The 55531-nt window shown below is 65.3% G+C and carries 53 protein-coding genes and 1 tRNA gene (2 of these 54 running past the window's edge); 24 read left to right on the top strand and 30 right to left on the bottom strand.

The genetic code is table 11. The annotated features are described in order from the left end of the window. Together ACZ1J6_RS13905 and ACZ1J6_RS13900 are read left to right on the top strand one after the other, a co-directional pair. Nucleotides 1–832 carry the end of a potassium transporter Kup gene (locus ACZ1J6_RS13905; RefSeq protein ID WP_132263582.1) on the top strand. It extends 1127 nt beyond the left edge of the window, so only the last 832 of its 1959 coding nucleotides appear in the window; its start codon lies off the left edge, out of view; its stop codon occupies nt 830–832. Between the two features lie 111 nt (nt 833–943). Then, nucleotides 944–1789, top strand: coding sequence for a hypothetical protein (locus ACZ1J6_RS13900; RefSeq protein ID WP_314464403.1), 846 nt, complete (start codon nt 944–946; stop codon nt 1787–1789). 41 nt (nt 1790–1830) lie between these two features. On the opposite strand, the gene ACZ1J6_RS13895 is transcribed toward ACZ1J6_RS13900, so the two are convergent. From ACZ1J6_RS13895 to ACZ1J6_RS13870, 6 genes are all read right to left on the bottom strand, one after another. Then, a complete protein-coding gene (locus ACZ1J6_RS13895; protein ID WP_132263578.1) occupies nt 1831–2484 on the bottom strand; it encodes an inner membrane-spanning protein YciB in 654 nt (217 codons plus the stop codon). Continuing rightward, on the bottom strand, nt 2484–3425 hold the full coding sequence (gene ftsY, locus ACZ1J6_RS13890) for a signal recognition particle-docking protein FtsY (protein ID WP_132263576.1): 942 nt from the start codon (nt 3423–3425) through the stop codon (nt 2484–2486). Before ftsY ends, ACZ1J6_RS13895 begins: the two co-directional genes overlap by 1 nt. After that, a complete protein-coding gene (locus tag ACZ1J6_RS13885; protein WP_132263574.1) occupies nt 3422–4639 on the bottom strand; it encodes a MiaB/RimO family radical SAM methylthiotransferase in 1218 nt (405 codons plus the stop codon). Before ACZ1J6_RS13885 ends, ftsY begins: the two co-directional genes overlap by 4 nt. Then, nucleotides 4636–5454: a diaminopimelate epimerase gene (gene dapF / locus ACZ1J6_RS13880; RefSeq protein ID WP_132263572.1), complete on the bottom strand. Its 819-nt coding sequence runs from the start codon at nt 5452–5454 to the stop codon at nt 4636–4638. The genes ACZ1J6_RS13885 and dapF overlap by 4 nt, the downstream gene beginning before the upstream one ends. Nucleotides 5455–5513: 59 nt before the next feature. Further along, on the bottom strand, nt 5514–7193 hold the full coding sequence (locus ACZ1J6_RS13875) for a putative bifunctional diguanylate cyclase/phosphodiesterase (protein ID WP_431566758.1): 1680 nt from the start codon (nt 7191–7193) through the stop codon (nt 5514–5516). Nucleotides 7194–7395: 202 nt separating this feature from the next. Beyond that, nucleotides 7396–8331 (bottom strand): isopenicillin N synthase family dioxygenase, encoded by a 936-nt coding sequence (locus tag ACZ1J6_RS13870; RefSeq protein ID WP_431566742.1) that lies wholly within the window; start codon nt 8329–8331, stop codon nt 7396–7398. Between the two features lie 155 nt (nt 8332–8486). On the opposite strand from ACZ1J6_RS13870, the gene ACZ1J6_RS13865 reads away from it, so the two are divergent. From ACZ1J6_RS13865 to ACZ1J6_RS13855, 3 genes are all read left to right on the top strand, one after another. Beyond that, the gene (locus ACZ1J6_RS13865) at nt 8487–8900 is read left to right on the top strand and encodes an EVE domain-containing protein (RefSeq protein ID WP_132263568.1); all 414 of its coding nucleotides are present in this window, start codon (nt 8487–8489) and stop codon (nt 8898–8900) included. 130 nt (nt 8901–9030) lie between these two features. Continuing rightward, nucleotides 9031–9213: a CsbD family protein gene (locus tag ACZ1J6_RS13860; protein WP_132263566.1), complete on the top strand. Its 183-nt coding sequence runs from the start codon at nt 9031–9033 to the stop codon at nt 9211–9213. Between the two features lie 223 nt (nt 9214–9436). Then, on the top strand, nt 9437–9655 hold the full coding sequence (locus tag ACZ1J6_RS13855; protein WP_465128125.1) for a hypothetical protein: 219 nt from the start codon (nt 9437–9439) through the stop codon (nt 9653–9655). Between the two features lie 27 nt (nt 9656–9682). On the opposite strand, the gene ACZ1J6_RS13850 is transcribed toward ACZ1J6_RS13855, so the two are convergent. Continuing rightward, on the bottom strand, nt 9683–10996 hold the full coding sequence (locus tag ACZ1J6_RS13850) for an MFS transporter (RefSeq protein WP_132263562.1): 1314 nt from the start codon (nt 10994–10996) through the stop codon (nt 9683–9685). 255 nt (nt 10997–11251) lie between these two features. On the opposite strand from ACZ1J6_RS13850, the gene pgsA reads away from it, so the two are divergent. Both pgsA and ACZ1J6_RS13840 read left to right on the top strand, forming a co-directional pair. After that, complete coding sequence (pgsA, locus tag ACZ1J6_RS13845; protein WP_132263560.1) at nt 11252–11845, top strand: CDP-diacylglycerol--glycerol-3-phosphate 3-phosphatidyltransferase; 594 nt, start codon at nt 11252–11254, stop codon at nt 11843–11845. A 252-nt stretch (nt 11846–12097) separates the two neighbouring features. Next, complete coding sequence (locus tag ACZ1J6_RS13840; RefSeq protein WP_431566759.1) at nt 12098–13228, top strand: MFS transporter; 1131 nt, start codon at nt 12098–12100, stop codon at nt 13226–13228. Nucleotides 13229–13264: 36 nt separating this feature from the next. Here the strand turns inward: ACZ1J6_RS13840 and ACZ1J6_RS13835 are convergent, their stop codons facing one another. From ACZ1J6_RS13835 to ACZ1J6_RS13825, 3 genes are all read right to left on the bottom strand, one after another. Then, nucleotides 13265–14161 (bottom strand): hydrogen peroxide-inducible genes activator, encoded by an 897-nt coding sequence (locus ACZ1J6_RS13835; RefSeq protein ID WP_132263558.1) that lies wholly within the window; start codon nt 14159–14161, stop codon nt 13265–13267. Between the two features lie 126 nt (nt 14162–14287). Beyond that, nucleotides 14288–15511: a ribonuclease D gene (gene rnd / locus ACZ1J6_RS13830; RefSeq protein WP_134095414.1), complete on the bottom strand. Its 1224-nt coding sequence runs from the start codon at nt 15509–15511 to the stop codon at nt 14288–14290. Nucleotides 15512–15592: 81 nt separating this feature from the next. Further along, nucleotides 15593–16549: a hypothetical protein gene (locus tag ACZ1J6_RS13825; RefSeq protein WP_431566744.1), complete on the bottom strand. Its 957-nt coding sequence runs from the start codon at nt 16547–16549 to the stop codon at nt 15593–15595. A 233-nt stretch (nt 16550–16782) separates the two neighbouring features. On the opposite strand from ACZ1J6_RS13825, the gene aspS reads away from it, so the two are divergent. From aspS to mltG, 4 genes are all read left to right on the top strand, one after another. Further along, nucleotides 16783–18567 carry an aspartate--tRNA ligase gene (gene aspS, locus ACZ1J6_RS13820; protein ID WP_314465092.1) on the top strand — a complete coding sequence of 595 codons (1785 nt, stop codon included), beginning with the start codon at nt 16783–16785 and terminating at the stop codon, nt 18565–18567. A gap of 233 nt (nt 18568–18800) precedes the next feature. After that, complete coding sequence (locus ACZ1J6_RS13815) at nt 18801–19037, top strand: acyl carrier protein (protein ID WP_007013838.1); 237 nt, start codon at nt 18801–18803, stop codon at nt 19035–19037. A gap of 186 nt (nt 19038–19223) precedes the next feature. Beyond that, the gene (gene fabF, locus ACZ1J6_RS13810) at nt 19224–20483 is read left to right on the top strand and encodes a beta-ketoacyl-ACP synthase II (RefSeq protein ID WP_132263552.1); all 1260 of its coding nucleotides are present in this window, start codon (nt 19224–19226) and stop codon (nt 20481–20483) included. Between the two features lie 19 nt (nt 20484–20502). After that, nucleotides 20503–21477, top strand: coding sequence for an endolytic transglycosylase MltG (mltG, locus tag ACZ1J6_RS13805; protein ID WP_314464380.1), 975 nt, complete (start codon nt 20503–20505; stop codon nt 21475–21477). 11 nt (nt 21478–21488) lie between these two features. On the opposite strand, the gene ACZ1J6_RS13800 is transcribed toward mltG, so the two are convergent. Then, a complete protein-coding gene (locus ACZ1J6_RS13800; RefSeq protein WP_431566745.1) occupies nt 21489–21899 on the bottom strand; it encodes a sugar transporter in 411 nt (136 codons plus the stop codon). Nucleotides 21900–22006: 107 nt separating this feature from the next. Here ACZ1J6_RS13800 and ACZ1J6_RS13795 point away from each other — a divergent pair, with 107 nt between their 5' ends. Together ACZ1J6_RS13795 and ACZ1J6_RS13790 are read left to right on the top strand one after the other, a co-directional pair. Next, complete coding sequence (locus tag ACZ1J6_RS13795) at nt 22007–22549, top strand: 2'-5' RNA ligase family protein (RefSeq protein ID WP_431566746.1); 543 nt, start codon at nt 22007–22009, stop codon at nt 22547–22549. A gap of 108 nt (nt 22550–22657) precedes the next feature. After that, a tRNA-Met gene (locus ACZ1J6_RS13790) sits at nt 22658–22734 on the top strand. A gap of 51 nt (nt 22735–22785) precedes the next feature. Here ACZ1J6_RS13790 and ACZ1J6_RS13785 read toward each other — a convergent pair. Further along, nucleotides 22786–24480 (bottom strand): SulP family inorganic anion transporter, encoded by a 1695-nt coding sequence (locus ACZ1J6_RS13785; protein WP_431566747.1) that lies wholly within the window; start codon nt 24478–24480, stop codon nt 22786–22788. Between the two features lie 530 nt (nt 24481–25010). Here ACZ1J6_RS13785 and ACZ1J6_RS13780 point away from each other — a divergent pair. After that, nucleotides 25011–26150: a sensor histidine kinase gene (locus tag ACZ1J6_RS13780; RefSeq protein ID WP_431566748.1), complete on the top strand. Its 1140-nt coding sequence runs from the start codon at nt 25011–25013 to the stop codon at nt 26148–26150. On the opposite strand, the gene ACZ1J6_RS13775 is transcribed toward ACZ1J6_RS13780, so the two are convergent. From ACZ1J6_RS13775 to ACZ1J6_RS13765, 3 genes are all read right to left on the bottom strand, one after another. Beyond that, nucleotides 26092–26742 carry a response regulator gene (locus tag ACZ1J6_RS13775; protein WP_132263540.1) on the bottom strand — a complete coding sequence of 217 codons (651 nt, stop codon included), beginning with the start codon at nt 26740–26742 and terminating at the stop codon, nt 26092–26094. The two genes, ACZ1J6_RS13780 and ACZ1J6_RS13775, sit on opposite strands and share 59 nt — an antisense overlap. Before the next feature lie 507 nt (nt 26743–27249). After that, nucleotides 27250–27993 carry a hypothetical protein gene (locus ACZ1J6_RS13770; protein WP_465128124.1) on the bottom strand — a complete coding sequence of 248 codons (744 nt, stop codon included), beginning with the start codon at nt 27991–27993 and terminating at the stop codon, nt 27250–27252. A gap of 1 nt (nt 27994) precedes the next feature. After that, entirely contained in the window at nt 27995–28843 is an 849-nt protein-coding gene (locus ACZ1J6_RS13765; RefSeq protein WP_431566750.1) for a DUF2092 domain-containing protein, read from the bottom strand. Between the two features lie 234 nt (nt 28844–29077). On the opposite strand from ACZ1J6_RS13765, the gene ACZ1J6_RS13760 reads away from it, so the two are divergent. The 3 genes from ACZ1J6_RS13760 to ACZ1J6_RS13750 are packed head-to-tail and all read left to right on the top strand — an operon-like array spanning nt 29078 to nt 31224. Further along, a complete protein-coding gene (locus ACZ1J6_RS13760) occupies nt 29078–29611 on the top strand; it encodes a DUF4136 domain-containing protein (RefSeq protein WP_431566751.1) in 534 nt (177 codons plus the stop codon). Beyond that, entirely contained in the window at nt 29608–30270 is a 663-nt protein-coding gene (locus ACZ1J6_RS13755; RefSeq protein WP_132263532.1) for a YidH family protein, read from the top strand. Before ACZ1J6_RS13760 ends, ACZ1J6_RS13755 begins: the two co-directional genes overlap by 4 nt. Nucleotides 30271–30318: 48 nt before the next feature. Beyond that, nucleotides 30319–31224, top strand: coding sequence for a formylglycine-generating enzyme family protein (locus ACZ1J6_RS13750; RefSeq protein WP_431566752.1), 906 nt, complete (start codon nt 30319–30321; stop codon nt 31222–31224). 31 nt (nt 31225–31255) lie between these two features. On the opposite strand, the gene ACZ1J6_RS13745 is transcribed toward ACZ1J6_RS13750, so the two are convergent. The 3 genes from ACZ1J6_RS13745 to ACZ1J6_RS13735 form a co-directional block, all read right to left on the bottom strand. Further along, nucleotides 31256–32122, bottom strand: a complete 867-nt coding sequence (locus ACZ1J6_RS13745) for a Na+-dependent transporter (protein ID WP_132263528.1) — start codon at nt 32120–32122, stop codon at nt 31256–31258. 122 nt (nt 32123–32244) lie between these two features. Beyond that, a complete protein-coding gene (locus ACZ1J6_RS13740; protein ID WP_431566753.1) occupies nt 32245–33498 on the bottom strand; it encodes a BamA/TamA family outer membrane protein in 1254 nt (417 codons plus the stop codon). 77 nt (nt 33499–33575) lie between these two features. Continuing rightward, nucleotides 33576–34568: a SphA family protein gene (locus tag ACZ1J6_RS13735; RefSeq protein WP_431566754.1), complete on the bottom strand. Its 993-nt coding sequence runs from the start codon at nt 34566–34568 to the stop codon at nt 33576–33578. Nucleotides 34569–34827: 259 nt separating this feature from the next. On the opposite strand from ACZ1J6_RS13735, the gene ACZ1J6_RS13730 reads away from it, so the two are divergent. The 3 genes from ACZ1J6_RS13730 (at nt 34828) to ACZ1J6_RS13720 (ending at nt 38109) form a co-directional block, all read left to right on the top strand. Next, nucleotides 34828–35520 (top strand): DUF3313 family protein, encoded by a 693-nt coding sequence (locus ACZ1J6_RS13730; protein WP_132263524.1) that lies wholly within the window; start codon nt 34828–34830, stop codon nt 35518–35520. A gap of 190 nt (nt 35521–35710) precedes the next feature. After that, entirely contained in the window at nt 35711–37243 is a 1533-nt protein-coding gene (locus tag ACZ1J6_RS13725) for an arylsulfatase (RefSeq protein ID WP_134093193.1), read from the top strand. Continuing rightward, on the top strand, nt 37243–38109 hold the full coding sequence (locus tag ACZ1J6_RS13720) for an acid phosphatase (protein WP_465128123.1): 867 nt from the start codon (nt 37243–37245) through the stop codon (nt 38107–38109). Before ACZ1J6_RS13725 ends, ACZ1J6_RS13720 begins: the two co-directional genes overlap by 1 nt. A gap of 6 nt (nt 38110–38115) precedes the next feature. On the opposite strand, the gene ligD is transcribed toward ACZ1J6_RS13720, so the two are convergent. The 8 genes from ligD to ACZ1J6_RS13680 form a co-directional block, all read right to left on the bottom strand. Continuing rightward, nucleotides 38116–40650, bottom strand: a complete 2535-nt coding sequence (ligD, locus tag ACZ1J6_RS13715) for a DNA ligase D (RefSeq protein ID WP_431566968.1) — start codon at nt 40648–40650, stop codon at nt 38116–38118. Nucleotides 40651–40652: 2 nt separating this feature from the next. After that, nucleotides 40653–41132, bottom strand: coding sequence for an MgtC/SapB family protein (locus tag ACZ1J6_RS13710; protein ID WP_431566967.1), 480 nt, complete (start codon nt 41130–41132; stop codon nt 40653–40655). A 3-nt stretch (nt 41133–41135) separates the two neighbouring features. Beyond that, entirely contained in the window at nt 41136–42116 is a 981-nt protein-coding gene (ku, locus tag ACZ1J6_RS13705; RefSeq protein WP_431566966.1) for a non-homologous end joining protein Ku, read from the bottom strand. Between the two features lie 72 nt (nt 42117–42188). After that, nucleotides 42189–42500, bottom strand: a complete 312-nt coding sequence (locus ACZ1J6_RS13700) for a hypothetical protein (RefSeq protein ID WP_243654096.1) — start codon at nt 42498–42500, stop codon at nt 42189–42191. Between the two features lie 131 nt (nt 42501–42631). Continuing rightward, the gene (locus ACZ1J6_RS13695; RefSeq protein ID WP_431566965.1) at nt 42632–43591 is read right to left on the bottom strand and encodes a glutathione S-transferase family protein; all 960 of its coding nucleotides are present in this window, start codon (nt 43589–43591) and stop codon (nt 42632–42634) included. A gap of 95 nt (nt 43592–43686) precedes the next feature. Then, entirely contained in the window at nt 43687–43971 is a 285-nt protein-coding gene (locus ACZ1J6_RS13690; protein ID WP_431566964.1) for a DUF3325 domain-containing protein, read from the bottom strand. Further along, the gene (locus tag ACZ1J6_RS13685) at nt 43968–45530 is read right to left on the bottom strand and encodes a PepSY-associated TM helix domain-containing protein (RefSeq protein ID WP_465128122.1); all 1563 of its coding nucleotides are present in this window, start codon (nt 45528–45530) and stop codon (nt 43968–43970) included. The genes ACZ1J6_RS13690 and ACZ1J6_RS13685 overlap by 4 nt, the downstream gene beginning before the upstream one ends. Then, nucleotides 45527–45868: a hypothetical protein gene (locus tag ACZ1J6_RS13680; protein ID WP_431566963.1), complete on the bottom strand. Its 342-nt coding sequence runs from the start codon at nt 45866–45868 to the stop codon at nt 45527–45529. Before ACZ1J6_RS13680 ends, ACZ1J6_RS13685 begins: the two co-directional genes overlap by 4 nt. Nucleotides 45869–46175: 307 nt before the next feature. On the opposite strand from ACZ1J6_RS13680, the gene ACZ1J6_RS13675 reads away from it, so the two are divergent. The 4 genes from ACZ1J6_RS13675 to ACZ1J6_RS13660 all read left to right on the top strand — a co-directional run bounded on the left by ACZ1J6_RS13675 (nt 46176) and on the right by ACZ1J6_RS13660 (nt 52395). Continuing rightward, the gene (locus ACZ1J6_RS13675) at nt 46176–46700 is read left to right on the top strand and encodes an RNA polymerase sigma factor (RefSeq protein ID WP_279388316.1); all 525 of its coding nucleotides are present in this window, start codon (nt 46176–46178) and stop codon (nt 46698–46700) included. Further along, complete coding sequence (locus ACZ1J6_RS13670; RefSeq protein ID WP_431566962.1) at nt 46700–47674, top strand: FecR family protein; 975 nt, start codon at nt 46700–46702, stop codon at nt 47672–47674. The genes ACZ1J6_RS13675 and ACZ1J6_RS13670 overlap by 1 nt, the downstream gene beginning before the upstream one ends. A gap of 225 nt (nt 47675–47899) precedes the next feature. Continuing rightward, a complete protein-coding gene (locus tag ACZ1J6_RS13665; RefSeq protein WP_431566961.1) occupies nt 47900–51109 on the top strand; it encodes a TonB-dependent receptor in 3210 nt (1069 codons plus the stop codon). Nucleotides 51110–51120: 11 nt separating this feature from the next. After that, on the top strand, nt 51121–52395 hold the full coding sequence (locus tag ACZ1J6_RS13660; RefSeq protein ID WP_431566960.1) for a purple acid phosphatase family protein: 1275 nt from the start codon (nt 51121–51123) through the stop codon (nt 52393–52395). 137 nt (nt 52396–52532) lie between these two features. Here the strand turns inward: ACZ1J6_RS13660 and ACZ1J6_RS13655 are convergent, their stop codons facing one another. The 4 genes from ACZ1J6_RS13655 to ACZ1J6_RS13640 form a co-directional block, all read right to left on the bottom strand. Next, nucleotides 52533–53585 carry a tyrosine-protein phosphatase gene (locus ACZ1J6_RS13655; RefSeq protein WP_431566959.1) on the bottom strand — a complete coding sequence of 351 codons (1053 nt, stop codon included), beginning with the start codon at nt 53583–53585 and terminating at the stop codon, nt 52533–52535. A 304-nt stretch (nt 53586–53889) separates the two neighbouring features. After that, nucleotides 53890–54297, bottom strand: coding sequence for a DoxX family protein (locus ACZ1J6_RS13650; RefSeq protein ID WP_243654094.1), 408 nt, complete (start codon nt 54295–54297; stop codon nt 53890–53892). A 290-nt stretch (nt 54298–54587) separates the two neighbouring features. Continuing rightward, the gene (locus tag ACZ1J6_RS13645) at nt 54588–55049 is read right to left on the bottom strand and encodes a helix-turn-helix domain-containing protein (protein ID WP_431566958.1); all 462 of its coding nucleotides are present in this window, start codon (nt 55047–55049) and stop codon (nt 54588–54590) included. 345 nt (nt 55050–55394) lie between these two features. After that, on the bottom strand, nt 55395–55531 hold the 3' portion of the coding sequence (locus ACZ1J6_RS13640; RefSeq protein WP_132263490.1) for a LysR family transcriptional regulator. It continues 793 nt past the right edge of the window; 137 of the gene's 930 nt are visible here — the last part of the coding sequence; the start codon falls outside the window, past its right edge; it ends in the stop codon at nt 55395–55397.

The raw sequence follows: 55531 nt of genomic DNA, 5'->3' as shown, positions 1-55531 counted from the left end.
GTTGATGACCGGCGTGATCGTGCTGGTCCTGGTGTTCCAGAACTCGTCGAACCTCGCCTCGGCCTACGGCATCGCGGTGACCGGCGCGATGCTGATCGACACCTGCCTCATGGCGGTGCTGCTGATCGTGCTCTGGCGCTGGAAGCTGTGGATGGCGATCCCGGTGATCGTCACCTTCTTCGTCGTCGACGGCGCCTATTTCGCGGCGAATGCCACCAAGGTGCCGGACGGCGGCTGGTTCCCGCTGCTGATCGGCGGCATCGCCTTCACCCTGCTGACGACCTGGAACAAGGGGCGCCGCCTCATGCGCGTTCGCATGACCGAGGCCGCCCTGCCGCTCAACGTCTTCGCGAAGAGCGCGCATGGCTCGGCGGCGCGGGTGCCGGGCACGGCGATCTTCATGGCATCGAGCAATGCCGGGGTGCCTTCGGCGCTGCTGCACAACATCAAGCACAACAAGGTGCTGCACGAGCGCGTGGTGGTGCTGACGGTCGAAGTTCAGGACGTGCCTTATGTCGAGCCGGCCGAACGCTATTCGGTGACCGACCTGGGGCAGGGCTTCTATCGCATGACGCTGCGTTACGGCTTCATGGAAGAGACCGACATCCCGGCCGCGCTCGCGCATTCCGAGATGTGCGGCGGCCCGTTCGAAATGATGAAGACCAGCTTCTTCCTCTCGCGCCAGACCCTGGTTCCCTCGGCCAAGCCCGGCATGGCGATCTGGCGCGAAAAGCTGTTCGCCTGGATGATGCGCAATGCGGCCAGCGCGATGGAGTTCTTCCGCTTGCCCACCAACCGCGTGGTCGAACTGGGCAGCCAGCTGGAAATCTGAGCCATGCGGGCAGGGGCGGCATCCTTGCCGCCCTGTTGACGGTATTTGTCATCAGTTTCAAACATAACGGTCTGATAGGACGCAACTTTACTTCTCCAACAAGGGGGTGAGATGCGTTCCTGTTACCTCTCGGCCGGTGCGGCCCTGATCCTTCCGGCGCTGGCGCTGTCCTCGGGCGCGAAAGCGGCGACTTGCGACGAGACGTTCGCCAAGGCCGGCTCCATTCTCAGCGGCATGCGCTTCACGGCCACGGTGACCGTTCCCGACCTGACACCGGCCAGCGCCATCGGCCAGATGCGGGGAATCGTCGCGGCCAAGGGCTACGACGTGATCGTCGCCGAGCCGGATGATGGATCCATGCTGATCGAGCAGCCGCAGACCGGCAAGGCGCGCGCCTTCCCGATCACGATCACTGCCACCAATGCCGGCGGGCAGGGCACCGTGCAGATGGAAGCGAAGCTGCGCGGAGGGCAGACGGTGCCGGCAGAGGCGGCCAAGACCGAGATGTGCGAGATGCTCGGCGGCCTCAAGGGCGGCAAGGCCGGTCTGGCGGCGGCCAGCAGCGGCATGAAGGCGGTCAGCACCGCGCCGCCGCTCGAAATGGATGCGCTCTCGCTGTCGCAGCAGATCTCGAAGGACACCGAGCGCAATGCCGCGGCCATTCCGCTGCGCTATGAAAACAAGAGCTTCATCATCAAGGGCATGGTGGGCGAGATCGCCAAGGATCGGGGCGACTATATCGTCACCTACAAGATCCCCCAGCCTTACGAGCAGGCCATCCGCCTGCCGGGCCAGGCGGCGTTCAAGACCGATATCGCCTGTGTCATGGCCAAAGGGCAGGCCGCGTTCACCCTGCAGCTCAAGCCGGGCAAGACCATTCGCATGAGCGGGGTCTACGACAATTTCAGCCCCACCGACCACATCCTCCTGTTGAAGGACTGTCGCTCGGTCGGCTGACGAGGCGGGCGGCGGCCGTGCCGCTGCCCCCCCCGCTTCGCTCAGTCGTGCGGCGGGTTCTCGATCACTTCTTCCTTCGCAGCCTCGCCCATGCCGTGCTTGAGCACCATGGGCAGCTGCGAGAACGTGAAGACGAACGACAGCACGGTGAAGCCCCAGAGCTTGGCCTGGAGCCAGGTGTCGAAGCTGACGGTGAAGACCAGCGCGGTGTTGAGAACGGCCAGGAGCAGGAAGAACCAGGCCCAGTTGCGCGACAGCTTCATCCAGCCTTCCTCGTTCAATCCCTCGAACGCGGATTGCAGCAGGTATTTCAGCATGGGCTTGCCGCGCATGAGGCCGAAGAACAGCACGCCCGCGAACATCAGGTAGACGGCGGTGGGCTTGATCTGGATCCAGAAGGCATCGTGGAACACCACGGTGAGCGCGCCGAAGCCGACGATCAGCACAGTCGTCAGCCAGAGCATTGGCGAGATGTGGCCGAGGCGCCATTTCGAAATGCCCAGCGCAATCACGGTGGCGACCATGAAGGCCACGGTGCCCTTGATCACGGCGGAAACCGTGCCGATGGTGTCTCCCTCGCCGGTCGGCGAGAAATGGCGATAGGCCAGGAAGAAGACGAGCAGCGGGCCGAAATCGACGACGAGATTGACCCAGGAACTCTTGGGTTTCTCGGCAGGCGTGGTCTGGCTGTTCATCAGGCGATCCCGGCGATGACCCGCGCGAGCAGATCCGGGTTGAAGGGGCGCAAGTCGTCGATCTTCTCGCCGACGCCGATGGCGTGGATGGGCAGGCCGTACTGCTCGGCCGCCGCGACGAGGACGCCGCCGCGGGCCGTGCCGTCCAGCTTGGTCATGATGAGGCCGGAGACGCCCGCCACTTCCTTGAAGATCTCGATCTGCGAAAGCGCATTCTGGCCGTTGGTGGCGTCGAGCACGAGCACCACGTCGTGCGGCGCCTCGGGGTTGAGGCGGCCCAGCACGCGGCGGATCTTGGACAGTTCGTCCATCAGTTCGCGCTTGTTCTGCAGGCGGCCGGCGGTGTCGACGATGAGGGCGTCGATGCCCTGGTCGGTCGCGGCCTTCACCGCATCGAAGACGATGGAGGCCGGGTCGCCGCCCTCGGGGCCCTTGATGAGCGGAACGCCCAGACGGTCGGCCCAGACGCCGAGCTGGCCGATCGCGGCGGCGCGGAACGTGTCGCCCGCCGCCAGCATGACCGAGTAGTCCTGCTCCTGGAACAAGTGCGCCAGCTTGGCGATCGTGGTGGTCTTGCCCGAGCCGTTGACGCCGATCACCAGGATCACCTGCGGGCGGGGGAAGGCCACGACGTCGAGCGGCTTGGCGACCGGGCGCAGAATTTCCGCGATCTCGCGGGCGACCACTTCCATGATCGCGCGTTCGTCCGCGTCCCGCTCGAAGCGTTCCTCGGCCAGGCGGGCGCGGATGCGGGCGGCGGCGCGGGGGCCGAGGTCCGACATGATCAGCGCGTCTTCGAGAGCATCGAGCTGGGCATCGTCCAGCTTCGACTTGCCGACGATGCCGGAAAGGTTCTCGCTCAGGCGTTCCGAGGTCTTGCGGAAGCCGCCGAACAGGCGGTCGGACCAGTCGCGGTCAGCCTGCTGGCCATCGGTACTCATGATTCCAGTATTCCTTCGACTACCCTTGCGGGCGTAACGCGGATCAGCGTGCCGGGCTGCACATGGTCGGGCAGGCGCCCAGGGAGACGTACCGGCGCGAAGTTTTCCGCATGGCCTTTCGCGCCTCTTTCGGCAAGCACGGATAGCGGCTGGCCGATGAGCCCCGTGAGCCAGTTCGCCCTGGTTCCGGCGATCTTCTCGCGCAGTTCGCCTGCGCGGGACCGGATCGTGGCGGCCTCCACTTGCGGCATGCGCGCCGCCGGGGTGCCGGGCCGCTGCGAATAGGGGAAGACGTGGCCGTGGACGACCTGCAGTTCCTCGATGATCGAGAGATTGGCGGCATGGGCTTCCTCGTCCTCGGTCGGGAAGCCGGCGATGAGATCGGCGCCGATGGCGATTTCGGGGCGGCGCGCGCGCAGGCCAGAGACCAGTTCCAGCGCATCGGCGCGGCTGTGGCGGCGCTTCATGCGCTTCAGGATCAGGTCGTGGCCGTGCTGGAGCGAGAGATGGACATGCGGCATGACCCGCGGCTCGCTGGCCAGCAGCGCGAACAGCGTCTCGTCCACTTCGGCGCCGTCGATCGAGGACAGGCGCAGGCGGGGCAGGCCGGGGAAGCGGGCGAGGATCGCTTCGCAGAGCGTGCCGAGGCGCGGCGATCCGGGAAGATCGCCGCCCCAGGAGGTGAGGTCCACGCCGGTCAGCACGATCTCGTTGACGCCGGCGTCGGTGTGGACGGCCAGGTCGTGGAGGACTTCGGCCACGGTGCGTGAGCGGCTGGGCCCGCGGCCTTGCGGGATCACGCAGAAAGTGCAGGCATGGTCGCAGCCGTTCTGGACCTGCACGAAACCGCGCGTATAGGCGCGCCGCGCGGTCAGGCCGGGGGAAGGCGCAATGGGCGCTGGCGGGACGTTCCAGGCGCGCGGATCGAGCTTGGCGGTGTTGGCGACGATGCCGTCGACTTCGGGCATGGCGGCCAGCATCGCGCGTTCCACTTCAGCCGCGCAGCCGGTGACGATCAGGCGCGCGTCCGGGTGGGCCTTGCGGGCGCGGCGGATCGCCTGACGCGTCTGGCGCACGGCTTCCGCCGTCACGGCGCAGGAATTGACGACCACCAGGCCTTCGGGCTGATCCTCGGCCCCGCGCAGCAAGCCGCGCAGCGTTTCGCTCTCGGAAATGTTGAGGCGGCAGCCGAGCGAATGGACTTCGACAGTCAATCTGGGATCCCGTAGTCCGCCGTTTCGAACGAGCCGCGGAACGATTCGGTGGCCGGGCCGGTCATGACGATTTCGTCGTCCGCCCGCCATTCGATGGCCAGCGGGCCGCCGGGAAGGGTGACGGTGACCTTGCGGTCGACCAGGCCGCGCCGCATGGCGCCGATGGCAGTGGCGCAGGCGCCCGTGCCGCAAGCGCGTGTCAGTCCGGCGCCGCGCTCCCAGACGCGCAGGGTGATGGCGTCGCGGGCCGTCACGGCTGCGACGTTCACGTTGATGCGCTCGGGAAACAGCGGATCGTTTTCGATCAGGGGGCCGAGCCGGGCCATGTCGATGCCATAGGGATCGTCGACGAAGAAGATGACGTGCGGATTGCCGACATTGACGGCGATGGGATTGACGAGTTCCTCCCAGGCCACCGGCAGGCTGCGCGTGTCCATCGGATAGCCAAGCGGGATCGCGTTCCAGTCGAAGCGGGGCTTGCCCATCTCGACGCTGATGCCGCTGCCCCTGGGCGTGGTGGAGACGATGCCGCCCAGCGTTTCCACAGTGGCCGGCCGGCCGTGCAGCAGGCCCACCGCGCGGGTGGCATTGCCGCAGGCTTCCACTTCGCTGCCGTCGCCATTGAAGATGCGCATGCGGAAGTCGCCGCGATCGGAAGGCGTGAGGACAATGAGCTGGTCACAGCCGATGCCGGTATGGCGATCGGCGAGCGCGGCGGCGAGCGCAGCGTTCACGACCGGCAGCGCGGCGGTGCGTCCATCGAGCACGACGAAGTCGTTGCCCAGTCCATGCATCTTGGTGAAGTCGATCCGCATGGCGGGCGATTTATGCGTTGCGGGGCGCGAGGTCCAGAAAAAGCCGCGAGGCGCTCGCTTCAGGCCAGACGGGCCTGCGGATCCGGCGCGGCGCCGGCGGCCCGCTGCTCGTCCATGCGTGCGGCTTCGATGCGGCGGCGCAAGGCGGCCAGATCGCTGACGGCTTCGGCATCGGCCACGATCTCCATGCCTTCCAGCCACTCGGCCAGATGCTCGGCGGGACGCGGCTTGCCGTAGAGATAGCCCTGGCCCTTGATGCGATCGTATTGCTGGAGGTGGGACAGGACTTCGCTGGTCTCGATCCCCTCGGCCGTGACGGGCAGGTCGAGACCCTTGCCGAGCAGGGCGATGGCGTGGACGATGGCCATGCTGTCCTTGTTCTCGGCCAGGCCCGATATGAAGCTGCGATCGATCTTGATGCGGTCGAACGGCAGGCTGCGCAGCATTGCCAGCGAATTGAACCCCGTGCCGAAATCGTCGAGGCTTACCTTGATCCCCTGGTTCTTCAGGCTGGCGATCAGCGTGCGGACCTGGGTGAGGTTCTGGTGAAGGCACGATTCGGTGATCTCTATCTCCAGCCGATGGGGCGGGAAACTGGCCTCCACCAAAAGCTTCAGCAGCTTCTGGGCGAACCAGGGGTCGCGCATCTGCAGGGGCGAGATATTGACCGAAAGCGTCAGCCGGGCGTCCCAGCCCCGCGCATCGTCCAGGGCGCGGGCGATGAGCTGTTCGGAGAGTTCGGCAATGGCGCCGATGTCCTCGGCCACGGGAATGAAGATGTCCGGCGCGACGATCCCGAACAGCGGCGAGTTCCAGCGCGCCAGCATCTCGAAGCCGGTCAGCTCGCCGGTCTGGAGATCGATCTGCTGCTCGTAGAAGGGCACGAATTCGCCATTGGCGATGCCCTGGCGAATGCCGAACTCCAGATCGCTGCGGAAGCGCATCTCTTCGGCCATGGCCGTTTCGAACCAGTAGAAGCTGTTCCGGCCCTGGCGCTTGGCGTGATACATGGCGATATCCGCCATCTCGAGCAGGGCCTGGGCATCGGGCCCCGGCACTCGCTCGCCGGAGGGGGCGGAGCGGGGAGCATCCGAACGGGGAATATCCGAACGGGCCAGGCCGATCGAGGCCGTCACGTCGATCGGGGTGGAATTGACCGAGACGCTCTGGCCGATGGCCTCGACCAGCGAGGCGGCGATGCGGTCGATTCGCTCGACCCGGCTCCGGTCGAACTCCACGGCGACCGCGAATTCGTCTCCGCCGATGCGGCTGATCAGGGCGCGGTCCGGCAGGCATCCGGAAATGCGGCGCGCGCATTCCTGGAGCAGGCGGTCGCCGGTGTTGTGGCCATTGTAGTCGTTGACCTGCTTGAAATTGTCGAGGTCGATCATCGCCAGCATCACTGCCCGGTCGCGCAGCGCGGCCTCGCGGATCAGGGCGTCCACCGCGCGGTGGAAGCTGCGGCGATTGAGGAAGCCGGTGAGGGGATCGGTTTCCGCCAGGTGGCGGGCGTGCCGTTCGGCGCGCTTGCGCTGCTGGATTTCCTCGCAGAGCTGGCGATAGCGGCTCCATCCGAAGATGATGATGGCGACGTTGAGGAGGAAGGCGTTGACCAGGAACCGGTCGGGCGCTGGACCTTGTCCGGTCAGCGACTTCACGACCGAAGGACCGATCGCCGCGCCGGTGGCGAGGAACAGCAGGATCGCGGCCGTGACGATACCGAGCGCGACGATGTCCACCGGGCGATCGGCCTCGTTATCCGGGCCTTCGTTCGCCGCTTCGGTCGCCTCGCCAACCAGGGCGTATCGTGTGGCCTCCGTTTCCGTCACTCCAGTTACCCCCTGCTTGAACCCCGGTGAGTTCCTTAGCGCAGTGGACTGAAATATTGGTTAAATCGGAGAAGCAGCGGTGCTCCCGGGATCTTCCGGGAGCACCGATCGATCACATCTTGAGGCCGATTTCGCGCAGGCGCTCCTGCAGGTAATCGTCCGCCGTGATGCTCAGCGGGTAGCGGTCGGGGTTCTCTTGCGTGATGCACTGGTCGAGCGTCTTGAACGGGAAATCGCTGCGCAAGTGCAGGAAGAAGGGCATCGAATAGCGGCTGTGCGCCGCGCGGTCGCCCTCGGGATTGCGCACGCGGTGCGTGGTCGAGGGGAGGACGTGATTGGTCAGGCGCTGGAGCATGTCGCCGATGTTGATGACGACCGCGCCTTCGGGCGGGGCGACCGAAAGCCACTCGCCGTTCTTGCCCTGCAGTTCCAGGCCGGCTTCCTGCGCGCCGAGAAGAAGGGTGATGAGGTTGATGTCCTCATGCGCGCCCGCGCGGATGGCGCCGCCCGCGCCTTGCACCACGGGGGGATAGTGCAGCAGGCGCAGCACCGAGTTGCCGTCCTCGATCGCAGGATCGAACCAGCGGGCGTCGAGACCGAGGTAGACGGCGATCGCCGAGAGGATTTCCGCGCCGGCCTTGTCGAACTGGGCATAGAGTTCGGTGAAGGTCTCCTGGAAGCCTTCGACTTCGCCGGGCCAGATATTGGGCGGCATCGAGGCGGCGAGGGGCGAGCCGGCCGGCAGGTCGCGGCCGATGTGCCAGAACTCCTTGAGGTCCTTTTCGGTGGCACCCTTGGCCACTTCGGTGCGGAACGGCGTATAGCCGCGCGCGCCGCCCTGGCCGGGGATGAAGCGGCTGCGCTTCACGTCGTCGGGCAGGGCGAAGAAAGCGGCGGTCATCTCCCAGGCGCGGTCGATCAGGGCCTGGTCGATGCCGTGGTCGCGGACCATGGCGAAACCGAAAGTGCGGAAGCTCTCGCCGATGCGCTGCGAGAATTCGGCGCGGTCGTCTGCGAGGCTGAGGACGGGAATCTGGGCAAGGTTCATCATGGTCTTCCAACAGGATCGGCGGCCCGTGGTAAGCGGGCGGTGACCGGCGCCTCCAGCGGAAGGCCGAATCACCGAAGTTGTTTCCGTCGATTGAATCGCTATGCCGCCCCCATAGAAGCTTCCGTCCCAAATCGAAAATCGAAAGGCGATTCATGGCAAAGCGCTACTGGCTGATGAAGTCCGAACCGGATGCCTACGGCTGGGACGATCTGGTCGCGGAAGGTGAGGGCACCTGGGACGGCGTGCGCAACCACCGCGCCGCGGGCAACTTGCGCGCCATGGAAGTGGGGGACGAGGCTTTCTTCTATCATTCGAACATCGGCAAGGAGATCGTGGGCATCGTCACGATCAGCCAGTCCGGCCTCACCGATCCGTCCGATCCCGAGGGCAAATGGGCGGCGGTGAAAGTGAAGCCGGTGCGCAAGGTGGCGCGTCCGGTCACGCTCAAGCAGATCAAGGCCGATCCCAGGCTGGCCGACATGGAAATGATCCGGCTGTCGCGCCTTTCGGTGGCGGAAGTGACGCCGGAAGACTGGAAGTACATCCTGACCCTGGCCGGCGGATAAGGCAGGCGAAAAGATTCGTCGCCGCTGCGGAACGCTTCGGCGCAGCGGCCTGCAACTTCCAGCGCCCTGGTCCGGTTTCTTGTTCGTGTAGACGGCGGATTTCTGCCGAAACCGAAAAGGAGTACCGATCATGGGCGAACTGAAGGACACCATCAAGGGTCTGGGCAACGAGATTGCCGGCAACGCCAAGCAGGCCGCGGGCAAGGCTCGCAACGACCCGGCCCAGCAGGCTGAAGGCAAGGCCCAGGAAACCAAGGGCGAGCTTCAGCAGGGCGTTGGCAAGGTCAAGGGCGCCCTCGGCGACCGGATCTGACCACGCGCCGCGGCTCCATGCCAAAGCGTTCGAAAAGGGTCGCCCAAGGGCGGCCCTTTTTCGTTTGGGCCTTGATCGCTGCGATGGCAGAAAACCGAGGAATCTTCGCCTGTTAAAGGTCGTTCATGGCCTGCCTGGCAGCCGTACCGTCCCGGATCGGGATGTCTCTTTCGGGCGAGTGGTCAAAGGTAAACAATGTCCTAAGGTGCGTCCCATGTGGAGCATGTCAAGACGCGCACTCGTCCTCACCCATGAGCGGGCCGGCCATCCCTTCCGGCGCTCTCTGCCTCGTCATGTCTTCCGGGGCATGCGGCCCCCTGCCGTGGAGGCCGCGGAAAATGCCGAGGCCCGGATCGCCTGGGAAATGACCGGCGGAGACTGGCGCAGTTTCCTTTCGGCCTATTGCGTGAGCCTGGCCGTGGTGGTCGCCTTCATCGCCTGAAGGGCCTGGCCCCGATCGGGCTGGAGATCAGGGACGCCTGGCGGCGCGTTCGGCCCGGTACAGCAGGTACCCCAGCCAGGCCGAAGCGACGCAGCACAGCGCCACGACCATAAGCTGGGTGACCACGGGCAGGCCCAGCAGCGACATCAGCCCGGTGGCGATGGCACCGACAACCATGGCGCCCGAATTCACGATATTGTTGGCCGCGATGGTGCGGGCGGTCTGCGACTTGTCGACGAAAGTCGTCAGGAAGGCGTAGAGCGGCACCACGAACATGCCCCCGCTCACGGCGATGCCGAGCAGGGTGAGCAGCAGCGGCACGGCCAGCGGCTGGACCACGAACGTGCCGACGTTCATCAGCACTTCCGGCCCTTCGTGCGGCGGCCAGATCGCGCAGACTTCCTGAAATGCCAGCAGGAACAGGCCCATGCCGATCACCGATAGCGGCGACCAGCGCGCGGAAACGGTACCCTTGAGCAGGGCATTGATCGCTACCGAACCGATGGCGACGCCCACCGAGAAGATCACCAGGAACAGGCTGGCCACTTCCTTGCTGGCATGAAGCATGTTCTTGGCGAGGGGCGGGAACTGGATGAACAGCACGGTGCCGATCGCCCAGAAGAAGCTGATGGAGCAGATCGCCAGGTAGACCCGGCGGTCCTTCATCGTCGTGCGCACAAGGTGGATGGAGGAGCGGATGACGTGGTAGTCGATCGGCTCCGGCTTGCCCTGCGGCGGTGCGGGCGGCACCTGGCGGCCCGCGAAATAGCCCAGGCCGGCGATGATCACCACGGTGATGGCAGCGGTATCCACGCTGATCCAGCCCGCCACGATCGTGCCGGCCAGCACGGCGATATAGGTCCCGGCCTCCACCAGCCCGGTGCCTGAGAGCACTTCGTCATCGCGCAAGTGCTGGGGGAGGATCGCGTACTTGATCGGGCCGAAGAACGTCGAATGGATGCCCATGGCGAACAGCGCCAGCAGCATCAGCGGGATGGCCACCGTGTGCAGCGCTATACCCTGCCAGGCGAGCGCAAGCCCGGTCCCGCCGACCACCATGATGATGATCTCGCAGAACTTGACGATGCGGATGATTCGCGACTTGTCCCGCATGTCGGCCATCTGACCGGCGAGGGCGGAGAGCAGGAAGAAGGGGATCACGAAGATGCCGGAAGCGAGCGCGCTGAACCGGGCCTCGGCGGTTTCCGAATTGTAGACGCCGTAGACGACGAAAAGCACCATCGCGTTCTTGAACAGGTTGTCGTTGAACGCGCCAAGCAACTGGGTGACGAAGAGGGGCAGGAATCGTCTTGCCCGGATGAGTTGGGAGGTCGTGGTCATGTCGGAAAAATTCGGCGGCCTCGCTTCATCGTTGCGGCGACACTTAATGCGGTAGGGCGAGGGCACAACCCCTGTAGGCGCCGACCCGGCCTTTTTTGCCGGGGTGCGGCCGCCTGCGGGCCCTGTGGAAATGCACCGGCAACAAACACCGCCACGCCGATCGAGGCAAGGCCGAGGTGGTCGGGCGGAAATGACGCGGCACCCGATCACAAGCCAATTCTCAAACGCGAGAATCGACGCTATGGGCTAGAGAACATGCTGACCTTGCCGAATATCCTCACGCTCTCGCGGATCGTCACGCTCCCCCTGCTGGGCTTCCTGCTGTGGTGGCCCCGATGGGAATTCGGCTATGGCCTTGCCTTCGGCATCTACTGCCTGATGGGCATAACCGACTATTTCGACGGTTATCTCGCCCGGTCGAGCGGCACGGTGTCGAAACTGGGCGTGTTCCTCGATCCGATCGCGGACAAGATCATGGTCGCCACGGTGATCCTGGTGCTGACGGCGCAGGGGATTCTCACCGGGCCCTACGTCGGCGACATGCATGTGATCGCCGGTCTCATCATCCTGGTGCGTGAGATTGCCGTATCCGGCCTGCGAGAGTTCCTGGGCGGGCTGCAGGTTTCCGTGCCCGTAAGCCGCCTTGCCAAGTGGAAGACCACGTTCCAGCTGGTTTCGCTCGGCGCCCTGATCCTGGGCGCGGCGATGCCATGGTGGAACGTCGACCTGGGTGCGGTGGAGGTCAATATCCCGCATACCGTCGGGCTCACCACGCTCTGGGCCGCGGCCGCGTTGACGCTCATCACCGGCTGGGACTATCTGCGCGTCGGCCTGAAGCACATGGACTGAAGGCCCGCGCCGGCCTCGTTTTCGGCGGCGCTCTATTGCAAAATTGGCTATCGGGCTTGAACTCGTTGCGTTTGGCACAAGCGCGCTGACCCGGCAGGGCGCTCCGGTTCGGGGGGACTCTTCATGAAGGATAATCCCATCTCCGCGTCGCCTCGTTCCAACCCCGCCTCATTTCGCAAGCTGCAGTCCGGTGAGGAACAGGGCGGAGCACCGGGCGGCGGATCTGGCCGCGAGCGCGCGTTCGGCCCCTCCATGGTCTTTGCCCTGGCCGTTTCCGCCGGGCTGACCGTGGCCAATATCTATTATGGCCAGCCCATGCTCGGGTTGATGGAGCGCGATTTTTCCGGCGCTGCGATCACGTACGTCCCCACCGCGACTCAGCTCGGTTACGCGGGTGGATTGCTGCTGCTGGTGCCTCTGGGCGACCTGCTGGAGCGAAAGCGGCTCATCGTGCTGCAGTGCCTGGCGCTCTCGATCGCGCTGGCGCTGGTCGCGCTCGCGCCCACGGGCGGCACGGTGCTGGCGGCCTCGCTGGTCGTCGGCCTGCTTGCCTCGGTGGCGCAGCAGATCGTTCCGCTCGCCGCCAATCTCGCGCCTGAAGACAAGCGTGGTGCCGTGGTCGGCTCGGTCATGGCCGGGTTGCTCTGCGGCATTCTGCTGAGCCGGACCCTGGCCGGCTTCGTCGGCGCGGCTTTCGGCTGGCGCGCGATGTTCTGGCTGGCGGTGCCTCTGGCGCTGCTGACCGCCGGGCTGATGGCCTGGCAGCTTCCACGCAGCCGTCCGCAATCGGGCGGGCTCGGCTACCTGGGGCTGATCGCCTCGCTGCGCGATCTCTGGCGCGAATTTCCCGCGCTGCGCCTGGCGACATTCACCCAGTGCACCCAGTTCGGAGTGTTCAGCGTGTTCTGGACGATCCTGGCGCTGCACTTGCAGGAGCCGCGTTTCGGCCTCGGTTCGGAAGTGGCGGGGCTGTTCGGCGTGCTCGGGGCGGCCGGCGTCCTGGCCGCGCCCGTCGCGGGACGGATCGCCGACCGACGCGGCCCTCATCCGGTGATCGTCGCAGCCAGCGCCCTCACGCTGGTGTCCTGGCTCGTGTTCGGTTTCTGGACCTCGATCATCGGCCTGGTGGTCGGCGTGCTGCTGCTCGACTTCGCGATCCAGGCGAGCCAGATCTCCAACCAGAGCATCATCTATGCCCTGCGCCCCGAGGCGCGCTCGCGGATCAACACCGTCTACATGGCCTCGATGTTCTTCGCCGGCTCGGCCAGTTCCGGCGCGGCGACCGTGGCGTGGCACAATTGGGGCTGGACCGGCGTTGTCGTGCTCGGCACCGGGATCGCGGCGCTGGGGCTGGGCCTTCAGACTTTGCGGCGCAAGGCCTGATTTCCCGGATCGCGCGCCCGGGAGCGGGGGCGCGGCTTATCCGGCGCGCAACTCATCCGCGAGCAAACGGAATTCCTCGGCCCGGGGCGAGTTCTTGCGCCAGACCAGCGCGATCTCCCGGTTGGCGTTGGGGGAGAGCAGCGGGCGGGCCACGACGTTGGTGCCGTTCAGAATGCCGGCATCGATCGCCATTTCCGGCAGCATCGTCAGCCCGAGGCCGTTGTCGACCATCTGCACCAGCGTATGGAGCGAGGTGCCGATCATCGTTGCCGAAGCGCGCAGTTCCGGGCGGTTGCAGGCCGCAAGCGCATGGTCCTTGAGGCAGTGGCCGTCTTCCAGCAGCAGCAGACGGTGCTCATCGATCACCTCGGGGCCGACTTCGGCCGGCGGATTGCGCGGATCGTCGTTGGGGAAGGCGACGAAGAAGGCGTCGAGTTCGATGGTCTCCTTCTCAACCTCGCCGGTGGCATAGGGCAGCGCCAGGAGCACGCAGTCGGCGCGGCCGTGGTGCAGCGATTCGATGGCGGCCTGACTGGGCTCCTCGCGCAGGAACAGCTTGAGGTTCGGGCGCTCGCGGCGCAGGCGCGGGAGCATGCGGGGCAGCAGGAACGGCGCGATCGTGGGGATCACGCTCATGCGCACTTCGCCGGAGAGCGGCTTGCCGCTGGACTGGACGAGGTCGGAGAGTTCTTCGGTCTCGCGCAGGATGCGATGCGCCTTGGCCACCACGGCATTGCCGAGCGGCGTGAAGCGCACCGCGCGCTTGGTGCGCTCCACCAGAGTGACCCCCAGCAGCGCTTCGAGATCGCGCAGGCCGGCGGACAGGGTCGATTGCGAGACGAAGCAGGCATCGGCGGCACGGCCGAAATGCCCGTGTTCGTGCAGGGCGACGAGGTACTGGAGCTGCTTGAGCGTGGGCTGGTATACGGTCACGCGCCGGCTATCGCATGAACGCGGCAGGTTCGCCAAGCGTTTGCTTTTGTTGAACGCGCTTCTGGAAGAAGGCGGAAAGGCGCATCGTCCCGGATCGGGTCCGGGACGATGGACTTCTGCCGTGCCTTATTCTTCCGTTGCGGCGGCGTCCGAAGGCTCATCGGAGGCCTCGTCCGTCGGTTCGTCCTCGACGCGGGTCATCTTGAGCTTGCCGTTCTCGACGGCGAACGCGAGCTTGCCTTCTACGAGGTCCAGCGCATCGCGGCCGAACACGCCGTAGCGCCAGCCTTCGAGAATCGGCAGTTTCTTGCGCACGCCGGCGGCCAGCAGTTCGAGATCCTCGCTGCGGGCCAGCAGGCGGGCGGCAACGTCGATCTCGCGGGCGCGGATCTTGAGCAGCAGCTTGAGCAGGTCAGCGACGAGCGCACCTTCCTTGCCGAGCGGCGCGCCCTTGGGTGTGCGCGGGGGCAATTCGTCATCGGGCAGCGGCTCGGCCTTGGCGATGGTGTTCATCAGGCGCTTGCCGATGTCGTTGTCTTTCCAGCCCTGCGAAAGGCCGCGCACTTTGGCGAGGTCGGACTGCTGCTTGGGCGGGTGGCTGGCGATGTCGGCCAGCGTTTCGTCACGGGCGATACGGCCGCGCGGGATGTTCTTGCCCTGCGCTTCGTGCTCGCGCCACTCGGCAATGGCCTTGAGGCGGCCGAGCATCGTCGGGTTGCGGCCGGCGGCCTTGATCCGCTTCCACGCCTGGGCGGGATCGTTGCGGTAGTGCTCAGGATCGGCGAGCTTTTCCATTTCCTGGTCCAGCCATTCGCCGCGCCCGGTCTTCATCAGGCGCTTGAGGATCTTGGGGAAGATCTTGGAGAGGTGGGTGACATCGCCGATCGCATATTCGATCTGCCGCTCGGTCAGCGGGCGGCGCGACCAGTCGGTGAAGCGGGCGCCCTTGTCGATGGTGAGGCCCATCCACGATTCGACCAGGTTCGAATAGCCGATCTGTTCGGACTGGCTGATCGCCATCATCGCGATCTGCGTATCGAAGATCGGATGGGGCGTGCGGCCGGTGGCGTTGTAGATGATTTCCACGTCCTGCCCGCCGGCGTGGAAGACCTTCAGGACCTCCTCGTTGTCGGTCAGCAGGTCGAGCAGGGGCGTCATGTCGAGCCCAACTGCCATCGGATCGATCGCGGCCGCTTCCTCGGTATTGGCGATCTGCACGAGGCAGAGTTCCGGCCAATAGGTGTTCTCGCGCATGAACTCGGTGTCGACCGCCACGAAATCGGATTTCGCAAGGCGTTCGCACAGCGCGGCGAGGTCTTCGGTCTTCGTTATCAGAGGGTGGATTTTCATTTCGACCGTGGCGGTAACGCGAACAGGGCGGGGGATCAATGTTTCCAGCCCGTCAAATTCTCCGACAAATGACGAAATTGCCTATTTCTTGCGCCGCAGGCCTCCGAAAACCCTGTTCAGGAGGCTCGGACTCGTCTCTGCGTCGAGTTCGGCGATGCTTTCCTGGGTCACCAGTCGGCGGCGAAGCTGCGTGCCGGTGACGTGCAGGCCCGGCGGCGGCAGGTGCCAGGCCTCGGGCCAGGCTTCGGAATTGTCGCCGGGAATCGCCGGAGCCTGTTCGGCGGGGCGCTGGGCGTCTTTCGCCGGCTCGGACGGCGCCGCGGGAGGCGCGTTGCGGGGCGGCCCTTCGGCGGCGGCGAGCGCCGCTGCCTCGAAGCCCGGATAGCCGCCGTCGCTGCCGACGAGGAGGGCCATGGGCCGCGGCAGGCCCTCGGCCATGGCCGCGTCACGGATGGCCTGATGAGTCAGCACCGCGAGATGGCAGGCCCCGACGATGCAGGCACGCTGTTCCTCGATGGTGGCCATGCCGCTTTCGCAGAGTTTGCCTATCGCGGCGATCACGGCATGAAGGTCCTCCAGGCCGGTGACGTTCAGCGTGTCGCCATTGTCTTCCGCAGCGCCCTGCCACGCCGGGCTGTCGGCCCCGCAGGCCGCTGCCAGGTCGAGTCGGCCGGCGCGAGAGAACGGCCAGGCGCGGTCGGTATAGAAAGCGGTTTCGTAGAAGGGCCGCCCGGTTTCGCCCGGCCCCTTGCAGATGTCGATGCCGATCGCAGTGATCGGGTCTCCGGGCCGGTCGAGTTCGCCGATCCGCTCGATCAGGCGCGGCCAGTCGCTGACGGAAACGTCCTGCGCAGCGATGAACCGGAAGCGCGCGGGCAGGGGGAGGCCTTCGCCGCAGAGAAAGACGAGTTCTTCCTTGAGGCGGCGCGCGGCTTCGTCGGCCCGGCCCTCGCGGAGCATGGCCTCGATCGCGGTGCGGAACTGATTCTCCGGAATACCGTCGATCGTGACGGTGCCCGAAGCCTGCGCATTGTCCATGTGATCCATCGGCAAGACCCGTTTTGCAGATGGGTATGGACCCGCAATGGTTTATTTCAGGTTAGCGCCCGCGCGCCTGGTCGAGAGATAGGAACGGGAATCCACGAGGATTCCACAAGCCACCTGGCGCTGGACGCGCATGACGGTCCGATCTCTTCTGGAAATCGCCGCGCCACTCGACTAGGGGCCTCGGCTTGCAACTCAATTCCGATCAGAAGAAGCGCGAGCCCGCCATGACTCATCCCTATCGCTCCCATACCTGCGGCGCCCTGACCGCTGCCGAGGTCGGCCAGACCGTTCGCCTCTCGGGCTGGGTGCATCGCAAGCGCGATCACGGCGGCGTTCTCTTCGTCGACCTGCGCGACCACTACGGCATGACCCAGGTGGTTGCCGATACCGACAGCGCGGCGCTGGAACTGCTCGATTCGCTGCGCGTCGAATCGGTCGTGACGATCGAGGGCGTGGTGAAGGCCCGCACCGAATCCACGGTGAACGCCAACCTCGCCACCGGCGCGATCGAGGTCTACGCCCGTTCCGCAACGGTGATCAGCCGCGCCGAGGAGCTGCCGATGCCGGTGGCCGGCGAGCAGGAATATCCCGAGGATATCCGCCTGCGCTATCGCTTCCTCGACCTGCGCCGCGACACGCTGCACGCCAACATCGTCAAGCGCACCAAGGTCATCTCGGACATGCGCCGCAAGATGGAAGGCATCGGCTTCACCGAATATTCGACGCCGATCCTCACCGCTTCCAGCCCCGAAGGCGCGCGCGACTTCCTGGTGCCGAGCCGCATCCACCCCGGCAAGTTCTACGCGCTGCCGCAGGCGCCGCAGCAGTACAAGCAGCTGCTGATGGTCGCCGGTTTCGACCGCTACTTCCAGATCGCCCCCTGCTTCCGCGACGAGGATCCGCGCGCAGACCGTCTGCCGGGCGAGTTCTACCAGCTCGATCTCGAAATGAGCTTCGTGACCCAAGAAGAAGTCTGGGAAACCATGGAGCCGGTGCTCCAGAGCGTCTTCGCCGACTTCGCCGAGGGCAAGCCGGTGACGCCCGCGGGTGAATTCCGCCGCATTCCGCATGCCCAGTCGATGCTGGACTACGGGTCGGACAAGCCTGATCTGCGCAACCCGCTGATCATCAAGGACGTGACCGAGCATTTCGTCGAATCGGGCTTCGGCATCTTCGCCGGCATCGTCGCGAACGGCGGCGTGATCCGCGCGATCCCGGCCCCGGGCGCCGGCGCCGGCAGCCGCAAGTTCTTCGACGAGATGAACGTCTGGGCGCGCGGCGAGGGCTATTCGGGCCTTGGCTACATCAACATCAAGGACGGCGTCCCCGGCGGCCCGATCGCCAAGAACCACGGCGAGGAAAAGACCGCCGCGCTGATCGCAGCGCTGGGTCTCGGCCCGAACGACGGCGTGTTCTTCGCCGCCGGCAAGGAAGAGCAGGCCGCCAAGCTGGCCGGTCTTGCCCGCATCCGCACCGGTGAGCAGCTCGACCTGATCGACAAGGACCGCTTCGAGCTGTGCTGGATCGTCGACTTCCCGTTCTTCGAATGGGACGAGGACAACAAGAAGGTCGATTTCGCGCACAACCCGTTCTCGATGCCGCAAGGCGGCATGGAAGCGCTGGAGGGCCAGGACCCGCTGACGATCAAGGCGTTCCAGTACGATCTCGTCTGCAACGGCTACGAAATCGCCTCGGGCTCGATCCGCAACCAGTCGCCCGAACTGATGGTCAAGGCCTTCGAAATGGTGGGCCTGACCAAGCAGGACGTGGAAGATCGCTTCGGCGGCCTCTACCGCGCCTTCCAGTACGGCGCGCCGCCGCACGGCGGCATGGCGGCCGGCGTGGACCGCATCGTGATGCTGCTCTGCGGGGCGCAAAACTTGCGTGAAATCACGCTGTTCCCGATGAACCAGCGCGCCGAAGACCTGCTGATGGGCGCGCCGAGCCCGGCCGAATCCAGGCAGCTGCGCGAACTGCACATGCGTGTCGTGGAACCGCAGAAGAGCTGAGTTCGTTCGAATTTTTGCATGGCGGCGGGGCTTGCTCCGCCGCCTCAACCGTCACGATGCAGCCCCGTTTTCGGGAAACAATCTGGAAACAGGGACGCGTCGTGGATAAATCGGGCCATGACGCTTGTACGTCGTGATCCTAACTTGCGTGCGAGGCTTGCCAGCGCGGCCCCCAGTCATTAGGGCGGCAGGCGAGATTTCACACCTCGCGAATTTTTGAAGGGGTTTATTCAATGAGCGATACCGCCGATCGGGTTAAGAAGATCGTCGTCGAACACCTGGGCGTCGAAGCCGACAAGGTGACGGAAGAAGCAAGCTTCATCGACGATCTGGGCGCTGACTCGCTCGACATCGTCGAGCTGGTCATGGCGTTCGAAGAAGAATTCGGCGTCGAAATCCCCGACGATGCTGCCGAGAAGATCAGCACCGTCTCGGATGCCATCAAGTACATCGAAGAGAACAAGGGCTGAGCCCGGCTTTTCGGCTACTCTCGCGCAGGCCGGCCAGGTGTCGGCGCGCGGGCGGCTGTGATCCCGGTTCATAACCGGATTGAACTCGACAGGCTCGACCTCTAAGGGGGCGGGCCTGTTGCCGTTTCTGCAGGCTGGTTTGCACCGGCCGCATTTTCGGCCAAATTGCTTTTTCGGAGAGCATGAATGCGTCGTGTTGTCGTCACTGGACTTGGTCTTGTCACCCCGCTCGGGGCCGACGTGGAGACCGCCTGGGCCAACATCCTTGCGAGCAAGAGCGGGGCAGGGCCGATCACCCGCTTCGATGCCTCGGACCAGAAGTGCCAGATCGCCTGCGAGGTGAAGCCGGCCGACCACGAATATGGTTTCGACGCCAACAAGCGCGTCGACCACAAGGTCCAGCGCCAGGTCGATCCTTTCATCGTCTACGGCATCGACGCCGCGGGCCAGGCGCTGGAAGACGCCGGCCTCACCGACATGAGCGAGGAAGACAAGCTCATGGCCGGTTGCTCGATCGGTTCGGGCATCGGCGGTCTGCCGGGCATCGAGAGCGAATCGCTGGTGCTGGCCGAAAAGGGCCCGGGCCGCGTATCGCCGCACTTCGTGCACGGCCGCCTTATCAACCTGATCTCGGGCCAGGTCTCGATCAAGTATGGCCTCAAGGGCCCGAACCACGCGGTCGTCACCGCTTGCTCCACCGGCGCCCACTCGATCGGCGACGCCGCGCGCATGATCAAGGATGGCGATGCCGACATCATGCTGGCGGGCGGCGCCGAATCCACCGTCTGCCCGATCGGCATTGCCGGTTTCGCACAGGCCCGTGCGCTCAACAGCAGCTACAACGACCGTCCCGAACAGGCGAGCCGCCCTTACGACAAGGATCGTGACGGCTTCGTCATGGGCGAGGGCGCGGGCGTTCTCGTGCTGGAAGAGTACGAGCATGCCAAGGCGCGCGGCGCCAAGATCTACTGCGAAGTGATCGGCTACGGCCTTTCGGGCGATGCCTTCCACGTCACCGCGCCGGAGCCCACTGGCGACGGTGCCTATCGCTCGATGGCGATGGCGCTGAAGAAGGCGGGCATGACCCCGGCCGACATCGACTACATCAACGCCCACGGCACTTCGACGATGGCCGATACCATCGAACTCGGCGCCGTGCGCCGCCTGTTCGGCGATGACATCGGCGGCGTTTCGATGAGCTCGACCAAGTCGGCTATCGGCCACTTGCTCGGCGGCGCCGGTGCGGTGGAATCGATCTTCTGCATCCTGGCGCTGCGCGACCAGATCGTGCCGCCCACGCTCAATCTCGACAATCCGGACGAGGGCTGCGAGGGCGTCGACCTGGTGCCGCACGTCGCTAAGAAGCGCGAAGTGCGCGCCGTGCTGAACAATTCGTTCGGCTTCGGCGGCACCAATGCCAGCCTGGTGATGCGCAAGATCGACTGATCGAGAAGGACTGAAGGCGATGATGTCGCGGCGCAACTGGATACTCGTCGCGGCCATCGGCCTGGTGGCGGCGATCGCCCTGTGGTCCTTCGTGGGAGGCTGGTACGGATCCGGACCGCTCAAGAAGGACCAGCATTTCCTCGTTCCGGCAGGGGCCAGCCTCTCGGCCGTGGCGGAACGGATGGAAAAGCAGGGCGTGATCCGCAGCGCGCGCGGCTTCACGCTGCGTGCCCGCGTCTTCGGCGGCGGCAGCGGCATCAAGGCGGGCGAGTTCGCCATTCCCGCCCATGCCAGTGCTTCGCGCGTGCTGGCGATCATCTCCAGCGACGACATGGTCCGCCGCTTCGTGATGGTGCCCGAGGGCATGCCCTCGATCATGGTCTACGAGCGCCTGAACGCGCAGGAGCACCTCAGCGGCGACGTTTCGACGCCGAACGAAGGGTCCGTCCTGCCCGACAGTTATGCCTACGAAAATGGCGAACCGCGCGCGGCCCTGCTGCGGCGCATGCAAGGGGCCATGACGAAGACCCTGGCAGAGCTTTGGGCCAAACGCGCGTCCGGTCTGGTCGTCAAAACGCCGGAACAGGCGCTGATCCTGGCCTCCATCGTTGAGAAGGAAACCGGCAAGCCGTCTGAACGCGGCATGGTGGCGGGGCTCTACTCCAACCGCCTGCGCATCGGCATGCCGCTCCAGGCCGACCCGACGATCATCTATCCGATCACCAAGGGCAAGCCGCTAGGCCGCCGCATCCGCCAGTCGGAAATCCGCGCCGTCAACGATTACAACACGTATACGATGGCCGGTCTGCCCAAGCATCCCATCACCAATCCCGGCCGCGAATCGATTGCCGCCGTGCTCAATCCGGCGAAGACCGACGCGCTCTACATGGTGGCGGACGGTACCGGCGGGCACGTTTTCGCTGCGACCCTTTCGGAGCACAATGAAAACGTGAAGAAGTGGTTCGCGATCCGCCGGGCGCGCGGCGAGATCTGACGGCGCGGGCGCTACTTCAGCGTCCCGTCCGCGCGCTTGCGGCGGGCGTAGACCGTCGAAGCGAGGGCGACTGCCACGATCAGCAGTGGAAACACAGCGGAGGAAGGTCCCTTCGCACCGAGCAGGTGGAAGCCGAGGAAGGTCCAGCCGAACTGGATCACCACGGCGACAAGCGACAGCGCAAACAGGGCCCAGGCCCAGCCGCGCCGCATCAGCAGGACGACCGCGCCGATGGTGCCGCTCGACACGGCAACGGCGTAAGCCGCCCAGACCCAGCCGGGCATTGCGCGAAAGGCTTGCGCCTGCACCGGATCGCGCAGCGCAATCTCGTCGAGGTTGGCGGTCGCCTGCATGAGATAGGCGGCATCGCCCAAAAGATTCCACAAGAGTATGAGAACGGCGATGACCCGGAACTTTCTCATGCCCGCTTCCTTTCGCGCAGGACGGTGAATGGGCGATTTTGCCTTGGCGCCAAGGCCCTGACAACCGTTACGGCGGGGGAGGGCGCGGCAATGAAGGAGCAGACTGCATGAACCGCGAGGGTGAGGTCCTGCCGCCGGAGCGCAAGCCGAATGCGCCGCTGCTCGTCACGGCGGAACTGCCTGCCGATGTTCTGGACTGGGCGGACGGCCTGCGCCGCGCGCACTATCCTGCCGAACGGAACCGCCTTCGCGCCCACGTCACTCTGTTTCATGCCCTTCCGCCACGCGTGGAGGCCGAATTGTTGCAGGTCCTCGGGACGCTCGCCCGCGCAAGCAGGCCGCAAGCGCAGATCGCCGGCGTGATGAAGCTGGGCGGCGGCACGGCGATCGCCATCGAATCGCCGGAGATGGCCGAATTGCATGCTCAGATCGCAGAGCGCATGTACGGGCTGCTCACGGATCAGGACAGTCGACCCCTGCGGCTTCACATCACGATCCAGAACAAGGTGGAACCAGCCGCCGCCCGCGCGCTCCAGGCCGATCTGGAGCCGCGCTTGCGCCCGGTAACCTTCCGTTTCCGCGGCTTCGGCCTCCATGCCTGGGAAGACGGATTGTGGCGCCCGATCCGCTCGATAGCTTTTCGCGGCTAAAAGCATTTTTGGGTGTTGACCGATGGAAACCTTACCCCTAGAGGACGCGGCCTGCCCAGCAGCAATGCGAGGCACCGGATCTGGCCACCCACGCGGCGGCCCTGGTTTGGCGGAGTAGCTCAGCTGGTTAGAGCAGCGGAATCATAATCCGCGTGTCGGGGGTTCGAGTCCCTCCTCCGCTACCATCACTTCCCATAAAGACTTTTATTTAGCCGAACCTTAGCGGCATCACACGTTCAGCTGGCGCCGTTGTCGTGGTCGTCAGACCAGCGGCGTGCTTCGGCGAGGGCGGTTCGGGTGGCGGCGCCGATTATGGGTTGGACCGGAACGATGTGCACGTTGCTGGAAGGCAGCAGTTTTCCCGATCGGCGGAATTGTTCGGCCAGGCCGTCGCTGACGCCGCTGAGGTAGAGCGTGCCGCCTTGCTTCGACAGTCGGTGGGCGTAGTCGTCAAGCACTTCGATCAGGGTGGCGTCCACCGCGCTGTGGCCGCGCATGCGCAGGATGACTGCGGGCTCTTCCGCTCCGGCGGGATCCGGCAGGTTTTCCTGAAGGGTCCGCGCTCCCGCGAAGAACAGGCTTCCCCAGACGTCGAGGACGAGGATCTGGTGGCTGGCGAGGGCGGCCGGCGGGGGCTGTTCCTCCGCCTGTCCGTCAGGTCGCTGCACCACCATCCGCATGGACACGTCCGTGGCCGAGGACGAGACGAAATAGACGATCGTCACCAGTACCCCGATGCCGACTGCTACGGGGATGGATAAGGCCAGGCAGGCGCTGAAAGTCGCGACGATGGCGAGCCGCGCGCCGCCTCCCACGCGCCAGATGGAGAGTGCCTCGCGCCAGTTGATCGCGCTCGCTCCGGCGCTGACCATCAGCGCGGCGAGGCCGCTCGTCGGGACCAGGCCGACCAGATTGGGGATGAGCAGGATGAAGACCAGCAGCCAGATCCCCGCGCTGATGCCGGCCCAGCGGGTCGCGGCGCCGAGGCTGACGTTGAGGGCGGTCTGGCTGACCGACCCGCCTACGCCGATCCCCGACATCAGGCTGCTCGCGCAATTGGCGACGCCTTGCGCCATCATGTCGCGGGAGACGTTCGCGCGGCGGCCGTGGGCGACGGCAAGGCCTTGGCTGACCCCGGCACCCTGTATCGCCACGACCACGGCGATGGCGAAAGCCGATCCGACGAGGTCGAGCGTCAAGCTGTCCAGCGCCGGCAGGCGCGGCAGCGGGAACCCGCGCGGAATGGGGCTGCCGCTGGCGACAGTGGGAACGTCGCTCCATCCCAGTGCCGCCATCGAGAGCGTCGGGACGGCCAGTGCGAGAAGGGGGGACCAGAGGCTGAGCCGTGTGCGGCGCAGTATCAGCAGCAGCGCCAGAGTGGAGAGGCCGATAATCGCGGTATGGGGCGCGATCCGGCCCATATGGAGCAGCCGCGAGAGCAGGGGGCCGACTTCGGCGGGCGGCTGCGGAGAATAGCCAACCAGCGTGGGTAATTGCGAGAGGATCAGCATCACCGCCACGCCCAGCATGAAGCCGGTCATCACTGCATGGGAGACGAAGCGCACGAGCCGGCCGGCCTGCAACAGTCCGAACAGGACCAGGAAGCCACCGGACAGCAGGACCAGCAGCATCAGTGCGCTGGTGCGTGCCTCGCCGGAGAACGCCGCAAGCGCCTCTGCGGCCATGACGGCGGAAGCGCTGGTGGTCGCGACGATCATCAACCGGCTGCTCGTCAGCATGCCGCCGACTGCAGGGCCTATCGCGGCGGCATAGAGGCCGGCAACCGGGTTCACGCCGATCAGCGCGGCGGTTGCGAGGCCATCGGGAAGGGCCACGACCGCGTCGACCAGCCCCGCCAGCGGATCGCGGATCCAGCCTCTGCGCCCGGGCGATGTGTCCTGGGCTGTGCCGCTGGTGTCAGCTTCGGACATCGGCTGGGCTCACGCATCAGTTTCTACAGGACAGCACGCTATCGATTCCTTGCTCCGAGGCTATGGGGGCTTTCCCTGTGGCCGTAAGGGCACATACCGGAAGGGCGCGAGGGCACGCGGATCCGCTGCGCAACTCGATGATCGTGCGTGTGGGCGCTGCAGCATGTCCGGAGCGTTCGACGCACCCTTTCAGGCAGGAAATGGCGATCGGGTATCCGCGAGGTCCGGTTTTCGGCAGCGTTTGCAGGCGATGCGCCTGGCCTGCGCCGATGCTGCAGGACAGAAAAGTTCAGTTGCCACGTTAGCTAATGGGCGGTGCTGGAAACAATATCACAATAAGTAAAGAGCTATACGGGTAATTACGGAGGCGCGAAAAACCTATCCATTGTGGTTAGTCATGGACTTGGAATAATACAGCTAGAGAATCATACTTAGTTACGCTATTGATCCGAAGCGCAAATTGCTGCGTACTCACGGGGGCTGTGCGTATGACGAACCCGAAAATCGATTGCAGCGGCGTCGTAGTCAAGATGCCGCTCGTAAAGAACCTCAGCTATGATGAGAACCGCGCTACTGTCCTGAGCGGGTTAATCCAGGCGCTGCCGCTCGATGTCTTCGTAGTGGCGCCGAGCGGCAAGGTGGTCCTTGCCAATCTTACCGATGCGGCACTTGCGGTGCTGGGCATGGACTTCGCCCAGAGCGTCAATTCATCGTTCGAGAGCGTGCTGGAGCAGCTTCCTCTCGACCAGGAATCCCGATCGGACATTCGCGGGCACATCGTTCGCATCCTGGGCGGCAGCCTGCTGTCCGTCAGCCGCAGCTATCCCATGCTGACCTCGCGCGGGGGGGAACTGGGCGTCCAGATCACGAGCATCGCCGAGCCCTTCGGCATGATCCTGGTCGTGCTCAAGACCGGCCGCAAGGCAGGGGAGCGGCTGACGCGGCGGGCGCAGCAGGCCAGAATTCTCCTGGCGCAGGAAGAGGAGCGCCGCCGGATCGCGCGCGATCTTCATGACGGCACCGCGCAGCACCTCGCGCTGGCGCAAGTCATGCTGGAGACGGTGCGCAAGGCGCGGACTTTCGACGCCATCGAGGAAGCCTGTATCGACATCGAAAGCGCGCTCAGCACCGCGCAGCATCAGATGCGCACGCTCAGCTACGTCCTGCATCCGCCGGAACTGTCGTCTGGGGGCATCTACGAGGCGCTGGCAGCCTTCGTCAGGGGTTTTGCGCGGCGCACGGGGCTCGATGTTCGTTTCCAGAACCTTGCCGGGCGTCTGCGGCCCTCGGCCGATCTCGAGATTGCGCTTTACCGCGTCGCGCAGGAAGCGCTGGTCAACGTGGGCAAGCATGCCTTCGCCCATACCGTGGAAGTGCGCCTGACGACGGTGGCCAAGCATCTCGTGCTGGAAGTAGAGGACGACGGGATCGGCATTCCCAGCGACATCATCGAAGGACGCCGCCGCGAGGCCATGGGCGTGGGATTGTCAGGGATGCGTGAGCGCGTAGAGGCGCTGGGCGGTATCTTCTGCGTGGAGCGGCGCGCCAATGGCACGCACATCGGCGCCTATTTCCCGCAGCGGCGCCAGACCGACGCTGCGGCGAATGCGGTCAAGGCTCAACGATATTGTTCCGAACCGCATAAAGCACGAGTTCCGCCGTCGTCCTGAGCTTCAGCTTGTGCATGGCGGCGGCGCGGTGGGTTTCCACCGTCTTCACGCTGATGCCCAGCATATGGGCGATCTGCTTGTTCAGCTTGCCTTCCGCGATCAGCTGCACGATCTCGCGTTCGCGCGCGGTGAGCATGATGCTCTTGTCGGTAGAGTGGTTGGTATCGATGAAGTGTTCCAGCAGCGTTTCCGAAATCGCGCCGGAAAAGTACGGCTTGCGTTTCGCCAGGGCCTTGGCCGCAGAGACCAGATGCACGCCGCTGTCCGACTTGAGGACATAGCCGCGGGCACCGGCGCGCAGGACATCTATCAGGATGCTTTCGCGATCGTGCATCGTGTAGATCAGTATTTCGGTGCGCGGCAGCTCGTGCTTGATCGCGCGGGTCAGTTCGAGGCCGTTCATCAGCGGCAGCGAGTAATCCAGGATGGCGATGTCCGGCTTGGTTTCCACCGCCAGGTTCAGCGCCTCGCGGCCATCGGCCGCTTCCCCCACGACCTGGAAATCGGCATGCGATTCCAGCAAGGTCCGAACGCCCTGGCGCATCGCCTGATGATCGTCAGCGATAAGGATTCTGCTTGTGATCGGGCGCATTCGACCCCCCCTTTTTCTAGCGGCGTTGCAGGTGCCATCGGTTGGCTGCGGGTCTATCTTCGTTCCGTCATGACCCCGTTCAATCGGGAGTTTCCCTAGCATTCCGGCATAAGTTCTCCACAATTCCGACGAACGGCGAACGCAGATGCAAAGGCACTTTTCCAAGTCGAATTGTTCTCCTGAATTTTCAGGAGAGGTTCGCCTTTGAAACCGGGCCGGATATTGATATTAAATATTTGAAAAATAGCCAGAGGTTCAAAAGGTAAATTGAGAACATTCTGCCGGACTAGTGTAAGCTTTCATGTCTGGTCTGGCAAAAGCCACTGCCGCTTTGCTCGCCATCGCATGGTGGAATGTATCGCGCGATAACATTGCTATCGATTTCATCCAGCGATCCTCCCGCCAGGTTTGCCCGACTGCCGCGGCGTAGTCGCCGGAGCCGCCCTTCGGGAAGGGCAACTCCGGCGACCTGCTCCACCGGCGCGGGACCGAGGGGGTACATGAGCCTCACCCCGGCGGATTGACGATGACGTAGGTAACCCCGGAGGATTGGTACTGCGGGCGATACCAGATGTTGTTGCAGCTGAAGTAGGTCACGTCGCCGCGCACCACTTTCGGGCAATTGGAAGGGAGCGTGTAGACCACCGAGCCGACGGTCGTGCTCTGGATGACCACCGTGTCCGGCTGGCTGGAACTGGCCACCACGGCTGCAGTGGTGCCGGCGACGATGCCGACGGCCGCAGCATCCCAGAAGGGATCGTCGTAGTAGCCCCAGCCCCAACCCCAGCCGGGCGGCGGGGGCGGCGGCGGCGGTCCCGGACGAGGTCCTGGTCCCGGGTGAGGTCCAGGTCCGGGGCCAGGTCCAGGATGCGGTCCGGGGCCGGGTCCAGGGCCAGGTCCAGGGCCAGGGCCAGGGCCAGGGCCAGGGCCGGGGCCGGGGTTAGGTCCGGGGCCAGGATGCGGACCGGGGCCGGGTTCGGGTCTTCCGCCGCCGCCATCGGGATGCGGCACGGGATGCTCGCGCGGGATGTCGGGATTGCGGATGCCGCCGCCGCCGCTGCCGGGGGCATGGAAGTTGCTGCGGCCCTGAAAGCCTCCGCCGCCGCCCAGCCCGCCACTCATGCGTCCGCCGCTCATATGCATGCCGCCGCCGCCGAGACGGCGCTGGGCCTCGGCCGGAGCAATCGTCGCCGCAAGGACTGCGAGCGACGTGGCAAGGGCTCCGATCCGAGCGATCCGATCGTTTCGCATGTCAGTTGCCCTCCAGGCTGGAAAGCGCGGCCAGTTGGATCGCGGTGGCGTTCTTCCCCGGAACGAAGGCGAAATCGCGCGCCGTCAGGGCAGGGGCGGTGTTCCAGGTGAGTTCCGCCACGTAAGACGGCCGGATCGGGTTCGACCGGTCTATGATCACGACCTTCAGCGGCACCGGCTTCTTGCCGCGGGCGATCCAGAGCTGCCAGTCGAGATCCTCGCCGCGATAGGCGAACTGGTCGGTTTCCTGCCCGTTGATCCGCGCGAAGCCCACGCGAACGGCCGAAGTGATGCCATCGGTCACGGGATTTTCGGACCAGTAGAACAGATCGGCAAGCGGCAAGTCGATGCCGTAGTCGAGATAGATCTTGTCCACCGTCTGGCGGATCGTCGCCGGCGCAGGCACTTTGGCATAGTAGTTCTGCCGCGGCACGTTCACGGTGAGTGATTTGCCGTCATAATAATATTCGCGGATCGCGCGGTCCGACTTCAATTGCACGAAGAAGGCGGTGGGCCGCATGACCTTGTAGGTTGCCTCATAGCCGAGATGCACGGCGATATCGGTGTCCTGCAACGTCGATTCCATCGTCGCCTTGGACTGGATCTCGAAGCTTTGCAGTGTCTTGAGATAGTTGCCCATGCCCTTGAGCGCCTGGATGGCCACCGGGTCGAGCGTCTGCGTTGCCGTGCGGGGCCCAGTGGCTGCGCTGGTGGCTGCGGTGGTCGCCGCGTCGGCTGCGGACGGGGTCTGGTCCGCAGCGGCCTGGGCGAGAGCGGGCGTCGCGGCACCCGCGAGCAGCAGCGCCAGCGTGAAGGCTCCGGCGGCAGGCCGGAAGCGCGAAACGGGCATCGGTCACTCCTTTGATGGCTGAACCGTTACAGGGTCACAGTTTCCCTGCCGGCGTCACATCCGGGGAATCCCTCTGATCGCGCTGGAATTGCCTCGGGAGATGCCAGGGTAGTCGGCGCGGCGAACCTCGGGGGCTGTCCATGGGGATGCCCGACAGCCTGCATCAGGGAGATTCCCGATAGCTGAACGCCACTGCCAACCGGATAGTTCACCTCTCGATACAAGGAGAAGGCCATGAACTCGCGAGCATTGACCCTGGCATGTTGCGCACTGCTGACGGCATCTTGCGCGACCACGCCGAAAGTAACCTTCGACGCCGATCCTGCGGCGAATTTTGCCGGTTTCCGGACGTATAGCTGGGCTTACACTGCCGCACCGCAAGGCGTGAACCCGCTGCTTACCCAGCGCGTCAAGACCGCTGTCGAGAGCGAGATGGCCAAGCGAGGCTATACCCAAAGCGGCACCGGCGATTTCGCCATCGGGTTTACCCTTGGTTCGCGTGACCGCGTGGAAGTATCCTCGCTGGGCTCCTACGGGCCCTATTTCCGTCCCTGGGGCGGCTGGGCCGGGTACAACCAGGTCGATGTGCGCAACGTGACGGACGGGACGCTGACCATCGACGTCTACGACAGCGCGAGCAAGTCGCCGGTGTGGCATGGCACTGCGACGCAGCAGGTGACCAGCAGCAGCGTCACTCAGGAAAAGGTCAATGCGGTGGTGACGGCGGTTCTCGCCAACTTCCCGCCGCCGGCAGGAGCGGCGAAATGACCGGCGAAGCGTTCGAGAACGAACGGGGCATCGCCACCCCCAGGCCCGAGCGGATCGACCTGCCTGCCGTTCCGCCTCTGCCCGACGTTGCCGGAATCTCTTCCGACGAGGCTTCGACCACTTTCTCGCGGTTTCGCAGCAATCTCTCGCGCTTTCGCACGAACCTTTCGGAGCACCGCACGGACCTGTCCGAATTCCGGACCGATCTTTCGCAGCATCGCACGGGTCTTTCCGAAAACCGCACGGAAATGTCGATGCGCCGCACCGGCATGTCCTTCCACCGGACGCGGATGAGCGCCGATCGGACGTTGATGTCCGAGATACGCACTGCGCTGTCGCTCATCGGCTTCGGGTTCACGATCTATCAGGCCTTCGCGAAGCTGCACGAAGCGGGTGTCATCGGCCAAAGCCAGACACCCCGGAACTTCGGCGTGGCGCTTATCGTGCTGGGCATATTGCTGCTGTTCGGCGGCATCGCGCGGCACGTCCAGTTTGCGCTGGAGCTTCGCGCCAGCCGAACGTCCATGACGGGCGACGGGCTGATTCACGGCGAGACGGTGTTTCCGGTTTCGCTTACCCTGGTCGTTGCGGTGCTGCTGGCTATTCTCGGCATAGCGGCGGTGCTGGGGATCGTCTTCAACATCTCCGGGATGAACTGAACGGTGGCATCGATTGCAGCAAAGACCCGCCCCGGATCCGATCGCGACATGGTCTGGATCGAAGGCGGGCAGTTCACCATGGGCTCCAACCACCATTATCCCGAGGAGCGGCCCGAACGGCCGGCCGCGGTCGAAGGGTTCTGGATCGACCGCAACCCGGTGACCAACCGGGAATTCGCGCGGTTCGTGGCGGAAACCGGCTACCGCACTTTTGCAGAGCAGGCGCCGGACCCGGCCGACTATCCCGGCGCCCTGCCGGAGATGCTGGTGCCGTCCTCGCTCGTGTTCCAGCCGCCCGCCCGCCCGGTCGATCCGCGCGGGCCGGTCAGCCAGTGGTGGTCGTTCCAGTCCGGCGCGGACTGGCGCCATCCCACCGGACCGGATAGCTCCCTGGACGAGATCGCCGAACATCCGGTGGTCCATGTCGCGCTGGTCGATGTCGAGGCCTATCTCGACTGGTCGGGACTCTCGCTGCCGAACGAGGCGGAATGGGAGTTCGCGGCGCGCGGTGGCAGCGAAGGCACCGAATTCGCCTGGGGTTCCGAACTCGTGCCGGGCGGTGTCCATCAGGCCAACACCTGGCAGGGCGCTTTCCCTTATGCGAACTTGCGCGAGGACGGGTGGCTGCGGACCTCGCCCGTCGGCACCTATCCGGCCAACGGCTATGGGCTCAACGACATGATCGGCAATGTCTGGGAATGGACCGCCGACTGGTGGCGCGATTCTCCCGGTGTGGAGCCGGTCAGGAGCTGCTGCTCCACGGCGCGGGCCAAGGCGATGCAGGACAGTGTCGACCCGAACGATCCCACGCGCATCCCCCGGCGCGTGCTCAAGGGCGGCTCGCACCTTTGCGCGCCGAACTACTGCCAGCGCTATCGACCGGCGGCGCGCCATGCCCAGCCGGTCGATACCTCGACGTCCCATGTCGGTTTCCGGGCCATCGCCAGGATCTGACGCGAATATCTGAGCCTGCAGGGCCCGGGGATCAGACCTGATCTCCGGGCTTTTCCTGTCGCCGCAGGAGCATCTGGTAAGGGATCAGCACCAGGAACCCGACTATCAGGAACAGCAGGACTGCAGCCGAAAGCGCCGCATTGGCATGATTGGCACCGGCCAGAGCCAAGGCGATTCCAGGGTGTCGCATGGCGGCGGAGATGGCGAGCGAGCCTCGGTCCGCCAGGTTGTCGCCACCAAGAAAATGGCCGCCCGCGATGGCCACGACGGCGACGAGTATCATGGCCAGAACCGTGCCATTGCCGATCAGCGCCATCATTGCCGGCCAGACTTTGATCAAGATCGGCAGTGCGGCCAGTACCAGCAGCAGGTAGGCGGCAATGGTCACGGCTTTCGTCAGGCGCGGAGCGGGCGCCTTGAGCAGGACCCGGCCAACTACAAGCCCGACCACAAGCGGGATGGCCACGCCGATGAGGATATTGCGCGCGACCACGCTTACCGGGAATTGCGCGTGAACGCCGTAGAAGCGGGCTGCCAGGGCGCCAAGGATCGGCACGAAGATCACGGCGAAGACGGCGCCGGTCGCCATGAGGCCGTAGACATAGGGCGTGTGACCGCCCGCCTTCAGAGCCTTGCCCGGCATCAGTGGGGGCACGGGCGAAATGGCCATGAGCAGGATGCCTGCTTTTGCCGCCTGGGAAAGCGGGAACAGCGCGACGATGGCCATGGCGGCGAGGATCGGGATCACCATGATCGCCACGAAGGCGGGCAGCAACAGCCGGGGGCGCCTCAGGACATAGGCGAAGTCACCGCGCGACGATGCCAGTCCGGCCGCTACCACCAGCAGGCCGAGGCTCAAGGTCAGCAGTAACGGTATCAGTTGTTTCACGATCTCCATCGGTCTTCACCCTCCGTTGTGCTTTGCGATCATTGCCTTGGCAGGAGCAAAAGTTGATCGGGGAAAGTCCCTAGCCGCCTCGTGAAATGCCGCTATCCGCCTCCTCCGTGAGGCGGCGTCGCTCAGAACGCCTCGCCGATTCCGAAGTAGATGGCCTGTGAATCCCGACCCATCGCGATGTCGAGCCGCAAGTTCGTGCCGGTCTCTGGCGAGGCCTTGTAACGCAGGCCCATGCCCACGGCGGGCAGGAACTTGCCATGGTCGAGATCTCCGAGGCTGTCTCCGATCCCGCCGATCCCGCCGAACAGGACCCCGCCGAACCTGTCGCTCATCTGTTGGCGCCATTCGATTTGCGCGGTCCACATCGCGCGGTCGCGGTAGCGGCCCATTTCGTATCCCCGAAGGTCTCCGTTCTGGCCGTACATGCACAAGTCGTAGAACGGAGCGCCCTTGGATACCGCGCAAAGGCTGCCGTGGATCGCGAGCGTGCCGGTGGAGGTCGCCGGGAAGTACCCACTGGCCGCGAACTGCCAGGTGTTATAGGAAAAATCGCTGCCCAGCGCGTCCATGTTGAAGACGCCGACGAGCGTGACATTGGCGCCCTTGCGCGGTGCGAACTGGTTGTCGCGGCTGTCGTAAGTCACGGCCGGGCCGATGCCCGAAGTCTGGCTGTCGAGCAGGTTGCCCGGTAGATTGAGATCTGGAAAGAGCGGATTCTCGCGCTTTATCCGCGAGTTCACCTTGAGAAAGCGATAGCGCGCGCCGACGTAGAAGTGCTCTGCGATCTCGTATTGCCCCTGGGACAGGATCATGGTGCCCCGGTCCTCCAGGTCCACCGAGATGTCGCGGTCGCCCGCATTGGCGCCGATGCCGTAGAACTGCATGTTGATGTCGGCATAGCCGCCGAAGAGCAGCACCTTGAAGCGGTCGTCGTCCAGCGACATGCTGTGCACCGCGCCAGCGCCCCAGCTCTTGTTGGTGGTATAGAAGGCACCGCCGCCGGTGACCCAGGGCTGGCTGGAGCCGTTGGGGTTGTAGAACAGCACTCCCGCCACGGTGAGCCCGGCCCCGACCGTCGGGTTCGACATCGGAATGGGAACGACCAGCAGGTCGGGTTTCATCTTCTTGGCGGCGGGAGGTGCCGGCGGCGCGGCTGCCGATGCGGCGGCGTCGCCGGTTGCAGGCCGGTCGTTCTGGGGGGCGGACAGCGAAGTCGTCGCGATGACGGTGTCGTTCGCCATCTGCTGTACCGGCCGGTCCTGTGCCAGGGCGGGAAAGGGAAGCCCGGCCAGCAGCAGCGTCGCCAGCATCGGGGCAGACCGGAGCGGGGCCGCGGACAGGGGCCGAGGGGGCGTGGCATCCGGCCGCTGCTGCATGGTCGGCTCTCCTTCTGGATGGGCACACGTCTTGCGGCGCAGCGGCGACCGGCAAGACGCGGCCGATCGGTGTCCGGTCAGTTCGTCGCGGCGGCCGGCGGGAAGATCTTGAGCGGCAAGGTCAGGCTCAACATGCCCGCGGTCCCCTCCTGACGGCGGCGGGCGTCGAATTCCTGGAATACGCGCACCCGGAAGGTGGCCGGGCTGCGGCCGAGGATCAGGTTATAGGCAGCCGTGCCGCCCAGCGCCGCGACCCGACCCTTGTTGGGGCCGAGCACCGCACCTTCGCCGGTATCGCCGCTGATCTGGTCGTAATAATAGCCGACGATCCCGGCGGAGAATTTCTCGGAAAAACTCTTCTCCACCGCGGCTTCGACATGAAGCTCGTTGCCGGTGTTGTAGTCGGTGACCTTGTTGTTGCCATTGAAAGTGACACCGGCCTTGGCACTGACGTCCCAGCCGGAATCGGTGTCGTGCCAGCTCGCTGCCAGCGAGGCGTCGCCGGCCCAGCGGTGAAACGCGATGTTCGCCAGCTCGCCTTCGCGGTAGTGGCCCACCGGGATATTCACGAAGCCGCCGACCTGCAGGTAGAACTTGTCCCACTTCCAGCCGAGCGACATGTTGGCGAGGGGGTCGCCGATCGCCAGGGTATTGTCGGTGCGGGAGCGGGTGATGGACTGTCCGCCGGGCCCGGCGACGATCACCGAGGCATCGACGAACGGCGCGGCCAGCGGCAGCGAGCCGCCAAGGGCCAGGGTGCCGCCCAGGAACTTGGTGGAGGGTACCCAGACCAGGGTGGTGAACTGTGCCGCCACGAAGGAGTCGAGGCCCAGCGCGACATTGCCGCCCACGACAAGGCTCTTGTCGGCCGCGATGTCGCCGCCGTAGAAATACATCGTGTCGTCCACGAAGATGCCTTCGACGGGCGGCTGAACGGCGGCGGCCGGGCCGCCGGATCCCAGCAGGTAGATGCTGGTGCCGCCTTCCGAGGCCTGGGCCGTGCCTGCGGCCTGGCTGCATCCCAGCGCCAGGAGACTCCACAAGACGTGCCGGAAATTGACATGGGGCATGTACCGCTCCTGATCCTCTGACAGGTCGAGGAGAGTGCGGCAGGCGGGCCGGGAGCTGAATCGGGGATTACCCCCGGATTGCCCGACGCATGCCCGGGTGAACGGGGCGGGAGCGGGCAGGACGGGAGTGGGCCGTCGCTGGAGGAGCGGAGTAGTCCCGCGCAAAGCCGGTAATGGTCCCGATGTGCGCGCCGCCGCGCTGCGGATAATGTCCTGCGAAAATGTCGGGACCCGAGACCGGGAACAGAGGAGACTCAAGATGCGCGCGCGCTTGTCCAGATATGCCGTCCTGCCCCTTCTGCTCGCTTGCGCCGTGCCCGCCCTGGCGGCCAAGGCGCCGGACACCTGGGACGGGCTGATGCATGTGAAATCAAGCAAGATCGAGACGGTCTACCTTCAGCCCGATGCGGACTTTCGCGGCTATACCAAAGTCATGATCGACCCGGCGGAAATAGCCTTCCGCAAGAACTGGCAGCGTGAGCATGGCTTTGCCGAGGACAGGGGGCGCCCCGTCTCCAACGAGCAGGCGCGGGATATCCTGGAGCAGGCGAAGACCGGCTTCCACAAGCTGTTCGTGGAAGCTTACCAGAAGGCGGGATACCAGGTGGTGGACCAGCCCGGCTCCGATGTGCTGCGGCTGTCCACGGCGGTCGTCAATCTCGACGTGGTCGCCCCGGACCCCATGACGGCGGGCCGGTCGTGGACCTTTTCCCGCGACGCCGGGGGCGGCACGCTGGTGATCGAGGCGCGCGATTCGCGCACCGGTGCCTTGCTCGGCCGTGCGGTCGATTCCCGCAGCATGGAGGACAGCCGGGCCTACTTGCGCAACACCGTGACCAACACGGCGGACTTCGAAGACCTCTTCGCTCACTGGGCCAAGCTGAGCGCTGCGGGCCTTACCGAATTGAAGAGCCTCTCGCCCATCAATGCTGAGGGGATGTCCAAGAAATAGCGAGAATACTGGAAAATAAAAGGTCCGGTCCGAAGCGTGTTCGTAACGTTGTTTGCGCGAGTGATGGGCTGGATAGGCAATATCCACTCCCCTAGGATGCAAAACAACTTGGTATCGGGTGAAACCCGGATGGCCGAATCGGCCCGCCTTCACGACCATTGCGGTCCTATCGTGCAGAAGGATGCCTATCATGCCGAATGGAAAGCCGAACATCCTGGTCATCTGGGGTGACGACATCGGAATCAGCAATCTCAGTTGCTATACCGACGGCCTGATGGGCTATCGAACGCCGAACATCGACCGGCTTGCCAGGGAAGGCATGAAGTTCACCGACAGCTACGGCGAACAGAGCTGCACTGCGGGGCGCTCGTCCTTCATCACCGGGCAGAGCGTGCTGCGCACCGGGCTCTCCAAGGTGGGTATTCCCGCCGCGCCCACCGGCATGAACGAAAAGATCGTGACCATCGCCGCGCTGCTCAAGGAGCAGGGCTATGCCACCGGGCAGTTCGGCAAGAACCACCTGGGCGACCTGAACCACATGCTGCCCACCAATCACGGTTTCGACGAGTTCTTCGGCAACCTCTATCACCTCAATGCCGAGGAAGAGCCCGAGATGGAGGACTATCCGAAGGACCCCAAGTTCAAGGAACGTTTCGGCCCCCGCGGCGTGATCCACAGCTGGGCCACCGACAAGGACGATCCCACGGAGATGGAACGCTGGGGCAAGGTGGGCAAGCAGAAGATCGAGGACACCGGCCCGCTCACCAAGAAGCGCATGGAGACCTGCGACGACGAATTCGTCGCCGCGGCGCTCGATTTCATCAAGCGGCAGGAGGCGGACGACAAGCCGTGGTTCGTGTGGCTCAACACCACGCACATGCACATGTTCACGCACCCCAAGCCGGAGAGCAAGGGCCAGGCCGGTCGCTGGCAATCCGACTATCACGACACCATGATCGACCATGACAAGAACGTCGGCCAGGTTCTCGATGCTCTCGACGACATGGGCATCGCCGACGACACGTTCGTCATGTATTCGACCGACAACGGCCCGCACCGCAACTCCTGGCCGGATGGTGGCATGACCCCGTTCCGCAGCGAGAAGAACACCAATTGGGAAGGCGCGTTCCGCATTCCGATGATGGTGCGCTGGCCGGGCAGGATCGAGCCCGGCTCGATCTCCAACGGCATCGTCCAGCACCACGACTGGCTGCCCACTTTCCTGGAAATGGCGGGCGAACCCGACATCGTCGAGAAAGTGAAGAAGGGCCACCAGGCGATCGGCCGCACCTACAAGAACCACATCGACGGCAAGAGCCTGCTGGGCCACATCACCGGCAAGGAAAAGGACAGCCCGCGCAACTTCTTCTTCTACATCAGCGACGATGGCGACATCCTGGCGATGCGCTACGACAACTGGAAGCTGGTCTTCCTGGAACAGCGCTGCCCGGGAACCATGCAGGTCTGGGCCGAACCCTTCACCCGGCTGAGACTGCCCAAGATGTTCAACCTGCGGACCGATCCTTACGAGTTCGCGGATATCACCTCGAACACCTATTACGACTGGTTCCTGCACAACGCCTACTTCATCTATGCGGCCCAGACCGGCGCGGCGATGTTCGCGGAGACGTTCAAGGAATTTCCGCCGATCCAGCGTCCCAACAGCTTCACCATCGACGACGCCATCGCCAAGATGGCCGATGCCGCTGCCGGTTCCAGTTGATGGGGAGCGCGCGCCTTCCGATCCTCCTTTCGGCACTGGGTGCCGCCGCGATATTCGTATCCGCGGCGGCCCAGTCGCCCCAGGGAACCACTGCCGGTCCGGCGCCCGTGCAGACGGGCGCCGGACCGCCCAGCATCACCGCCAAGCTGCCGCCGGGCATGCCGAAAGGCTACCTCTCGCTCTCGCAGCTTCCGGATAGCCTGGCACTCCTGCCGCCGCCACCGGCAGAAGGATCGGCCGCGTTCGCGCGGGACGAGGAAACGGACAAGGCCATGGCCCGGCCGAAAGACAGTCCGCGCTTCATCCAGGCGGCGAGCGATGCCGATCTCAAGCCGGCGCATGCCTTCCAGGCCTTTGCCTGCGCCGCCGGCGTGATACCGGATGCCAAGCGCACGCCGGTGCTCTACCGCGTGATGAGCAAGGCGATGATCGACATCGGACTCTCCACCTACAAGGCCAAGGACCACTATCGCCGCGTGCGGCCTTTCGTGGCTCACGGCGACACGACCTGCTCACCGCAGGACGAAGCCGTGCTGCGCACCGACGGATCCTATCCCTCCGGCCATAGCGCGCTGGGCTGGGGCTGGGCGCTGATCCTGGCCGAACTCGTGCCCGATCGCGCCGATGCCATTCTCCAGCGCGGCCGTGATTTCGGGGACAGCCGGCTGGTCTGCAACGTCCATTGGGCAAGCGATGTCGATGCCGGGCGACTGATGGCGGCGGCCACGCTGGCGCGGCTCCATGCCGAGCAGGCGTTTCGTGCCGACCTCGACGCAGCGCGCGCCGAACTGGCCAGGACCGGAACGAAGCGCGCGCCGTCCGTAGAGGCATGCAGCACGGAAGCCGCGGGGCTTCGGCTGCAATAACGCGCGTCAGAAGTTCGGCAGGGGTTGCTCGGCAAAGCCCCAGCCGCGCAAGTCGGCTGCGTGTTCGATCAGGGCTTCGGCATCGTCGATCGAGAAGGGATGGGCGTCCTTCATTCCGTCCAGCTCGTCCCAGGAGATCGGAACCGCCACCGGCGCTCCGGCGCGGGCACGGGCGGAATAGGGCAGGACGGCGGTGCTGCCGCGCTGGTTGCGCAGCCAGTCGATGAAGATCTTGCCCTTGCGCTTGGCCTTGCTCATCGTCGCCACGAAGCGGTCCGGTTCGGCCGTGCTCAGGGCTTCGGCAAACCGCCGGGCGAAGTCCTTGTGGCTGTCCCAGTCATGGCCGGGCGTCAGCGGCACCACGACATGGACGCCTTTGCCGCCCGACAACATGGCGAAGCTGACCAGGCCGATATCCGCAAGCTGGCGGCGCAAATCCTGCGCGGCGCGGCGGCAGTCTCCGAAGTCCAGCCCTTCGTCGGGATCGAGGTCGAAGATCAGCCGGTCCGGCTTCTCGACGGCGTCCGCCCGCGATTCCCAGCCGTGGAACTCGATGGTCCCCATCTGCACGCAGGCGACCAGCCCTTCGGCGTCGTCGATATAGAGGTAGTCCTCGCTGCCGCCGTCCTTCTCGCGGATCGGTACGTGAGAGACGTGAGGGCCGAACGAGCCGCTGTCGTGCTTCTGGAAGAAGCATTTCCGGGCGCGACCCTGGGGGCAGCGGACGAGGCTGATCGGCCGGTTGGCGGCGAAAGGCAGCATGAGCGGGGCCACCGCGGCATAGTAATCGGCAAGCTGGCCCTTGGTCTGGCCGGTTTCCGGGAAGATCACCCGGTCCCGGCTGGATATTTCGACGTCGATCGCGGCCTTGGGGGCGGACTTGGGCATTTCGGGGGTGACCTCCTTCGCCGGCTTGTCGCTGCGCAGGCCCAGGAAACTGGCGTGACGCACACGCCCTTCGGCGGTGAATTCGGCAAAGGCGATCTCGGCGACAAGCTTCGGCGTTACCCAGGTCGCGCCGCGCGCTTCGGTCCGGTCGGCTTCCACCGGCGCGGTCTTGCGGACGAGCGGTGCCAGCCGGGCCGCCAGATCGCCCAGGGTGTCGCCGTCGAATCCGGTACCCACTTTGCCGCGATAGACCAGCTTCCCCTTTTCGTACTGCGCCAGCAGCAGCGAGGAAAACGGCCGTCCCTTCGCACTCGATCGGCTCCATCCGACCACCACGAATTCCTGCCTGCGGGTACATTTCACTTTGACCCAGTTGCGGGTGCGGCGGCCCGCATAGGCGGCGTCGATGCGCTTGGCGATCACGCCTTCCTGGCCCGCCTGGCACATCGCCGCGTAAAGCTTTTCGCCCGCGCCGATCACATGGTCTGCCACGAAAAGCGGGGATCGGGCATCGGCCAGCAGCGCTTCCAGCCGCTCCTTGCGCTCGATATTGGGGAGCGGGGCCAGGTTCCGCCCATCGAGTTCGAGCAAGTCGAAGGCGTGGAATTCCAGTTTGTCGCCGGGTTTCTGGCTGCCGTGTCCGCGCTTGAGCACGGCCTGCAGGTTGGAGAAGCTGGGATTGCCGTCCGGTCCCCGTGCAATGATCTCGCCGTCGATCAGGGTGGGCGGAAGGTCGAGCGCGGCGAGAGTGTCTACAAGCGGGGCGAACTTGTCGCTCCAGTCGAGGCCGCTGCGGGTATAGATTCGCACGGTATCACCGGCGAGGGCGGCGAGGGCGCGGTAGCCGTCGAACTTGATCTCGTGCATCCACAAGTTGCCGTCCGGCACGGCATCGACGAGCGTGGCCAGCTGGACTGCGCGAAACTTCGGCGGGGCGCCTTTGGCCCGGCCGCCGGGCCGCCGCTTCGCTGGGGGCCTGGCCGTCTTGGCAGTCTCCGAATTGTGCTGCGCGGCGTCGTCCATGGCATCGGCGAAGGCCTTGCCCTTCTTGCCCTTGAGCGACTGGGTGCCCGCCTTGTCCGCTGCGATCTCGGCCATGGTGCGGCCGGTGAGCACGCTTTTCAGCCCTTCCTCGACCAGTTGATCGCCGGAGACGGCATGGCCGTCGCTGACCTTGCGCAGCAGCCAGTTCTCGCGCTTCTCACCGGGGCGGCCCTTCATCCGCACCAGCAGCCACTCGCCCTTCATCCTCTCCCCGTCGAGCGTGAAGTGGAGGTGTCCTTCCTCCAGGTCCTTCGCGCTCTTGCCCGCGATCGGCGCCCAGGTGCCTTCGTCCCAGAGCATGACGGTGCCGCCGCCATATTCGCCTTGCGGAATGTTGCCTTCGAAGCGGGCGTAGGAGAGGGGGTGATCCTCGGTACGGACGGCCAGCCGCTTGTCCTCGGGATCGGCGCTGGGGCCCCTGGTCACGGCCCAGGACTTGAGCACACCGTCCACTTCCAGCCGGAAATCCCAGTGCAGCCGCCGCGCGGCATGCTTCTGGACGATGAAGATATTGCCCGCTTCGCTGTTCTGCCGCTTGCCGGCCGGCTCGGCGGTTCGGGCGAAGTCCCGCTTGCGGTTGTATTCGGCGAGAGGGTCGGACTTGGCCATCCTTACCGTTCCTTACCGGGCGAAGGATGCCGCCGGTCCCAGCGCGCCTCCACGAAATGCAGCGCCGTCACCATGACCAGGCTGACCAACACGCCGATGGCCACCAGCGGCCACTGCCCGGCGCCGCAGGCGATGCCGATGATCGCGGTCAGCCACATATGCGCGGCTGTGGTCAGGTTGCGCAGGCGCCCGCGGGAAAACACGATCAGCCCGGCTCCGATGAAGCCCACGAAAGCGCCGGTCGCCTCGAAGATGCGCAAAGGGTCCATGCGCGGTCCGTCGAGCTGGAAGTAGAGGGCTATGATGGAAGTGGTCATCGTGGCCGCCGCCACGCAGACCAGTCCGTGCGTACGCAGGCCGGCCGGATGGCCGTGCCACTCGCGGTCGAGGCCGAGCAACAGGCCGACCACGGCGGCAACGCCAAGCCGCAGCAGAACCTCGGAATCGATCGCATGGAGGGGGATCGCCGGGTTGAGTTCCATGGCTCAGGCGCGCTTGCGGCTTCGCGTGGTCGTGGTGCTCGTGGTCTTCGCGGTCTTGGCCGGGCTCTTCGTCGCCGCCGGCTTCTTGGCGGCAGGCTTCTTCGCCTCGGCCTTCTTGGCAGGCGCCTTCGCCGTGGAGCCCTTGTCCGCTGCGGACTTGCTCGCAGGCGCCGCTTTCCCCGTGCGGCTGCCGCTGTCGCCGACCGACTTCTTGAGCGCGGCCATCAGGTCGATGACATTGCTCTTGCTGCCGCCCGATGGCTCCTCGACGTCCTCCAGCACGCGCTTGTTGCTTTTCGACTTGGCCTTCTTGTCGATCAGCCGGTGAAGGGCATCGATATAGCGATCATGGAATTCGGCGGGGTGGAAGGGCGCGCTCTTCTTCTCGATCAGCGTGGTCGCCAGGTCGAGCAAGTCGGCGTCGGGCTTATCCTCGCCGATTTCGCGGAAATAGCCCTGCGCCTTGTGGACTTCGTCGGCGTAGCGAAGGACTTCCATCACCAGCCCCCGCCCGCACGGCTTGATCGAGACGAGTTGCTCGCGCCCGCGCACCGCCAGTTGGCCAAGCCCTACCTTGCGGCTCCGGCGCAGCGCCTCGCGCAGGACGACGTAGGCTTCCTCGGCAAGATCGTCCGCGGGAACGACGAAGTAGGGCTTTTCGTAATAGAGCACGTCGATGTCGCCCGCGTCCACGAACTGGACCAGTTCCAGCGTCTTGCGGCTCTCGATCTTGACGGCTTCGATCTCTTCCTCGTCGAGCAGCACGTAGTTGCCCTTGGAGATTTCATAGCCCTTGATGATCTCGTCGCGATCGACCGGGCCTACGCCGGGCGCGACTTTCTCGTAGCGGATGCGCTTGCCGCTCGGTTCGTGGATCTGGTGGAACGAGATGGCGGCGCCGGACTTGGTGGCCGGGTAGACCTCGATGGGAATCGACACCAGGGCGAGCCTGATCTGTCCTTGCCAGTATGCGCGTGCGGCCATGGCCCGTTCCTTCCTCGCCGATGAGAAAGGCGCGGGCCCCGGGTTGGTTCCCGGCAGCGGTCCGGAGGGACGTCAGCCGACGACGATGGCGCTGATCCGGTGGAAGAAGGGGTGATGCGGCGTGGCGCCGTGGGCCACCTGGGTGAACATCCCGTCGCCCAGGTTGGGCAGCTTCGATTCGACCCCGCAGACTTCCTCGCCGCCGCGCACGTCGATATGCGCGTGGAGCTTGCCGTCGAACTCCAGGCCGATGTCGACCGCATGCGGGAACTCGGCGCTCAGCACTTCCAGCACCCGATTGAGCCGGTCGGTCAGCGAATCTTCCGAGGAGGCATTGGGAAGCGAGGAACCGTCGATCGAGTAAAGGGATGCATCCTTGCGCATGGGGGGCGCCTCCTAAGAATTTCCGGAAGGGATAAGATCGGAAGGGTACTGGGCTGATCGGCCTCCAGCTTACCTGTTTTCCCGTAACAGGAAACACCGCAGTTTCCCCGAGCGACGCGGTCCGTCCCGTTTCAGGCTGGCCCGCTGCCGCGGCCATGCGGGCTGTCCAGATCAAGTATCGGGCCGGACGGGACAATCCCGGTGGGATTGATCGTGCGGTGGCTCTCGTAATAATGGCCCTTGATGTGCTGGAAGTTTACCGTGCCGGCCACGCCCGGCGTCTGGTAGATGTCGCGCAGGAACCCCTGCAGGTTGGGATAATCGAATATCCGCCGCAGGTTGCACTTGAAGTGGCCGACGTAGACCGCATCGAAGCGCACCAATGTGGTGAACAGGCGGATATCGGCCTCGGTCAGTCTGTCGCCCACCAGATAGCGATTGCGCGACAGGCGATCCTCCAGCCAGTCCAGCGAATCGAACAGCGGCTGGACGGCTTCCTCGTAGGCGTCCTGGCGGGTCGCGAAGCCGGCCTTGTAGACGCCGTTGTTGACCGTGTCGTAGACCCGGGCGTTCACCGCATCGACCTCCGCGCGCAGGGCTTCGGGGTAGAAGTCTCCCGGCGCCGCGCCCAGCCCGTCGAAAGCCCGGTTGAACATGCGGATGATCTCGGAGGATTCGTTGTTGACGATCCGCCCGGTCTTCCGGTCCCAGAGCACCGGCACGGTCACGCGGCCGCTATAGGCCGGATCGGCGGCGGTGTAGACCTGGTGGAGGAAGCGGGCCTGGTGGATCGGGTCCGGGATCACCCCGGGTGCCGGATCGAAGGTCCAGCCCTTTTCCAGCATGAGCCAGTTGACCACCGAAACGGAGACCAGTTCCTCCAGCCCCTTGAGCGCGCGCACGATCAGCGTGCGGTGCGCCCAGGGGCAGGCGAGGCTGACATAGAGGTGATAGCGGCCGGGTTCGGCGGCGAATTCCCCGTCCGCCGTCACCCGGTCGCGAAAAGCGGCGTCCTTGCGGACGAAACGGCCGCCGGTGGATTCGGTGTCGTACCAGACGTCATGCCATTGACCGTCGACCAGCATTCCCATGGATGGCTTCCCTTTGTGCCCGGATCGCGCCGGACTGCCGCCCGCCGCTTCATACCTTCAGGACGTCCGGACGCGGTGTTTGTGCCCGTGGGATGTCAGTTCTTTCGCGAGGCGCCGGTTTTCCAGCAGAGCCAGGCCACGTTGAGCCAGGCGCCCATCGTCAATTGCCCGGCCCAGGCGACCAGCGCATAGCCGAAGCCGAAGACAGCAATGTCGATCGCGAGGACCAGTCCCACCAGAGACCAGCCACCGGTCCGCGCCAGGCGGCTCTCGCGCTCGGTCAGGGCGCGGCCGGCAAAGTCGCGCTGGTGGCGCTTCATCGAAAGCGCGAGGGCGGTGAAGGCAGCAGCGGAGAGGAGGACGGCGAGAAGGTGGATCATGCGGCCATGGCCTCCGGGGTCTTGCGCCGAACGGCGCGGGGGCCTTCCGCCCGCTTGCGCGCGGCGCGGCGCGCGCCCTTGGCGAAGCCGGCGGCCAGCACCAGCATCACCAGGTCGAACGAAACGAACAACCAGTCGCCCGCAAGGACGCTGGCGGGCAGTCCGCGCGAGGTGGTCAGGGCGTTCACCACCGGCACGGCAGCGAACAGCGCGGCGGCGAGGCCGAGCGCCTCGGGCCAGGCCCGCGCCGAGGGGCGAACCACCGCCCAGACGAAAACCGCCAGCCAGGTGAGAAACAGGCTGTTGATCTCATGATCGGCGCGTTCGGCCATGCTCAGGGGCAGGAGGCGGTTGGCCAGGAAGTAGGCCGCTATGCCGGCCGGGAAGCCCGCGACTGTGGCGATGTTGAGTTTCTCGACCAGGCGGAAGCCGAAGTGCGGATGGCTGGGATCGGGCAGCTTGGTGCGGCGCTTGACCGTCCAGAGCACCAGTCCGCTGCCCACCATGATCGTGCCGCCCAGGCCCGAGAGGAAATAGAGCCAGCGCAGGCCGTATTCGGCGTAGCGTCCCGCATGAAGGCCGATCATCACGCTTTCGGTGGCGAGCGCCGCGCCCTTTGCCATGCTGTGATCCGCCGGGCGGCCGGTGATGCCGTTGAAGGAGATTTCCTCGCCGCGCGAACCGATGGCGCCTTCCGATGCGCGGGCGATGTTGACCATGGCGGTGGAATCGCCGGGATTGGTGATCTTCACGTAGCCCACGCGCTTGCCGTCCCACGCGGCCGAAGCGGTGCGCATCAGCGGTGCCACGGCTACGAGAGGCGCAGGATTGCCGCTGCGCGCCACGTCCACGCTCTTGCCGAAGACGGCGTCCTGGAACGCCGTACGGTCGGCATAGTTCGCGGCAATGCCCCAGGGCATGTACATGATCGCCAGCGTGACCAGGCCGGTGAACGTGATCATCAGGTGGAAGGGCAGGGCGATCACGGCCGTGACGTTATGCGCGTCCAGCCAGGAACGCTGGCCCTTGTTGAAGCGCAGCATGAAGAAGTCGGCGAAGATCTTCTTGTGCGTGATGATCCCGGACAGGATCGCCACCAGCATGAACATCGCCGCCACGCCCACCAGGTAGCGGGCCCATAGCACCGGAATGTAGTGCAGGTCGAAATGGAAGCGATAGAGGAAGTAGCCGCCGCGCGTGTCGCGGGTGGAGACTTCGCGGCCGCTCTGGTCCAGCACGGCGCTGGTGTCCGCGCGCTTGCCGCGCTTCTGGCCTTCGGCCGCCTGCCAGTAGACTTGCGTGGTGGCACTACGGCTGTTGGGCAGGGAGATGTACCAGCTCGTCGCATCGGGCGCGGTGCGCTGGAGGAAGCGGACGGCGCCCTCGGCCGAAGTGACCGGATCGGCGCTGCCGGTGATCTCCGGCTGCATCCAGCGCGTGATCTCGTCCTGGAAATAGGCCGAAGTGCCGGTGGCGAACATGGCGAACAGCAGCCAGCCCAGCAGCAGCCCCGTCCAGGTATGGAGAAGCGCCATCGACTGGCGCAGACCTTCCTTCACAGCCGGCCTCCCATGCCGAGCGAGAGCCAGAGAGCTGCCCCCAGCACGCCGCCGGAGAGCGCCAGCCAGAGCCAGAGCCGCGAAACGGAGCGCAGGCCGAACGCGAAGAGGGCGATCGCGGCGAAGATGGCGAAGGAAAGCAGTGTGGCGGTGACGCTCGCCTCGGCGGGATTGACCGCCAGACCGTGCGCCAGCAGTCGCGCCAGGCAGGCCGTGGCCAGCGAGGTGACCAGGTAGTTCGCCGGAACCGCTGCGACGATGCGCGACGCGACGTTCCAGCGGCCGATGCGGCGGCCTGCGGGACCCGTCGTTCTGGCATTCGCGGCACTCTTGGCCATGCTCGTTCTTCCCCCGAGAGCAGGATATTGCAACTCAATCGCAAGAATGGCCGGTAATTTCGGCGGGCTCCGGAGTCAATGGTTCAGAATGGCGAGGCGTCTTTGGAAGCGCCATTGGGACGGGAGGATGCGGGGCGGGCAGGGCGGGTGTGCGGGGTTTCGCGCTGCCGGCGAGAGGGTTGGTGCGCGCGTTAAGAGCGCTTGCGCATGGGGATTTCCTCAAACCGTCATGGTGCCCGCCTAGGCAGCGCGCGCCGGACTTTGGACGGCCGGGCGCAGGGTGGAAAAAATCGTGTTATCGAATGCCATGGATCGTCCTGCGGCGCCGCCGCAGGACTGGAATGCAGTGAGGTCCACGCTTCTGCGCTACCTCCGTGCGCGAGGGGCGCGACCGGACGTTGCGGATGACGTGGCGCAGGAAACGCTTGCGCGCCTGATCGCTCTCAGCCAGACGCAGCAGATAGGCAGCCTTTTTGCGCTGGCCTTCAGGATCGCGGACAACCTGATGATCGACACGCGGCGCCGGGAAATGCGCCAGGAGACGCAGCACTCTGATGACGTTGACGACGAATGGGAAAGCGACGACCCCTCGCTCGACAGGATTCTCGATTCGCGCCGGGCGCTCGACGTGCTCTCGCTCTGCCTGCGACGGATGCCGCCGCTGCGCCGCGAAGTCCTCATCCGCAGGCGCCTGAATCATGAAAGTTGCCGTGCGATCGGCGAAGATCTCTCGATGAGTGCGAAGGCAGTGGAAAAGCATATCACCCGTGGCCTGCTGGATCTGCGCGCGGCGCTCGATCGCGCCGGTGTGGACTTCGCGGAGTTCGCCTGATGACGGCCCAGAGGCAGGAATTCGACGTGATCGACCGGGAGGCCGCTGAATGGGTCGACCGGATGAACCGTCCGCTGCATGACGCTGAAGTCGCCGCCGAGTTCGATCGCTGGATCATGGGCGATCCGCGCCATGTCGAAAGCTATGCGCGGCACCAGGCGCTCTGGCAGTCCGGCAGCTTGCGCAGTGCCCTGGAGGCCGCCGAAGCCGCGCCCGACGATTTCGGTACGTTCGAGGATGAGGCCGTGCCGAATTGGGCCGGGCAGGCGTGGAAGCAGTTCGCGGGCTTCGCGGCCGTGGCGCTGTGCCTGGTGGTCGTGCTCTCGATGGGCGCCCGCACGCTGGTGAGCGAATCGAGCTATGCCGCCGCCCGCGGTACCTCGCGCGAAGTCGTGCTGCCGGACGGATCGAAAGTGCGCATGAGCGGCGGGACCCGGATGGACGTGCGCATCACGCCCTGGTCGCGCGAAGTCGCGCTCCAGAACGGCGAGGCCTTCTTCGATGTGGCGCACGAGAAAGTCCGCACGTTCTCGGTCAACGCGGGCGATTCCCGCGTGACCGTGCTGGGGACGGCCTTCGACATCGACCTGGTGGACAGCCAGACGCGGGTGGTGCGCGTCTATCGCGGCCTGGTCAGCGTCGATGCCGGGGCGGGACGGCAGTGGCGGCTTCCCGCAGGCAACGGGATCGAAGTCGGCGGCGGCCGGGTGCGCAGCCTGGGCGACGTGCGCGGCGATCATCCCGGCTGGATCGACGGCTGGTTCGACGCTGACGACACCTCGGTTCAGCAGTTGGTGCAGCGCATCAATCGCGGTTCGGACCTGCCGGTGGTGCTGGCCGATCCGGGATTGGGCCAACTGCTCGTGACCGGGCGGTTTCAGACCTCCGATCCCGAGATGGTGCTGGAAGCGCTGGCGGCGATCCACGATCTGCAGTGGCGCAAGGAAAAGGCGCGCTACGTCCTCTCCCATTGAGTTCGTTTGCAGGACGCCGGTCTCAGGCGTTCTGCGGCGGCGCGGCCAGGCCCGCTCATGTCATCGTCTCGCCATGTGGGCGGAAGGCTGAGCCGGGGGGCTTGCTATCTTCCGCTGTCATCAAGTTTACTTGATAACGTAATGAAAATGTAAGAAAAAATAATTGTCGGGATTGGTTGTCTGCCTGCGTCTTCCCCCCGAATGCCTGATCCAACGGGGGATATGATGTTTCGTTCAAGTAAAGCCCTGGCCCATGCCTCGGCATTGGCCATAGCGCTGGCAACGGTCGGGGGCGGCCTTGCCGCGCCGGTCGCCGAGGCGGCTACCACGCAGTACAGTTTCACCATTCCGGCGCAGGACCTGGGCCGCGCGCTTCAGGAGTTCTCGCGGGTCACCGGCATGCAGGTGGCCGCGGCGCCGGATGCGGTGCGGGGGCGCCGCAGCACGGCCCTGTCGGGCAAGATGAGCGCGCAGCAGGCCCTGTCCCAGCTCGTGCGCGGGGCCAATGTCGAAACCCAGCTTCGCGGCAGCACCGTGATCCTGCGCGCCCGTGCTGCCCGGCCCCGTCCGGCCGCGGTCGCTCCCGCGCCGGCGCGCCGGGCTGCCCCGGTCGCGACTGTCGCCGCCGAAGAGCCTTCCGGGGCCGGCGACAGTGAGATCGTCGTCACCGGCTATATCGAGGCGGTTCAGCGTTCGCTCGACATCAAGCGCAAGAACGACACGGTTTCCGACACGGTCAGCGCCGACGACATGGGCAAGCTGCCCGCCAACAACATCTCCGAGGCGCTGGCGCGCCTTCCCGGCGTCAATGCCGTGCGCAGCCCGACCACGGGCGAGGGCGACCGCATCACGGTGCGCGGCCTCTCGACCGAGCTGAACAACTATTCGATCAACGGCGTGCGCCTTGGCGGTGCCGGTTCGCGTGACAACAACTTCTACCGCGGCGTGCGGCTCTCGGTCCTGCCGCCGGACGGCATCAAGCAGATCACCGTCTACAAGACCCTGACGCCGGACCGCGACGGCGACGCGCTGGGTGGCTCGGTGGACATTTCCACTCCCACCGCCTTCGACCAGACGCCGATGTATGCTCGCCTCTCGGCCGAGGGCGGCATGCTCGACAAGTACGATCATCGCAAGTCGGGCCAGGTTTCCGGCGCGCTTTCGCGCCAGTTCAACGATCATTTCGGCATCTACGTCTCGGGCAGCTGGAGCCGGCGCAAGTCGCAGTTCGAGCAGAACGGCGTGGACGGTGATAACCAGCCGGATACCTGGTACGACAACAGCGAGACGCTGGGCTGGGATCCCAACCGCTTCGTGATGCGCGGCATGGACCTGGGCTTCGGCGAGACCGACGTGAAGCGCTGGGGCGCCAATACCAGCATCGACTATCGCTCCGACGACCACGACTTCCACTTCCGAGGGCAGTACAACAAGTACCGCAAGGACGAATTCCTCAACCGCCTGAACTTCCGCAACGATACCGCGAAGAATTCGACGCGGCTGGTGCAGGTGGACGTGGCCGATACGACGCTGCTCCAGCCCGAAGACAGCATCGTCGGTACCGATTCCAGGCTGGGCCGCATCTATGGCTATTCGCTCGGCCAGATCGTCGACCAGGACGGCGACGGGCTGATCACGGATGCCGACCGCAAGGGCAAGTCGTTCTACAGCCTCAACGGCGGTTCGGGCACCTGGGACCCTCAGGGCTTCCGCCTGCGCCGCTTCTGGGAAGGTTCGCGCGAGACGGGGAGCCTGGCTTCGGCCAACCTCGGCGGCATTTCGCGCGTGGGCGAACTGACGATCGACTACGACGTGTCCTACTCGCAGTCGGAGGACAATCTCGACGACGGCTACACCCTGGAGTTCCGCAGCGACAAGTACGGCTGGCTGGGCAATCAGGGCGTGCTGTTCAGCAGCAGCGAGGATTCGCGCTTCCCCAAGTGGCTGCTCAATTCCGCCGGTCTGGAAGCGGTGCAGGACCCCTCGCAATACGACTTCAGCAGCCTCGAAGGCGAAGTGGGCGGAAGCAGCGAGAAGCTGTGGCAGGCCCAGTTCAACCTCGAATGGAAGCCGGTCGATTCCTGGGTGGAATCGTTCAAGACGGGCGCCAAGTTCTACAATTCGCGCCGCCGCACTTATCAGGGCTCGTTCCTGAATCTCGAGGCGGACGGCACCCTGGCGGACTTCTCCGAATTCTACGGCAAGGATGTGAACAGCCTGTTCGGCGGCGCCTATAGCGGCCTCTATCGCCTGGGCACGACCATCGACAACCGCAAGATGCTGGCCGAACTCCAGCGCGCCGAAGATGGCGACAGCGAGATCTTCGACGGTTTCGCGGTCGACCCCAACGACGCCGAACTGTCCAACGAGGACAGCTTCCGCTTCAACGAGCGCGTGATCTCCGCCTATGCCATGGGCACGGCGCGCTTCGGCCGCGCGCAAGTGATCGCGGGCGTGCGCATGGAAGCGACGCGCAACACCATCGACGCCTGGAACATGGACCTGATCCAGGGCGAGCGCTTCGTTTCGGACAAGTCCAGCTTCGTGAACGTGCTGCCCTCGGTTCACGTCAACTACGAACTGGACAGCCGCACCAAGCTGCGCGGCGCGGTCTGGACCAGCTTCGCGCGTCCCGACATCGCCCGCATGAGTTCGGCGCGCGAATATGGCTACGACACCGATCCCGATGGCGACGGCGAGGAAAACCCGATCTCGCAATGGGTGCTGACTTCGATCGCCCAGGGCAATCCGAACCTCAAGCCGATGCGCTCGCTCAACCTCGACATGTCGCTGGAGCACTACGCCGGCAATACCGGGGCCTATTCGGTGGCGCTCTACTACAAGCACATCGAGAATTTCCTGTTCCGCTCCTCTTCCAGCAACATCCGTGACGGGACGCTGGGCGAGAACGTCGATCCGACCGGCGTGGCGATCTCGATGCCGAACAACGGCAAGTGGGCGGAAGTCTACGGCATGGAAATCAGCGGCCAGCAGCTCCTGCACTGGCTGCCGGGCATTCTCGGTTCGCTGGGCGTGGGCGGAAACCTTACGTTGCAGCGCTCGAAGGCGGTTACGGGGCTTTCCTGGCACCCTGAGGGCTACACCCTGCCGCTGATGGAAACGCCCGAGACGATCGCCAATCTCCAGCTGTTCTGGGAGCGCAAGGGCTGGGAAATCTACGGCGCGTGGAACTACCAGTCGAAATTCCTCGGCGGCATCCAGGACTTCGGCAACAATCCCTATGAGCAGGCCTATAGCTTCGTGGACCTGACCTTCCGCAAGACCTTCCTCAAGAAGTCCTCGGTGCAGCTCCAGGTCCAGAACCTCTTCGACTCGCATACGTATTGGGAAACCGTGTCGTCGGGGACCGGGGCGAGCCGCGCCTACATCAAGAACGGGCGCAGCATCACGCTCGGCCTCAACCTGATCTTCTGAGGACACTTGCGATGAAGAAGAAAGCCCATGTCCTGCTGGGAGCGCTGGCCTTGTGCCTGCCGCTCCCGGCCTTCGCCGCCGATGCGCCGGTGCAGCAGCAGGAGCCGCTGGCACCTGCCACCGTCCGGCCCGAACGCGTGATCCTGAACCTCACCGCCGATCCGACCACCGAGATGGCCGTCACCTGGCGCTCCGCGCCGGGCCTGCCGGGCCAGGTCCAGTATGCGAAGGCGACAAGCAGTCCCGACTTCGTGAAAACGCCGCTGACGGCCGAGGCGAAGACCGACGACGCCACGCTGGCCGTCCGCGAGGATCCCGCCTTCCGCGCGGCCTATCACTCGGCAGTGCTGGCGGGGCTCGAGCCGGACACGGTCTATGCCTACCGCGTGGGCGACGGCACGCATTGGTCCGAGTGGTTCCAGTTCCGCACCGCCGCGCGCGAGGCGAAGCCGTTCCGCTTCATCTACATGGGGGACATGCAGAACCAGATCCTGTCGGAAGCCTCGCGCACCTTGCGCATGGCCTTCCGCCAGGCGGGCGACGCGGCCTTCACGATCCATGCCGGGGACCTCATCAACCGGCATGACAGCGATGCCGAATGGGGCGAATGGTTTGCCGCGGGCGGGTTCCTCTATGCCCAGACGCCGCAGATGCCGACGCCGGGCAACCACGAATACGTCAAGGACGAGGCGGCGCGGGCGGGGTCCTCGATCAACGGCCAGTGGCGCCGGCAGTTCACGCTGCCGGAGAACGGCCCGGCCGACGTTCCGGCGAGCCGCGAGACGAGCTGGTACACCGATTACCAGGGCCTGCGCCTGATCTCTATCGACTCCATGCAGGTCGACCGGGACGAAACGGCGCGCAAGGCGATCGTGAAGTGGCTCGACGGCTTGCTGGCGAACAACCCGAACCGCTGGACGGTCCTGTTCCTGCACTTCCCGCTGTTCTCCAGCGAGCCCGAGCGCGACAATCCGAAGCTGCGCGCCGCGCTGAAGCCGCTGATCGACAAGTACCGCGTGGACTTGGTCCTTCAGGGGCACGACCACGGCTATGCCCGCGGCGCGATCGGCAAGAACGGCCCCGCGGCGGACGATGCGGGCACGACATATGCCGTCTCGGTCGCCGGACCGAAGATGTACGAAGTCGGCAGCCTGCCCTGGGCGCGCAAGTCGGCATCGCGCACGCAGGCCTATCAGGTGATCGACGTCAGCCAGGAAGCCCTGGCCTACCGCGCCTATACCGCCACCGGAGAGCCGCTCGACGCGGTGACCTTGCGGAAACCCTGAGTACGCGAAAGGGCCGGAGCAAGCTGGGGGGCATTGCTCCGGCCCTTGACGAGGCTGCGCTTCGATTGCGACCCGAAGCGTGGTTTCGTCCAGCCCGCCCGGCCCGATCGGCCGGGCGGGCGCATGGCCGTGACCCGTCAGTCGAGCATGGTCTTGCGCAGCTTGGCGATGTCGGCGTCGGTCAGGCCCACCTTCTGTTTCAGGTAACCTTCCGATCCGCCGTACTGCTGGTCGAGATACGTGAAGAACTGGGCCAGGTGCGACGCGCCGCTGGGCGTGTAGAGCGGCTCGGCCTTGGGCGGCTGGCCGTCCGCACGCGCGGCGTAGTACTTGAGAATGGGATTGTTCGGGAAGTCGGCCGGGTCGACCTTGGGCATTTCCCATTGGGGGCGGCGCAGTTCGGTGGAGCGGTGATAGTCCTTGAGGATCGTCTCGCGGTCCACGCCCAGCACGTCGTAGATCAGGGCGGTGGCGATGCCGGTCCGGTCCTGCCCGGCGGAGCAATGATAGACCACGGCGCCCTCGTTCGCGAGCAGGCGATTGAACAGCGCACGGAACTGCGGGACCAGCATGATTTCCATGCCCTGATACATGTTCTCGCCGCCGCTCTTGGCCATCTTCGCGAAGAGCGGTTTGAGCGAATAGTCGTTGGCGAGGAACAGCGCGCCGGTTCGGTCGTCCAGCATGTCGGGCGCGACTTCGCGTTCCTCGATCGAGCGCAAGTCGACCACGGCGCCCAGATTGACCTGGCCCAGCAGCGCATAGTCCGCCTCGGTCAGCAGCGGCATCGCGCCGGAGCGGAAAGCCTTGTCCCACTTCACGGTATGGCCGTCCTTGGTGACGTAGCCGCCGATGTCGCGGAAGTTGCTGCCCTGCTGAAGCGGCACCACGCGCTCGGCGACGACGGTGGTCTTGCCGCCCTTGCCCTGGATGATGACGTAGCGGCGCTCGCTGGCCGGGATCGGCAGCTTCAGCGCGGCGTCCTTGCTGGCGGCGGCGAAGCGCTGGTCGTTCTTGTCGAGCGCCGTGTCGGTGCTGATCCAGATTGTGGCCGGTGCCGTGTCCGTCCGGGCCAGCTCGACGGTCTGGTCGTCCAGACGCGTCAGCGTGGCCAGCTCGCGCGCGGAGGCGGGAGAATGGGCCATCGCCGCGACGAGGGCGGAGAGGACGGTCGGGGCAATCTTGCGCATGGGCGGAGTCCTTGATGTCTGTCTGATGCCGGCTGCTAAAACGGATGTATGTATCTTGTGTGACAGGTCTGAGGTCAATGCACCGGCGTGTTATCGCGGAGACGATCCTGCGGCCGCTTTCCTTGATGTCAGGTATTCGGGCCATTTCAGCGGTTCTGCCGCGGATCCGGGGCGCCATCTCTCCGGGGTGCCAAGTCCGGGATGCGAGTCTGTAAAACGAATGTCTGTAATCTGGCGGCGCTGGAACGAAAAAGGGGCCGCCTTTCGGCAGCCCCTCGTTTTGCGGGTTCTGGCTGGTTCTGGATCAGTCGCGGCCCTTGCCGAAAGCGACGATCTGCAGGAGGCCGCCGGCCATGGCGACGTTCTTGAAGAAGTGGATGAACTGGTTCTGGTCTGCGAACTGCGCGTGGAAGAACAAGGCGGTGACGAGGCTGAACAGGGCAAGCGCGGCAGCGACGCTGCGCAGGCGGTACCCCGAGATCAGCAGAGCGCCGCCGATGACTTCCACCGCAACGGCACCGGCCAGGGCCACGGCGGGGAAGGGCAGGCCCACCGAACCGATGTAGGCCATGGTTCCAGCGGGATCGGAAAGCTTGGAAAGGCCGCTGAGGATGAAGATGGCGGCGATCAGGATGCGGCCCACAAGCGGCAGAAACTTCAGGATTCCCTTGTCTTCGGCAGCGGGAGCGAGCGTAGCGGTGGCAGTGTTCATGGTCATTCCCCTTGGGGCTGGTCTGGAGAGGGTCCGGCCGTGACGGCTGCGGGGTGCCTCGTTGAACCGGGAAATGCCTCGAAAAACGAATTCCAGAAATCCAGATAAAATGGACCGCTCTGTTCGATGAAACTGAAATGTCTCGATGCGTGCGAAAATGCGGGACTGGCGGTGGGCGGGGGAATGGGGTCCGCCAGTCCCGAGGAGTTCGGGTACGCCGGAGGCGCGCCGAACGTGGTCCCGGCATGGTCGCCGCCGGGATCGAACGCAGGGTGTCGGGAAAGGGACCGTCAGTCGGTGAGCGGCCGCCAGCGGTTGCGCCAGGCCCTGGGCGTGTTGCCCACCACGCGGCGGAACAGACGGGTGAGGTGGGCCTGGTCGGTCAGGCCGCAGATGCAGGCGATTTCGGACAAGGCATCGTCGGTCCGCAGCATCAGGCGCTGGGCGTGGCGAATGCGCTGGCGGATGACGTAGGCATGGGGCGGTTCGCCAACGCTGGTCTTGAAGGCGCGGCAGAAGTGCCCGGTGCTGAGCCGCGCCACGGCGGCCAGTTCGCAGCAGGCCAGCGACTGGCCGAGATTCTCCTCGATATGGCCGATGACCCTGCGCAGCTGCCAGCCTGCAAGGCCGCCCTTGGCGGATGCGTCGCCGTCAGGGACGGACTGCGGCGCGACCGGAACGAGCAGGTCGTGCTCCGCCAATCGGCTTCTGGCCAGCGCGAGGCTGTCCGGCCCCACCCCGCCGGTGTCCATTGCCTTGGCTAAGGGGATGGCCTGCGGAATTGCCGGCGGTTCAGCGTGGTAATGTCTTGAATCCTGTCCCGTATTCGTCGTCGTCGTGCTCAGGACTCCGTGAAGCATGACCAACTCTCCAAGCTCGACGACCGATCCGACCTCTACGGCAGGGGCAATCGCGATGATGGGGCAAATCTCGATAACGGTGATTGTCGCATAGTAATTCGATACGAAAAGTCTGTTCACCGCCCGAATCATCAGGCCCCATCTTCATAGTCTATGGAGATTGCAGTCTTGCTTCCTTTCGGGAATGGGGGATTTTTACTATTGCCAGCCGGCTTTTCCCCCATTTACGCTTTTAATTCAGATATCCGGGAGAGCGGTCAGCGTCTCGTCGATCTCGCATTGGGCCACGAAGCGGTCGAGCAGCCAGGCGGCCGCGGGGCCGGGCGGCGTGTCGCGGCGCCAGATGCCGCCGAAGCGGTAGATGCCGCCGGGAT

This window comes from Novosphingobium sp. BL-S-21, from assembly GCF_055521655.1.
This window is presented reverse-complemented; position numbering and strand designations above follow the sequence as displayed.

Coding starts and splice junctions, on each gene's coding strand:
- ACZ1J6_RS13900 (WP_314464403.1), top strand. CDS start 944: ATGCGTTCCTGTTACCTCTCGGCCGGTGCGGCCCTGATCCTTCCGGCG.
- ACZ1J6_RS13895 (WP_132263578.1), bottom strand. CDS start 2,484: ATGAACAGCCAGACCACGCCTGCCGAGAAACCCAAGAGTTCCTGGGTC.
- ftsY (WP_132263576.1), bottom strand. CDS start 3,425: ATGAGTACCGATGGCCAGCAGGCTGACCGCGACTGGTCCGACCGCCTG.
- dapF (WP_132263572.1), bottom strand. CDS start 5,454: ATGCGGATCGACTTCACCAAGATGCATGGACTGGGCAACGACTTCGTC.
- ACZ1J6_RS13870 (WP_431566742.1), bottom strand. CDS start 8,331: ATGAACCTTGCCCAGATTCCCGTCCTCAGCCTCGCAGACGACCGCGCC.
- ACZ1J6_RS13865 (WP_132263568.1), top strand. CDS start 8,487: ATGGCAAAGCGCTACTGGCTGATGAAGTCCGAACCGGATGCCTACGGC.
- ACZ1J6_RS13860 (WP_132263566.1), top strand. CDS start 9,031: ATGGGCGAACTGAAGGACACCATCAAGGGTCTGGGCAACGAGATTGCC.
- ACZ1J6_RS13855 (WP_465128125.1), top strand. CDS start 9,437: ATGTCAAGACGCGCACTCGTCCTCACCCATGAGCGGGCCGGCCATCCC.
- ACZ1J6_RS13850 (WP_132263562.1), bottom strand. CDS start 10,996: ATGACCACGACCTCCCAACTCATCCGGGCAAGACGATTCCTGCCCCTC.
- pgsA (WP_132263560.1), top strand. CDS start 11,252: ATGCTGACCTTGCCGAATATCCTCACGCTCTCGCGGATCGTCACGCTC.
- ACZ1J6_RS13840 (WP_431566759.1), top strand. CDS start 12,098: ATGGTCTTTGCCCTGGCCGTTTCCGCCGGGCTGACCGTGGCCAATATC.
- rnd (WP_134095414.1), bottom strand. CDS start 15,511: ATGAAAATCCACCCTCTGATAACGAAGACCGAAGACCTCGCCGCGCTG.
- ACZ1J6_RS13825 (WP_431566744.1), bottom strand. CDS start 16,549: ATGGACAATGCGCAGGCTTCGGGCACCGTCACGATCGACGGTATTCCG.
- aspS (WP_314465092.1), top strand. CDS start 16,783: ATGACTCATCCCTATCGCTCCCATACCTGCGGCGCCCTGACCGCTGCC.
- ACZ1J6_RS13815 (WP_007013838.1), top strand. CDS start 18,801: ATGAGCGATACCGCCGATCGGGTTAAGAAGATCGTCGTCGAACACCTG.
- fabF (WP_132263552.1), top strand. CDS start 19,224: ATGCGTCGTGTTGTCGTCACTGGACTTGGTCTTGTCACCCCGCTCGGG.
- mltG (WP_314464380.1), top strand. CDS start 20,503: ATGATGTCGCGGCGCAACTGGATACTCGTCGCGGCCATCGGCCTGGTG.
- ACZ1J6_RS13800 (WP_431566745.1), bottom strand. CDS start 21,899: ATGAGAAAGTTCCGGGTCATCGCCGTTCTCATACTCTTGTGGAATCTT.
- ACZ1J6_RS13795 (WP_431566746.1), top strand. CDS start 22,007: ATGAACCGCGAGGGTGAGGTCCTGCCGCCGGAGCGCAAGCCGAATGCG.
- ACZ1J6_RS13785 (WP_431566747.1), bottom strand. CDS start 24,480: ATGTCCGAAGCTGACACCAGCGGCACAGCCCAGGACACATCGCCCGGG.
- ACZ1J6_RS13780 (WP_431566748.1), top strand. CDS start 25,011: ATGCCGCTCGTAAAGAACCTCAGCTATGATGAGAACCGCGCTACTGTC.
- ACZ1J6_RS13775 (WP_132263540.1), bottom strand. CDS start 26,742: ATGCGCCCGATCACAAGCAGAATCCTTATCGCTGACGATCATCAGGCG.
- ACZ1J6_RS13770 (WP_465128124.1), bottom strand. CDS start 27,993: ATGCGAAACGATCGGATCGCTCGGATCGGAGCCCTTGCCACGTCGCTC.
- ACZ1J6_RS13765 (WP_431566750.1), bottom strand. CDS start 28,843: ATGCCCGTTTCGCGCTTCCGGCCTGCCGCCGGAGCCTTCACGCTGGCG.
- ACZ1J6_RS13760 (WP_431566751.1), top strand. CDS start 29,078: ATGAACTCGCGAGCATTGACCCTGGCATGTTGCGCACTGCTGACGGCA.
- ACZ1J6_RS13755 (WP_132263532.1), top strand. CDS start 29,608: ATGACCGGCGAAGCGTTCGAGAACGAACGGGGCATCGCCACCCCCAGG.
- ACZ1J6_RS13750 (WP_431566752.1), top strand. CDS start 30,319: ATGGTCTGGATCGAAGGCGGGCAGTTCACCATGGGCTCCAACCACCAT.
- ACZ1J6_RS13745 (WP_132263528.1), bottom strand. CDS start 32,122: ATGGAGATCGTGAAACAACTGATACCGTTACTGCTGACCTTGAGCCTC.
- ACZ1J6_RS13740 (WP_431566753.1), bottom strand. CDS start 33,498: ATGCAGCAGCGGCCGGATGCCACGCCCCCTCGGCCCCTGTCCGCGGCC.
- ACZ1J6_RS13735 (WP_431566754.1), bottom strand. CDS start 34,568: ATGCCCCATGTCAATTTCCGGCACGTCTTGTGGAGTCTCCTGGCGCTG.
- ACZ1J6_RS13730 (WP_132263524.1), top strand. CDS start 34,828: ATGCGCGCGCGCTTGTCCAGATATGCCGTCCTGCCCCTTCTGCTCGCT.
- ACZ1J6_RS13725 (WP_134093193.1), top strand. CDS start 35,711: ATGCCGAATGGAAAGCCGAACATCCTGGTCATCTGGGGTGACGACATC.
- ACZ1J6_RS13720 (WP_465128123.1), top strand. CDS start 37,243: ATGGGGAGCGCGCGCCTTCCGATCCTCCTTTCGGCACTGGGTGCCGCC.
- ligD (WP_431566968.1), bottom strand. CDS start 40,650: ATGGCCAAGTCCGACCCTCTCGCCGAATACAACCGCAAGCGGGACTTC.
- ACZ1J6_RS13710 (WP_431566967.1), bottom strand. CDS start 41,132: ATGGAACTCAACCCGGCGATCCCCCTCCATGCGATCGATTCCGAGGTT.
- ku (WP_431566966.1), bottom strand. CDS start 42,116: ATGGCCGCACGCGCATACTGGCAAGGACAGATCAGGCTCGCCCTGGTG.
- ACZ1J6_RS13700 (WP_243654096.1), bottom strand. CDS start 42,500: ATGCGCAAGGATGCATCCCTTTACTCGATCGACGGTTCCTCGCTTCCC.
- ACZ1J6_RS13695 (WP_431566965.1), bottom strand. CDS start 43,591: ATGGGAATGCTGGTCGACGGTCAATGGCATGACGTCTGGTACGACACC.
- ACZ1J6_RS13690 (WP_431566964.1), bottom strand. CDS start 43,971: ATGATCCACCTTCTCGCCGTCCTCCTCTCCGCTGCTGCCTTCACCGCC.
- ACZ1J6_RS13680 (WP_431566963.1), bottom strand. CDS start 45,868: ATGGCCAAGAGTGCCGCGAATGCCAGAACGACGGGTCCCGCAGGCCGC.
- ACZ1J6_RS13675 (WP_279388316.1), top strand. CDS start 46,176: ATGGATCGTCCTGCGGCGCCGCCGCAGGACTGGAATGCAGTGAGGTCC.
- ACZ1J6_RS13670 (WP_431566962.1), top strand. CDS start 46,700: ATGACGGCCCAGAGGCAGGAATTCGACGTGATCGACCGGGAGGCCGCT.
- ACZ1J6_RS13665 (WP_431566961.1), top strand. CDS start 47,900: ATGTTTCGTTCAAGTAAAGCCCTGGCCCATGCCTCGGCATTGGCCATA.
- ACZ1J6_RS13660 (WP_431566960.1), top strand. CDS start 51,121: ATGAAGAAGAAAGCCCATGTCCTGCTGGGAGCGCTGGCCTTGTGCCTG.
- ACZ1J6_RS13655 (WP_431566959.1), bottom strand. CDS start 53,585: ATGCGCAAGATTGCCCCGACCGTCCTCTCCGCCCTCGTCGCGGCGATG.
- ACZ1J6_RS13650 (WP_243654094.1), bottom strand. CDS start 54,297: ATGAACACTGCCACCGCTACGCTCGCTCCCGCTGCCGAAGACAAGGGA.
- ACZ1J6_RS13645 (WP_431566958.1), bottom strand. CDS start 55,049: ATGGACACCGGCGGGGTGGGGCCGGACAGCCTCGCGCTGGCCAGAAGC.